At 74.9% G+C, this 57,671-nt stretch carries 26 protein-coding genes (1 of these 26 running past the window's edge); 15 read left to right on the plus strand and 11 right to left on the minus strand.

Annotation, left to right across the window (positions count from 1 at the left end; genetic code table 11):
- Window positions 1-14: 14 nt before the first annotated feature.
- The 7 genes from AB0B83_RS11445 (at window position 15) to AB0B83_RS11475 (ending at window position 36,999) form a co-directional block, all read left to right on the plus strand.
- Window positions 15-3,932: a type I polyketide synthase gene (locus AB0B83_RS11445; protein WP_357578072.1), complete on the plus strand. Its 3,918-nt coding sequence runs from the start codon at window positions 15-17 to the stop codon at window positions 3,930-3,932.
- 4 nt (window positions 3,933-3,936) lie between these two features.
- A complete protein-coding gene (locus AB0B83_RS11450) occupies window positions 3,937-14,301 on the plus strand; it encodes a type I polyketide synthase (RefSeq protein ID WP_357578073.1) in 10,365 nt (3,454 codons plus the stop codon).
- A gap of 22 nt (window positions 14,302-14,323) precedes the next feature.
- Window positions 14,324-25,174, plus strand: coding sequence for a type I polyketide synthase (locus tag AB0B83_RS11455; RefSeq protein ID WP_357578074.1), 10,851 nt, complete (start codon window positions 14,324-14,326; stop codon window positions 25,172-25,174).
- A gap of 27 nt (window positions 25,175-25,201) precedes the next feature.
- A complete protein-coding gene (locus AB0B83_RS11460) occupies window positions 25,202-34,453 on the plus strand; it encodes an SDR family NAD(P)-dependent oxidoreductase (RefSeq protein WP_357578075.1) in 9,252 nt (3,083 codons plus the stop codon).
- Window positions 34,454-34,512: 59 nt separating this feature from the next.
- Entirely contained in the window at window positions 34,513-35,709 is a 1,197-nt protein-coding gene (locus AB0B83_RS11465) for an alpha-hydroxy acid oxidase (protein WP_357578076.1), read from the plus strand.
- Window positions 35,710-35,790: 81 nt separating this feature from the next.
- A complete protein-coding gene (locus tag AB0B83_RS11470) occupies window positions 35,791-36,666 on the plus strand; it encodes a VCBS repeat-containing protein (protein ID WP_357578077.1) in 876 nt (291 codons plus the stop codon).
- 93 nt (window positions 36,667-36,759) lie between these two features.
- A complete protein-coding gene (locus tag AB0B83_RS11475) occupies window positions 36,760-36,999 on the plus strand; it encodes a ferredoxin (RefSeq protein ID WP_357578078.1) in 240 nt (79 codons plus the stop codon).
- A gap of 183 nt (window positions 37,000-37,182) precedes the next feature.
- On the opposite strand, the gene AB0B83_RS11480 is transcribed toward AB0B83_RS11475, so the two are convergent.
- The 8 genes from AB0B83_RS11480 to AB0B83_RS11515 form a co-directional block, all read right to left on the minus strand.
- Window positions 37,183-38,394: a cytochrome P450 gene (locus AB0B83_RS11480; RefSeq protein WP_357578079.1), complete on the minus strand. Its 1,212-nt coding sequence runs from the start codon at window positions 38,392-38,394 to the stop codon at window positions 37,183-37,185.
- 149 nt (window positions 38,395-38,543) lie between these two features.
- Window positions 38,544-39,323 carry an AfsR/SARP family transcriptional regulator gene (locus tag AB0B83_RS11485; RefSeq protein ID WP_311414996.1) on the minus strand — a complete coding sequence of 260 codons (780 nt, stop codon included), beginning with the start codon at window positions 39,321-39,323 and terminating at the stop codon, window positions 38,544-38,546.
- 786 nt (window positions 39,324-40,109) lie between these two features.
- Window positions 40,110-41,105 (minus strand): TauD/TfdA family dioxygenase, encoded by a 996-nt coding sequence (locus AB0B83_RS11490; RefSeq protein ID WP_357578080.1) that lies wholly within the window; start codon window positions 41,103-41,105, stop codon window positions 40,110-40,112.
- 51 nt (window positions 41,106-41,156) lie between these two features.
- Window positions 41,157-44,162: a condensation domain-containing protein gene (locus tag AB0B83_RS11495; protein ID WP_357578081.1), complete on the minus strand. Its 3,006-nt coding sequence runs from the start codon at window positions 44,160-44,162 to the stop codon at window positions 41,157-41,159.
- Window positions 44,163-44,164: 2 nt separating this feature from the next.
- Window positions 44,165-45,955, minus strand: coding sequence for a non-ribosomal peptide synthetase (locus tag AB0B83_RS11500; protein WP_357578082.1), 1,791 nt, complete (start codon window positions 45,953-45,955; stop codon window positions 44,165-44,167).
- Window positions 45,956-45,959: 4 nt separating this feature from the next.
- A complete protein-coding gene (locus AB0B83_RS11505) occupies window positions 45,960-46,781 on the minus strand; it encodes a hypothetical protein (protein WP_357578083.1) in 822 nt (273 codons plus the stop codon).
- A 76-nt stretch (window positions 46,782-46,857) separates the two neighbouring features.
- On the minus strand, window positions 46,858-47,619 hold the full coding sequence (locus tag AB0B83_RS11510) for an ABC transporter permease (protein ID WP_357578084.1): 762 nt from the start codon (window positions 47,617-47,619) through the stop codon (window positions 46,858-46,860).
- Window positions 47,619-48,563, minus strand: coding sequence for an ABC transporter ATP-binding protein (locus AB0B83_RS11515; RefSeq protein ID WP_311414529.1), 945 nt, complete (start codon window positions 48,561-48,563; stop codon window positions 47,619-47,621). The genes AB0B83_RS11510 and AB0B83_RS11515 overlap by 1 nt, the downstream gene beginning before the upstream one ends.
- A gap of 154 nt (window positions 48,564-48,717) precedes the next feature.
- Here AB0B83_RS11515 and AB0B83_RS11520 point away from each other — a divergent pair, with 154 nt between their 5' ends.
- From AB0B83_RS11520 to AB0B83_RS11545, 6 genes are all read left to right on the plus strand, one after another.
- On the plus strand, window positions 48,718-49,023 hold the full coding sequence (locus tag AB0B83_RS11520; protein WP_357578085.1) for a hypothetical protein: 306 nt from the start codon (window positions 48,718-48,720) through the stop codon (window positions 49,021-49,023).
- 1 nt (window position 49,024) lies between these two features.
- Complete coding sequence (locus AB0B83_RS11525; RefSeq protein ID WP_357578086.1) at window positions 49,025-50,497, plus strand: amidase; 1,473 nt, start codon at window positions 49,025-49,027, stop codon at window positions 50,495-50,497.
- A 121-nt stretch (window positions 50,498-50,618) separates the two neighbouring features.
- A complete protein-coding gene (locus AB0B83_RS11530; protein ID WP_357578087.1) occupies window positions 50,619-51,551 on the plus strand; it encodes an ABC transporter ATP-binding protein in 933 nt (310 codons plus the stop codon).
- Between the two features lie 8 nt (window positions 51,552-51,559).
- A complete protein-coding gene (locus AB0B83_RS11535; RefSeq protein ID WP_357578088.1) occupies window positions 51,560-52,384 on the plus strand; it encodes an ABC transporter permease in 825 nt (274 codons plus the stop codon).
- A gap of 38 nt (window positions 52,385-52,422) precedes the next feature.
- The gene (locus tag AB0B83_RS11540) at window positions 52,423-53,571 is read left to right on the plus strand and encodes a histidine kinase (protein WP_132240859.1); all 1,149 of its coding nucleotides are present in this window, start codon (window positions 52,423-52,425) and stop codon (window positions 53,569-53,571) included.
- Window positions 53,568-54,173 carry a response regulator transcription factor gene (locus AB0B83_RS11545; protein ID WP_091621387.1) on the plus strand — a complete coding sequence of 202 codons (606 nt, stop codon included), beginning with the start codon at window positions 53,568-53,570 and terminating at the stop codon, window positions 54,171-54,173. The genes AB0B83_RS11540 and AB0B83_RS11545 overlap by 4 nt, the downstream gene beginning before the upstream one ends.
- A 9-nt stretch (window positions 54,174-54,182) precedes the next feature.
- On the opposite strand, the gene AB0B83_RS11550 is transcribed toward AB0B83_RS11545, so the two are convergent.
- Window positions 54,183-55,151: a peptidoglycan DD-metalloendopeptidase family protein gene (locus tag AB0B83_RS11550; RefSeq protein WP_357578089.1), complete on the minus strand. Its 969-nt coding sequence runs from the start codon at window positions 55,149-55,151 to the stop codon at window positions 54,183-54,185.
- Between the two features lie 205 nt (window positions 55,152-55,356).
- Here AB0B83_RS11550 and AB0B83_RS11555 point away from each other — a divergent pair, with 205 nt between their 5' ends.
- Window positions 55,357-56,082: a Clp protease N-terminal domain-containing protein gene (locus AB0B83_RS11555; RefSeq protein WP_357578090.1), complete on the plus strand. Its 726-nt coding sequence runs from the start codon at window positions 55,357-55,359 to the stop codon at window positions 56,080-56,082.
- A gap of 6 nt (window positions 56,083-56,088) precedes the next feature.
- Here the strand turns inward: AB0B83_RS11555 and AB0B83_RS11560 are convergent, their stop codons facing one another.
- Window positions 56,089-56,607 carry a hypothetical protein gene (locus AB0B83_RS11560; RefSeq protein WP_357578091.1) on the minus strand — a complete coding sequence of 173 codons (519 nt, stop codon included), beginning with the start codon at window positions 56,605-56,607 and terminating at the stop codon, window positions 56,089-56,091.
- A 123-nt stretch (window positions 56,608-56,730) separates the two neighbouring features.
- Complete coding sequence (locus tag AB0B83_RS11565; protein ID WP_357578092.1) at window positions 56,731-56,922, minus strand: DNA repair protein; 192 nt, start codon at window positions 56,920-56,922, stop codon at window positions 56,731-56,733.
- A 322-nt stretch (window positions 56,923-57,244) separates the two neighbouring features.
- Here AB0B83_RS11565 and AB0B83_RS11570 point away from each other — a divergent pair, with 322 nt between their 5' ends.
- On the plus strand, window positions 57,245-57,671 hold the 5' portion of the coding sequence (locus AB0B83_RS11570; protein WP_357578093.1) for a GNAT family N-acetyltransferase. The gene runs 236 nt beyond the window's last position; only the first 427 of its 663 coding nucleotides appear in the window; its start codon is at window positions 57,245-57,247; its stop codon lies beyond the right edge, outside the window.

Genomic DNA, 57,671 nt, shown 5'->3' on the forward strand with positions numbered 1-57,671 from the left:
CGCGTCGTGCCGCCGTGTCGTCGTTCGGCATCAGCGGCACCAACGCGCACGTGGTGCTGGAGGAGCCCGAGCCGGCCGAGGCCCCCGAGCCGGTCGCCGTGGCCGAGCCGCCGGTGATCCCCTGGGTCCTCTCCGGACGGACGCCGGAGGCGGTACGGGCACAGGCCGCGCGCCTGGCCGGCGCGGTGGCGGGCCGCGACCCGCAGGACGCCGGGTTCGCCCTGGCCGTCGGGTTCACGCTGGCCGTCGGGCGCACCGCGTTCGAGCACCGCGCCGCGGTGGTGGGCCGCGACCTCGCGGAGCTGGTACGCGCGCTGGAGGCCGGCGTGCAGCCGACCGCCGCCGGCACGGGCGGGCGGCTCGCCTTCCTGTTCACGGGGCAGGGGGCGCAGCGGCCGGGCATGGGCACCGAACTCGCCGCCGCGTACCCCGTCTTCGCCACCGCCTTCGACGAAGCCTGCGCCGCCCTCGACAAGCACCTCGACCGGCCGCTTCGCGACGTCATCGACACCGACGAGCTGCACCGGACCGGCTACACCCAACCCGCCCTGTTCGCCTTCGAGGTCGCCCTGCACCGACTCCTCGAATCCTGGGGCGTCCACCCCCACGCCGTCGCCGGACACTCCATCGGCGAACTCGCCGCCGCCCACGTCGCCGGCGTCCTCGACCTCACCGACGCCGCCACCCTCGTCGCCGCCCGCGCCCGCCTCATGCAGGCCCTCCCCGCCGGCGGCGCCATGATCGCCGTCGAGGCCACCGAGGAACAGGTCACCCCCCACCTCACCGGCACCGTCGGCATCGCCGCCGTCAACACCGCCACCAGCCTCGTCATCTCCGGCGACGACACCGCCACCCGCGCCGCCGCCGACGCACTCGCCGCCCAGGGGCACCGGACGAAGCGCCTCACCGTCTCGCACGCCTTCCACTCCCACCTGATGGACCCCATGCTCGACGACTACCGGGCCGTCGCCGCGTCCGTCACCCACCACGAACCCCGCATCCCCCTCGTCTCCACCGTCGACGGCCGACCACTGCGACCCACCGCCGACCACTGGGTCGACCAGGTCCGCCAGGCCGTCCGCTTCCACGACGCCGTCACCACCCTCACCACCACCCACGACGTCGACACCTTCCTCGAGATCGGCCCCGACACCGTCCTCGCCACGGCCGCCGCCACCGGCGACGCCACCGCCATCGCCACCACCCGCCGAGGACAACCCGAGACGCACACCCTCACCAGGGCCGTCGCCGCCCTCCACACCCGCGGCGTCCCGGTCGACTGGCCCACGTTCTTCGCCGGCGCCCGGACCACGGAGTTGCCGACTTACCCCTTCGAACGCCAGCGGTACTGGGCGGAGAACGCCGCCGCGACCGGGGCGGCGAGCCGGCTCGGGCTCGCCGACACCGAGCACCCCCTGCTCGGCGCGGCCGTCGCGCTGCCCGACTTCGACGGCGTCGTCTACACCGGCCGGCTGTCGACCGGCACCCACCCGTGGCTCGCCGACCACGTCGTCGCGGGCGTCGTGCTCGTTCCCGGCGCGGCGCTCGTCGAGCTCGCGGTGCACGCCGCGGACGCGGTCGGCTGCCCGGTGCTGGAGGAGTTGACCACGGTCGCCCCGCTGGTCCTGCCCACCGACGGCGCGGTGCAACTGCGGCTGCGCGTCGGCGAGCCGGACGAGGAGGGCCGCCGCACCGTCGAGATCCACTCGCGCGGCGAGCACACCGGGAGCTGGACGGCGCACGCCACCGGACTCGTCGCCGCAGAAGCGGTCACTGCGCCCGACACCGTGACCGAGTGGCCCCCCGCCGACGCCCGGCCGGTCGACCTGACCGACGCCTACGACCGGCTCGCCGACTCCGGCTACGAGTACGGGCGGGCGTTCCGTGGCGTCACGGCGGTGTGGGAACGCGGCGACGAACTGTTCGCCGAGGTCACCCTCCCCGAGGCGGACGAGCGGTTCGCGCTGCACCCCGCCCTGCTGGACGCGGCGCTGCACGCCCCGCTGCTGGCCGACCCCGCCGGCACGGGCAACACCGTGCTCCCGTTCTCGTGGCAGCAGGTCGTGCTGCACGCCACGAACGCCACCGCCCTGCGGGTCCGCATCGCCCCCGTCGATTCCGGCTGGGCGATCACCGCGACCGACGGCACGGGCGCCCCCGTGGTGTCGGTGGGCAGGCTGGAGACCCGGCCGGTCGGCGCGCTCGACGCCCGCCCGACCCACCACGACTCGCTGTACGAGCTGACCTGGACCCCCGTGCCGGCCGCCGCAGGGCAGGACGGGGACGTACGGCTGCTCGACACGACCACGTTCCCGTCCGCCCCCGCCCCGGCGGACACCCCGGCCGGCGTCCGCGCCGTGCTGCACCGCGTCCTCGACGAGCTCACGTCGTGGCTGGCCGAACCCGCCGGCTCCCGCATCGTCGTGCGTACCCGCGGCGCGGTGGCCCTGCCCGGCGAGGACGTCACCGACCTCGCGGGCGCCGCCGTGTGGGGGTTCGTCCGCTCGGTCCAGGCCGAGCACCCCGACCGCGTCGTCCTGGTCGACGGCGACGTGCTGCTGGCCGACGACGAGCCGCAGCTCGTGGTCCGCGACGGCGTCCCGTACGCCGCCCGGCTGGCCCGGGCGGCCACCGCCGACCCGGTCGCCACGGACCTCGGCGCCGGGACGGTGCTGGTCTCCGGCGCGTCCGGCGCGTTGGGCGCGGTGGTGGCCCGGCACGTGGTGGCGGTGCACGGGGTGCGCGACCTGCTGCTGGTGTCCCGCCGTGGCGCGAGCGCCCCGGGCGCCGAGGAGTTGGCGGCGGAGCTGACCGCGTCGGGCGCGTCGGTGCGCTGGGCGGCCTGCGACGTGGCCGACCGGGACGCAGTGGCGAAGCTGGTCGCCGGCTGCGACCTGTCGGCGGTCGTGCACGTCGCCGGCGTGGTGGACGACGGTCTGCTGGCGTCGTTGTCGCCGGAGCGCCTCGACCGGGTGCTGGCGCCGAAGGTGGACGCGGCGTGGCACCTGCACGAGGTGACGGCCGGGACGCCCCTGTCGGCGTTCGTGGTGTTCTCGTCGGCGGCGGGCGTGTTCGGCAACGTGGGCCAGGCGGCGTACTCCGCCGCGAACGCGTTCCTGGACGCGCTTGTCGTGCGACGCCGGGCGGCCGGCCTGACCGGGCAGTCCCTGGCGTGGGGCATGTGGGACGGGGGGATGGCGGGCGAGCTGACCGGCGCGGAGCGGCAGCGGCTGGCCCAGGCGGGCGTACGCGCCCTGCCGGTCGACGAGGGCCTGCGCCTCTTCGACGCCGCGCTCACCTGCGCCGCGCCGGTCCTCGTACCCATCGGGCTCGACCTCGGTGTGGTCGACGGTCCGCTCTACCGCGGCCTGGTCCGTCCCCGGACCCGGCGGGCGGCGTCCACCGGCGACGGCCTCGCCGCGCGCCTGGCCGGCCGGTCCGGACCGGAGTGCGCGGACCTGCTGCTGGACCTGGTCCGCACGAACGTCGCGACGGTGCTCGGGCACCGCGACCCCGACGCCGTCGACCCCGGCCGCGCCTTCACCGAGCTGGGCTTCGACTCGCTCGCCGCGCTGGAACTGCGCAACCAGCTCAACGCCGCGACCGGCCTGCGGCTGCCCGCCACCCTGACCTTCGACCGGCCCAACACCCGCGCGGTCGCGGAGCTGCTGTACGAGCGGCTCGTCCCCGACACCGGCAGCGACGGCGGGCTGCCGGAGGACGAGGTCCGCCGCATCCTGCTCGCCATCCCCCTCAGCCGGCTCCGGGACGCCGGCCTGATGGACAGCCTGCTCGAACTGGGCGGCGTCCGGGTCGCCGCCGCCGAGCCGGACGCCGCACCCAGCGGATCCATCGACGACATGGACGCCGACGCACTGATCAGCATGGCGCTCGCCGACCTCGGTGAAGCGACGACGGAAGCGGGGAGCTGACCACATGGCCAACTCGGAGGAGAAGCTCGTCACCGCGCTGCGGGCCTCGCTCAAGGAGAACGAGTGGCTGCGGGAGCAGAACCGCAAGCTCAACTCGACGCTGCGCGAGCCGATCGCCATCGTCGGCATGGCCTGCCGCTACCCCGGTGGGGTGCGGACCCCCGACGACCTGTGGAACCTCGTCGCCGCCGGCGGGGACGGCATCACCGGCTTCCCCACCGACCGCGGCTGGAACGTCGCGGAGCTCTACGACCCCACGCCCGGCACGCCGGGACGGTCGTACACCCGCGAGGGCGGCTTCCTGCACGACGCGGCCGAGTTCGACCCGGAGTTCTTCGGGATCAGCCCGCGCGAGGCGTTGACGATGGACCCGCAGCAGCGGCTGCTGCTGGAGACGTCGTGGGAGGCCCTCGAGAACGCCGGCATCGACCCGACCGGGCTGCGCGGCAGCGACACGGGCGTCTTCGCCGGGATGATGTACCACGACTACGCGGAGAACAACGCCACCGGCGCGATCGCCTCCGGCCGGGTGGCGTACACCTTCGGCCTGGAGGGGCCCGCCGTCACCGTCGACACCGCGTGCTCGTCGTCGCTGGTGGCCCTGCACCTGGCCGTGCAGGCCCTGCGCAACGGCGAGTGCTCGCTCGCGCTGGCCGGCGGGGTCACCGTGATGGCGACCCCGGAGACCTACGTCGCGTTCTCCAAGCAGCGCGGGCTGTCGCCGGACGGCCGGTGCAAGTCCTTCGCCGCCGCCGCCGACGGCACCGGCTTCGCCGAGGGCGTCGGCATGCTGATCGTGGAGCGGCTCTCCGACGCCCGGCGCAACGGGCACCAGGTGCTCGGCGTCGTCCGCGGGACGGCGGTCAACCAGGACGGCGCCTCCAACGGCCTGACCGCCCCGAACGGGCCGGCGCAGCAGCGGGTCATCCAGGCGGCGCTGGCCAACGCGCGGCTGTCGGCCAACCAGATCGACGTGGTCGAGGCGCACGGCACCGGCACCACCCTGGGCGACCCGATCGAGGCCCAGGCCATCCTCGCCACCTACGGCCAGGACCGGGACCGGCCGCTGTGGCTCGGCTCGGTCAAGTCCAACATCGGCCACACCCAGGCCGCCGCCGGCGTCGGCGGCATCATCAAGATGGTGCTCGCCATGCGGCACCGGCTGCTGCCGAAGACGCTGCACGTGGACGCCCCCAGCGACCAGGTCGACTGGACCGAGGGCTCGGTCGACCTGCTGACCGAGGCCGTCGCCTGGCCCCGGGGCGCGGAGCCGTCCCGCGCCGGCGTCTCGTCGTTCGGCGTGAGCGGCACCAACGCCCACGTGATCATCGAGGAGCCGCCCGCGCCGGAGGCCGCGCAGCCCGGCGTGGCGGCGACCGGGCCGGTGCCCTGGGTGGTGTCCGGCCGTACGCCCGAGGCCCGGCGCGAGCAGGCGGCCCGGCTGGCAGCCCACCTCGACCTGCACCCCGCCGCCCCGGCCGACGTCGCCGCCGCCCTGGCGACCCGCGCCCGGTTCGAGCACCGGGCGGTCGTGATCGGCGCGGACCCCGCCGAGCTGCGGGCCGGCCTGGCCGCCGTCGCGGCGGACGAACCCGGGCCGACCGTCGCCACCGGCGCCGCGCTGGGCGACGAGCCCCGCGTCGTCTTCATGTTCCCCGGGCAGGGCTCGCAGTGGGCGGGCATGGCCGTCGAGCTGATGGACACCGCCGAGGTGTTCGCGGACCGGATGGACGAGTGCGCGCGGGCCGTCGACGCGTTCACCGACTGGTCGCTGCTGGACGTCGTCCGGGGCGTGCCCGGCGCGCCGTCGCTCGACCGGGTGGACGTGGTGCAGCCCGTGCTGTTCGCCGTGATGGTGTCGCTCGCGGCGCTGTGGCGCTCGTACGGCGTGCGGCCCGCCGCCGTGGTGGGGCACTCGCAGGGCGAGATCGCCGCCGCCGTCGTCGCCGGCGCGCTCACCCTCGACGACGGCGCCCGCGTGGTCGCGCTGCGCAGCCGGGCGATCGCCGCCGGGCTGGCCGGTCGCGGCGGCATGGCCTCGGTGGCGGCGCCCCGGGCGGACGTGGAGGCGCTGCTCGCCCGGTGGGGCGAGCGGATCTCCGTCGCGGCGGTCAACGGTCCGGCCGCCACAGTCGTCTCCGGCGAGCCCGACGCCCTCGCCGAGCTGCTGGCCGCGTGCGAGGCCGACGGCGTGCGGATGCGGATGATCCCCGTGGACTACGCCTCGCACTCCGCGCAGGTCGAGGCCATCCGGGACGAGCTGCTGCACGTCCTCGCCGACGTCCGGCCGCGAAGCGCCGACGTGCCGCTGTACTCCACGCTCACCGGCGAGGTCGTCGACACCGCCACCCTCGACGCCGACTACTGGTACGCGAACCTGCGCGGCACGGTCCGGTTCGAGGACGCCATCGACCGCCTGCTCGCCGACGGGCACGACGTCCTCGTGGAGATCAGCCCCCACCCCGTGCTCGGCATGGGGGTACGCGAGATCCTGGACCGCGCCGACGCCCCGGCCGCGCTCGTCGGCTCGCTGCGGCGCGACGAGGGCGGCCTGTCGCGCTTCCTGCTCTCCCTGGCCGAGGCGTACGTGCGCGGGGTCGCCGTCGACTGGTCCCCGCACACCCGCGGCGTCCCGGCCCCGCTGCCGACGTACGCGTTCCAGCACCAGCGGTACTGGCAGCTCGCGGCGGCGTCCGCCGTGGACGCCCGCGGCCTCGGCATCGACGTCGTCGGCCACCCGCTGCTCGGCGCCGCGCTCACCGTCCCGGAGCGGGACCTCGTCGTGCTCGCCGGCCGGATCAGCCTGGAGACGCACCCGTGGCTGGCCGACCACGCCGTCCTGGACACCGTCCTGCTGCCCGGCACGGCGCTTGTCGAACTGGCCGTCCGCGCCGGCGACGAGGTCGGCTGCCCGGCCGTCGAGGAACTCGTCATCACCGCCCCGCTCGTCGTGCCGGCGCACGGCGGGGTGGCCCTGCGGCTCACCGTGGAGGCACCGGACGAGCACGGCCGCCGCGCGCTCGGCGTCTACGGGCAGACCGACACCGAGGCGAGGATCGGCATGTGGACCCGGCACGCCACCGGTGTCCTCGCCGCCGCCACGGCAGCGGGGGAGCAGCTCACCGAGTGGCCGCCCGCCGACGCGCTGGCCGTCGACCTCGGCGACCTGTACGACCGGCTCGCCGGGCTCGGCCTGCGGTACGGCCCGGTGTTCCAGGGCCTGCGGGCCGCGTGGCGGCGCGGCGACGAGACGTACGCCGAGGTGGCCCTGCCGCAGGGCGTGGACGTCGACGGGTTCGGCCTGCACCCGGCGCTGTTCGACGTCGCCCTGCACGCGCTCGCCGCGGACGTCGGGGACGGGGCGGCGAAGCTGCCGTTCTCGTGGAACGGCGTGACGCTGCACGGGGCCGGCGCGACGAGCCTGCGCGTCCGGCTCACCAGGACGGGGGCGGACAGCGCGACCCTGCTCCTCGCGGACCACACGGGCGCCCCCGTCGCCTCCGTGGCGGCGCTCACCGTACGCACGGTGGCCCCCCAGGCGCTCAAGGGACGCAGCGGCTTCGTCGAGTCGCTGTTCCGGCTGGAGCAGATGCCGCTGCCCGCCGGCCGGGGCGAGCGCGGCACGTGGCAGACGCTTGGCGACACGGCGGTCTTCGGCGCGCCGCCGGTGGCGCTGGCCGACGTGGCCGCCGACACGCTCTTCCTGCCGTGCTTCTCCGCCGCGCCCGGCATCGCCGCGGTGCCCGACCTCACGGCGTACGCGCTGAGCGCGATCCAGCAGTGGCTCGCCGATCCCCACCAGGCCGAGACCAGGCTCGTCGTGGTGACCCGCCCGGACGACCTCGCCGGCGCGGCGGTGCACGGCCTGGTCCGCTCCGCGCAGGCGGAGAACCCGGAGCGGATCGTCCTGCTGGAGGCCGACGACACCGCCGACGAACTGGTGGCGGCGGCGCTGGCGACGGGCGAGCCGGTGCTCACCGTCCGCGACGGCGTGGTGCGCGCGCCCCGCCTGGCCCGGGTGCCCGAGCAGGACGTCGCCGGGCCGGCGGTGTTCGGCCCGGACAGCCGGGTGCTCGTCACCGGCGGCACCGGCACCCTGGGCGGGCTGGTCGCCCGCCACCTGGTCACCGGGCACGGCGTACGCGACCTCGTGCTGACCAGCCGCCGCGGCCTCGCCGCCGCCGGCGCGGAGGAACTGCGCGACGAACTCGCCGAGCTGGGCGCGACCGTGACGGTGCTGGCCTGCGACGTCGCCGACCGCGACCAGGTCGCGGCGCTGCTGGCGGACCACCCGGTCACCGGCGTCGTGCACACGGCGGGCGTGATGGGCGACGCCACCATCGCCACGCTCACCCCCGAGCAGCTGGCCGCGGTGCTGCGACCCAAGGTGGACGCGGCCTGGCACCTGCACGAGCTGGCCGGGGACGTCACCGCCTTCGTGCTGTTCTCCTCGGCCGCCGGCATCTTCGGCAGCCCCGGCCAGGGCGCGTACGCCGCCGCGAACGCGCTGCTCGACGCGCTCGCGGCGCGGCGCCGGGCCGCGGGACTGCCCGCCCACTCGCTCGCCTGGGGGCTGTGGGCCGAGCGCAGCGAGATGACCGCCGACGTGGGCGGCGCGCAGCTGGGCCGGATGGCGCGCAGCGGCATGAGCGAGCTGTCCAGCAAGGACGGGTTGGCGCTGTTCGACGCCGCGGTCCGGTCGGCCGACGCGCTGCTCGCGCCGGTGCCGGTGGACCTCGCCGCGTTCGGCCGCGACGACCGGGAACCGCCGGCGCTGCTGCGCGGCCTGGTCCGCGCCCCGGCCCGCCGGGCGGTGGGCGGCTCCTCCCTCGCCCAGCGGCTCGCCGAGGTGCCCGGCGAGCGCTGGACCGAGGTCGTGCTGGAGGTGGTGCTCACCCGGGTCGCGTCCGTCCTCGGCTACGCCCGGGCGGACAAGCTGCCTGCCGGCCGCCCCTTCAAGGAGCTGGGCTTCGACTCGCTCACCGCGCTCGACCTGCGCAACCAGCTCGGCGCGGCGACCGGGCTGCGGCTGCCGGCCACCCTGGTGTTCGACTACCCGACGCCGGAGGCGCTGGCCGGGTACCTGGTGTCGCAGTTGGCCGGCGGGCGGACCGCGACGGCGGACGTCGCCGTGACCCGGCACGACCACGAGCCGGTCGCGATCGTCGGCATGGCCTGCCGCTTCCCCGGCGACGTGCGTACGCCCGAGGACCTGTGGCGGCTGCTGGTGGGCGGCGGCGACGCGATCGGGCCGTTCCCCGGCAACCGGGGATGGAACCTCGACGCGCTCTTCGACCCCGACCCGGACACGCCGGGCACCAGCTACGTCGACCGGGGCGGCTTCCTCCACGACGCGGCCCACTTCGACCCCGGCTTCTTCGGCATCTCCCCGCGCGAGGCGCTGGCGATGGACCCGCAGCAGCGGCTGCTGCTGGAGACCTCGTGGGAGGCGCTGGAGCGGGCGGGCATCGACCCGACCAGGCTGCGCGGCAGCCGGACCGGGGTGTACGCGGGCGTCATGTACAACGACTACGGCACCGTGCTGAGCGCCTCCGCCGAGTCGGTCGACGGGTTCCTCTCCACCGGCAACTCCGGCGGCGTCATCTCCGGCCGGATCTCGTACACGCTCGGGCTGGAGGGCCCGACGATGACCGTCGACACCGCCTGCTCGTCGTCGCTGGTCGCCCTGCACCTCGCCATCTCCGCGCTGCGCAACGGGGAGTGCTCCCTCGCGCTCGCCGGTGGCGTGTCGGTGATGTCGACGCCGGGCACCTTCCTGGAGTTCTCCCGGCAGCGCAACCTGGCCCCCGACGGGCGGTGCAAGTCGTTCGCGGGCGCGGCCGACGGCACGTCGCTCTCCGAGGGCGTCGGCGTGCTGGTGGTCGAGCGGCTCTCCGACGCCCGGCGCCACGGGCACCCCGTACTGGCCGTGGTGCGCGGCTCGGCCGTCAACTCCGACGGCGCCTCCAACGGGCTCACCGCACCCAACGGGCCGTCGCAGCAGCGGGTGATCCGGGCCGCCCTGGCCGACGCGCGGCTGTCCCCGTCCGAGGTCGACGTGGTCGAGGCGCACGGCACCGGCACCACGCTTGGCGACCCGATCGAGGCGCAGGCCGTCCTCGCCACGTACGGCCAGGACCGGGCCACGCCCGTGCTGCTCGGTTCGGTCAAGTCGAACCTCGGGCACACGCAGGCCGCCGCCGGCGTCGCCGGCATCATGAAGATGGTGCTGGCGCTGCGGCACGGCGTGCTCCCGCAGACCCTGCACGTGGACGAGCCCTCGCCGCACGTGGACTGGTCCACTGGCGCGGTACGCGTCGCCTCGGAGACCGTCCCGCTCACCGCCGCCGACCGCCCGCTGCGGGCCGCCGTGTCGTCCTTCGGCATCAGCGGCACCAACGCCCACGTCGTACTGGAGCAGGCCGACCCGGCGCCGCCGGCCGACGAGCCGGCCGTGCCGTTCACGCCGTGGCTGCTCTCCGCGCGGACCGAGGAGGGGCTGCGGGAGCAGATCCCGCGGCTGCGCGCCCACGTCGCCGCCGACCCGACGCTGCGTCCCGTCGACGTCGCGTACACCCTCGCCACCGGGCGGGCCGGGTTCGCGCACCGCGCGGTGCTGCTCGGCGACGAGGTGGTGACCGGCACGGCCGACGGCGGGAAGCTCGCCATGGTCTTCACCGGGCAGGGGTCGCAGCGGGTCGGCATGACGGCGGAGCTGATGGCCTTCCCCGCGTTCGCGGCGGCGTTCGACGAGGTGTGCGGGGAACTGGACCGGCACCTTGAGCGGCCGTTGCGGGAGGTGTTGGACACCGAGGAGGTGCATCGGACGGGGTGGGCGCAGCCGGCGTTGTTCGCGGTGGAGGTGGCGCTGTTCCGGTTGTTCGAGTCGTGGGGGGTGCGGCCGGACTTCGTGGCGGGGCACTCGATCGGTGAGTTGGCGGCGGCGCACGTGGCGGGGGTCTGGTCGCTGGCCGACGCCGCGAAGGTCGTCGCCGCCCGCGGCCGGCTGATGCAGGCGCTGCCCACCGGCGGCGCGATGGTGGCCGTACGCGCCACCGAGGACGAGGTCGTCCCGCTGCTCTCCGACGCCGTGGCGATCGCCGCCGTGAACGGGCCGGAGTCGGTGGTGCTCTCCGGCGACGAGACCACCACCCTCGCCGTGGCCGAGAAGCTGTCGGGGAAGGGCCGCAGGGCGCGGCGGCTGACCGTGTCGCACGCGTTCCACTCGCCGCTGATGGACCCCATGCTCGACGAGTACCGCGCGGTGGTGGCCCAGGTGGAGTGCCGGGAGCCGGCCGTCGCGCTGGTCTCGACCGTCACGGGCGGGCCCACCACGCTGGACGCCGAGCACTGGGTGCGGCAGGTGCGCGAACCGGTCCGGTACGCCGACGCGGTCGCCACGCTGGCCGCGTCCGGGGCCACCACCTTCCTGGAGATCGGCCCCGACGCGGTGCTGACCGCGCTCGGGCGCAACGTGGCCGACGGCGAGTGGATCCCGGCGTGCCGCAAGGGCCGCGCCGAGCCCGAGACCGTGGCCACCGCGCTCGCCCGGCTCGCGGTGCGCGGCACGCCCGTCGACTGGTCCTCGGTGGTGCCGGGGCGGACCGTCGAACTGCCCACGTCCGCGTTCCAGCACCAGCCGTACTGGCCCCGGGCGGGCGCCGGCACCGGCGACGCGAGCGGGCTGGGCCAGACGCGGGCGAACCACCCGCTGCTGGGCGCGGCGGTCGAGCTGCCGGACGGCGGCGCGGTCTTCACCGGCCGCCTCGCGTTGACCACCCACCCGTGGCTGGCCGACCACGCGGTGGCGGACCTGGTGCTGCTGCCCGGTGCGGCGCTGGTCGAGCTGGCGGCCCACACCGGCCGCGAGGTCGGCTGCCCGCGCGTCGAGGAGCTGACGTTGGAGGCGCCGCTGGTGCTGCCGGACTCCGGCGGCGTCCAGGTGCGCGTGACGGTGGGCGAACCGGCGCCGGACGGCGGCCGGGAGGTGGGCGTCCACTCGCGGAATGAGGACGGGGACGGGTGGACCACCCACGCGGTGGGCCGGCTGACCCCGGCCGGGGCCGCCGGCGCCGACCTGCGGGCCTGGCCGCCGGACGCGGAGCCGGTCGACGTCGCCACGGCGTACGACGACCTGTTCGCGCGCGGCCTGCGCTACGGCCCGGTCTTCCAGGGCCTGACCGCGGCGTGGCGACGCGGCGACGAGGTGTTCGCGGAGCTCACCCTGCCCGAGCAGGCCCACGACGACGCCGGCCGCTTCGGTCTGCACCCGGCGCTGCTGGACGCCGTCCTGCACGCGGTGGCGTCGACCGGCGACGGCGACCCGGTGCTGCCGTTCTCGTGGCGCGGATTCACCGTGCACGCGGCGGGCGCCGACCGGCTGCGGGCCCGGATCGTGCCGGGCGACGGCACGGTGGCCATCACCCTGGCCGACGCGACCGGCGCCCCGGTGGCCTCGGTCGAGGCGCTGGCGGTACGCCCGGTGTCGCCCGAACAGCTGGCGGCGCTGCGCCGCGACCGGCACGAGTCGCTGCTGCGCCTGGACTGGACGCCGCTGACCGGGTCGCCCCGGCCGCGCACCCTCGCGGTGCTCGGGGAGCGGATCGACGGCCTCGACGCGACCGCGTACCCGGACCTGGCGGCCCTCGCCGCCGCCGTCGACGCCGGCGCCGCGGTGCCCGAGGTGGTGGTGGCGCGGTGCGCCCCGGACCGGGGCGTCGCGGGGGACGCGCGGGCCCGTGCGGCCACCCACCAGGTCCTCGCCCTGGCGCAGCAGTGGCTCGCCGACGAGCGGTTCGCCACCGCCCGCCTCGCCGTCCTGACCGGCGGCGCGGTGGCCACCCGGCCCGAGGACGACGTCACCGACCTCGCCGGGGCGGCGGCCTGGGGCCTGGTCCGCTCCGCCCAGTCCGAACACGGCGACCGGTTCGTCCTGGTCGACGTCGACGACGACCGGGCCGCCGGGACGGGTCTGTCGGCCGCGCTCGGCTCCGACGAGCCGCAGCTCGCCGTCCGCGGCGCCGACGTCCTGGTGCCCCGCCTGGCGCGGGCCGGCGCCACCGACGAGACCGCCGCGACCGCGTTCGAGGGGACCGTCCTGGTCACCGGCGCCACCGGCGCGCTCGGCCGGCTCGTCGCCCGGCACCTGGTCACCCGGCACGGCGTACGCGAGCTGGTGCTGGTCAGCCGCAGCGGCCCCGCCGCCGAGGGCGCGGCCGAGCTGCGCGACGAACTCGTCGCCCTGGGGGCCGAGGTCACCGTCGCCGCGTGCGACGTCGCCGACCGGGCCGCCCTCGCCGCGCTGCTGGCGGCGCACCCGGTGCGCGGCGTGGTGCACACGGCCGGCGTCGTCGACGACGCCGTCATCTCCTCGCTCACCCCCGAGCGTGTCGACCGGGTGCTGCGGCCCAAGGTCGACGCCGCGACGAACCTGCACGAGTTGACCGGGGACCTGACCGCGTTCGTGCTGTTCTCCTCGGCCTCCGGGGTGCTCGGCGGCCCCGGCCAGGGCAACTACGCCGCCGGCAACGCCTACCTGGACGCGCTCGCCCAGCACCGGCGGGCGAACGGCCTGCCGGCCGTGTCGCTGGCCTGGGGCCGCTGGGAGCAGGCGGGCATGGCGGAGCAGCTGACCGAGGCCGACCTGCGGCGCATGTCGCGCTCCGGCGTCGGTGCGCTCGGAGTCGAGGAGGCGCTGGAGCTCTTCGACGCGGCGCTGCACACCGGGGGCATGGTGGCGCCCATCAAGCTCGACCACCGGGCCCTGCGGGAACGCGCCGTCGCGGGCATGGTGCCACCGGTGCTGAGCGGGCTGGTCCGGGTGCCCGCCAGGCGTACGGCCGGCGCCGACGCGGGAGCGGCCGACGCGCTGCGGCAGCGGCTCGCCGGCCGGGACGCCGAGGAGGCCGAGGCGATCCTGCTCGACCTGGTGCGTACCCAGGTGGCGGGGGTGCTGGCCTACCCGGACCCCGGCGCGGTCGCCGCCGACCGACCGTTCAACGAGCTCGGCTTCGACTCGCTCACCGCGGTCGAACTGCGCAACCGGGTGAACGCGGCGACCGGGCTGCGACTGCCCGCGACGCTGGTGTTCGACCACCCCACGTCGAAGGCCCTCGCCGCGTACCTGCGGGCCGAACTCTCCGGCGAGGCGGGCGACACCAACGCGGTGCTGGCCGCGTTCGCCGAACTCGACCGCCTCGAGGCGGTCCTGTCGGACGTCGACGAGCAGTCCCGCACCCGGCTGACGCTGCGGCTGCGCGACGTGCTCTCGAAGCTGGGCGGCGAGCCGGCGTCCACCGGCAACGACATCGAATCCGCGACCGACGACGAGGTCTTCGCTCTCATCGACAGCGAGCTGGGGATCTCATGACAGTGCGAGGAGGGCGACCGTAGTGGCCAACGAGGACAAGCTCCGGGACTACCTGAAGCGGGTCACGGTCGACCTGCAGAAGACCCGGCAGCGCCTGCACGAGGTGGAGGCGTCCGCGCACGAGCCGGTCGCGATCGTCGGCATGGCCTGCCGTTACCCCGGCGGCGTGACGAGTCCCGAGGACCTGTGGCGGCTGGTGGAGTCCGGGACCGACGCCACCGGCGCGTTCCCGACCGACCGCGGCTGGGACCTGGAGTCGCTGTACGACCCCCAGTCGCAGCGGGAGGGCACCTCGTACACCTCGCGCGGCGGTTTCCTGTACGACGCGGCGGACTTCGACCCGACGTTCTTCGGCATCAGCCCCCGCGAGGCGGTCGGCCTGGACCCGCAGCAGCGGCTGCTGCTGGAGGTCGCGTGGGAGACGCTGGAGCGCGCCGGCATCGACCCCGCCTCGCTCGCCGGCAGCCCGACCGGCGTGTTCACCGGCCTGATGTACCACGACTACGCGGGCAGCAACAGCTCCGGCAGCGTGGTCTCCGGCCGGGTCGCCTACACCCTGGGGCTGGAGGGGCCGGCGGTCACCGTCGACACCGCCTGCTCGTCGTCGCTCGTCGCGCTGCACCTGGCGATCCAGGCGCTGCGCCGGGGCGACTGCACCCTCGCGCTCGTCGGCGGCGTCTCGGTCATGGCGACGCCGCTGACGTTCGTCGAGTTCTCCCGCCAGCGGGGCCTGTCACCGGACGGGCGGTGCCGCTCGTACTCGGCGGACGCCGACGGCACCGGGTTCGCCGAGGGTGCCGGCGTGCTGCTGGTGGAGCGGCTGTCGGACGCGCTCGAGCACGGTCACCGCGTACTGGCGGTGGTGCGGGGCTCCGCGGTCAACCAGGACGGCGCGTCGAACGGGCTGACCGCGCCCAACGGGCCGTCGCAGCAGCGGGTCATCGAGGCCGCGCTTGTCGACGCGGGCCTGTCGACGCGCCAGGTCGACGTGGTCGAGGGGCACGGCACCGGCACGACCCTGGGCGACCCGATCGAGGCGCAGGCGCTGCTCGCCACGTACGGCCAGGACCGGGAGGACCCGCTCTGGCTCGGCTCGGTGAAGTCGAACATCGGCCACACCCAGGCCGCAGCCGGGGTCGCCGGGGTCATCAAGATGGTGGAGGCGATCCGGCGCGGTGTCCTGCCCGCGACGCTGCACGCCGAACAGCCGTCGGACCAGGTGGACTGGACGGCCGGCAACGTACGGCTGCTGACCGCCGCCACGCAGTGGCCGCAGACCGGGCAGCCGCGCCGGGCCGCGGTCTCGTCGTTCGGGTTCAGCGGCACCAACGCCCACGTGATCGTGGAGCAGGCGCCGGAGACCGTCGTCGCGCCCGAGCCGGCCGCCGCGCCGGTGACGTCGCTGCTGCTCACCGCCCGCGACGCCAACGCGCTGCGGGACCAGGCGCGGCGGCTCTCCGCCGTGGTGTCGCAGGTGGAGCCGGCTGAGCTGGGCTACGCCCTGGCCACCACCCGGTCCCGCTTCGCGCACCGGGCCGCGGTGCTCGGCGGCACCGCCGGGGAACTGGCCGCCGGCCTGGGCGCCCTGGCCCGCGACGAGCAGGCCGCCAACCTGGTCCGCGGCCGGGTGGCCGACGGCGGGGTCGCGATGCTCTTCTCCGGGCAGGGCGCGCAGCGGCTGGGCATGGGCCGCGGGCTGTACGCGGCGTACCCGGAGTTCGCGGCGGCGTTCGACGAGGTGTGCGCCGCCCTGGACCCGCACCTGGACGGGCCGCTGCGCGACGTCCTCGACACCGAGGACCTGCACCTGACCGGCTGGACCCAGCCCGCCCTGTTCGCCGTCGAGGTGGCCCTGTACCGGCTCGTCCGGTCGTGGGGCGTCACCCCCTCGGTCCTGGCCGGGCACTCGATCGGCGAGCTGGCCGCCGCGCACGTCGCGGGGGTGTTCACGCTCGCCGACGCGGCCCGCCTGGTCGCCGCCCGGGGCCGGCTGATGCAGGCGCTGCCGGCGGGCGGGGCGATGCTCGCCGTGCAGGCCACGGAGGACGAGGTCGCGCCGCTGCTCGGCGCGGACGCCGACATCGCCGCCGTCAACGGCCCGGGCTCGGTGGTCGTCTCCGGCACGGAGGAGGCGGTGGCGGCGGTGGCCGAGCGGTTCGCCGACCGCCGCACCCGGCGGCTGACCGTGTCGCACGCCTTCCACTCGCCGCTGATGGACCCGATGCTCGCGCAGTTCCGGGCGGTGGCCGAGACGGTCTCGTACGCGCCGCCGAGCATCCCGCTGGTCTCCACGGTCACCGGCGCGCCCGCGGGCGACGAGCTGGCGACGCCCGACTACTGGGTCGGGCAGGTCCGCGCGACCGTGCGCTTCGCGGACGCGGTACGCGCCGCCGCCGCGACCGGCGCCACGACGTTCCTCGAACTCGGCCCGGACTCGGTGCTCGCCACCATGGCGGCGGACTGCCTGGACGGCGACGTGCTGACCGCGCCGGTGCTGCGCCGGGACCGCGACGAGCCGCGTGCCCTGGTGGAGGCGCTGGCGCGGCTGGAGACCCGGGGCGTCGCGCTGGACCCGGAGGCGTTCTACCACCGGTCCGGACGGTCCTGGGTGGACCTGCCGACGTACCCCTTCCAGCACGAGCGTTTCTGGCAGGACAGCGTGGACCCGGCCGGCTCCGGCCAGGCCGGCGACGACGACGGCCTGTGGGCGGCGGTGGACAGCGGTGACCTCGACACGGTGGTCACCACGCTCGACGTGGACCCGCAGGCGCCCCTGGCGTCGGTGCTGCCCGCGCTCTCCGCGTGGCGCCGGGGACGGCAGGAGCGCTCCGCGCTGGACCGCTGGCGCTACGAGGCCCGGTGGGAGCGCCGCCCCGGCGGCACCCCGGCGGCGCTGACCGGCACCTGGCTGCTGGTGGTCGCCGACCCGGCGGCGCCGGGCGACGCGGGCGCAGCGGTGGCCGACGCGCTCACCGCGCACGGCGCCACGGTCGTCACCACCGGCCCGGCGGACCTGGCCGGTCACCTCGACGCGGCACCGGCCGGCGTGGTCTCCCTCCTCGCGCTCGACGAGGCGTTCCTGCCCGGCCACCCCGGCGTCCCGGCGGGCGCCGCCGCCACCCTCGACCTGATCCGCGCGCTCGCCGGGCGGGGCGCCAGGCTGTGGTGCCTCACCCGTGGGGCCGTCGCCACCTCCCCGGCCGACCCGGTGACCGCCGTGGCCCAGTCGCAGGTGTGGGGCCTCGGCCGGGTCGCCGCGCTGGAGCTGCCCGAGACCTGGGGCGGCCTGGTCGACCTGCCCGCCGAGCTGGACGGGCGCGCCGCCGCCGCGCTGGCCGGCGTGCTTGCCGGCATCGGGGAGGACCAGGTCGCGGTGCGCCCGGACGGGGTGTTCGTCCGCCGGCTGCACCGCGCGCCGGTGACCGGCGCCCCGCCCTGGCGCGGCGCGTCCGGCACCGTGCTGATCACCGGAGGCACCGGCACCCTCGGCATCGAGGCCGCCCGCCTGTACGCGCGCCACGGCGCCGAGCGGGTCGTGCTGCTGAGCCGGCGCGGCACCGCTCCCGCCGAGGCGCTCGACGAGCTGCGCGGACTGGGCGCGCAGGTCGACGTCGTCGCCTGCGACGTGGCCGACCGGGCCGCCCTGGCGGCGGTCGTCGACGGCTACCCCGACGTACGCGCCGTCGTGCACGTGGCGGGGCTGGCGCAGCTCACCGGCATCGTCGACATGGAACTCGCCGAGTACGCCGACGTCGTCTCCGCCAAGGTCGCCGGCGCCACCCACCTCGACGCGATCTTCGCGGATCGCGACCTCGACGAGTTCGTGCTCTTCTCCTCCGTGGCCGGCGTCTGGGGCAGCGGCGGTCAGGCCGCCTACGCCGCCGGCAACGCGCACCTGTGCGCCCTCGCCGAGGCGCGGCGCGCCCGGGGGCAGGTCGCCACCGCCCTCGCCTGGGGCCCGTGGGCCGAGAGCACGCTGGTGGACGACGAGATCTCGGCCTCGCTGCGCAAGCGGGGCCTGGCGCCGATGGCGCCGGAGCGGGCCGTCGCCGCCATGCGTACGGCCCTGGCGGCCGGGGACACGGACGTCGTGCTCGCCGACGTGGACTGGGCCACCTTCGTGCCGTCGTTCACCGCGCTGCGGCCGAGCCGGCTGTTCGACACCATCCCCGAGGCGGTCGCCGACGAGGAGTCGGCCGAGACCTCCACCTCGTCGGACTTCGCCCGCCGGCTCGCCGACCTGCCCGAGGCGGACCGCCTCGACCACGTCGTCGGGCTGGTCCGCACCCAGGTCGCGCTCACGCTCGGCTACCCGGGGCCGGAGGCGGTCGAGCCGGCCTCCGCGTTCAAGGAACTGGGCTTCGACTCGGTCACCGCCGTGGAGTTCCGCAACCGGATGGTCGAGGCCACCGGCGTACGGCTCTCCGCGGCCGTCGCCTTCGACTACCCGACCCCGGTCGCGCTGGCCGAGCACCTGCTGGAGACGGGTCGCACCGAGGTGGTCGTCGGCACCGTCGCCGCCGACGAGCCGATCGCCATCGTCGGCATGAGCTGCCGCTTCCCCGGGGGCGTCAGCTCGCCCGAGGAGCTGTGGACGATGCTGCGCGAGGGGCGCGACGGCATCGGCCCGTTCCCCACCGACCGCGGCTGGGACCTCGACGGCCTGTTCCACCCCGACCCGGAGCACTCCGGGACCAGCTACGTCCGCGAGGGAGGCTTCCTCGCCGACCTGCCGGGCTTCGACGCGGCCTTCTTCGGCATCAGCCCCCGCGAGGCGGAGGCCATGGACCCGCAGCAGCGGCTGGTGCTGGAGGCGTCCTGGGCGGCCTTCGAGGACGCCGGCATCGACCCGACCGGGCTGCGGGGCAGCGCGACAGGCGTGTACGTCGGCGCCAACAACGTCGACTACGCCCGGATCACCGGGGCGGCCGGGGCGAGCGCGGAAGGCTTCATGGCCACCGGCAACGCCGCGAGCATCCTCTCCGGTCGCCTCTCGTACGTGCTGGGGCTGGAGGGCCCGGCCGTGACCGTGGACACCGCCTGCTCGTCGTCGCTGGTGGCGATGCACCTGGCGGTGCGGGCGCTGCGCTCGGGCGAGTGCGCGATGGCGGTCGCGGGCGGCGTCACCGCCATGTCGACGCCGGGCGCGTTCCTGGAGTTCAGCCGGATGCGCGGGCTCGCCCCGGACGGGCGCTGCAAGGCGTTCGCGGCCGGCGCGGACGGCACCAACTGGGGCGAGGGCATCGGCGTGGTCGTCCTCGAACGGCTCTCCGACGCGCTCGCCGCCGGCCACGAGGTCCTCGCCGTGGTACGCGGGACCGCCGTCAACCAGGACGGCGCGTCCAACGGGCTGACCGCCCCCAACGGCCCCTCGCAGCAGCGGGTCATCCGGCAGGCGCTGGCCGACGCCGGGCTCTCCACCGCCGACGTCGACGTGGTGGAGGCGCACGGCACGGGCACCACGCTGGGCGACCCCATCGAGGTCGACGCGCTCTTCGCCACGTACGGCCGGGACCGCGCCGGAGACCGGCCGCTCTGGCTGGGCTCGGTGAAGTCGAACATCGGGCACACCCAGGCCGCCGCCGGCGTCGCCGGGGTGATCAAGATGGTGCTCGCGCTGCGGCACGGCGAACTGCCCCGGACCCTGCACGTGGCCGAGCCGACGGCGCACGTCGACTGGTCGGGCGGCGTACGGCTGCTCGCCGAACCGCAGCCGTGGGAGCGCAACGGCCACCCGCGTCGCGGCGGCGTCTCGTCGTTCGGGTTCAGCGGCACCAACGCCCACCTCGTCATCGAGGAGGCGCCGGAGGCGCCCGAGGCCGAGCGGACGCCCGACGACGGGCCGGTCGCGCTCGTGCTCTCCGCCCGCTCAGACGGGGCGCTGCGCCGGCAGGCCGCCGACCTCGAGCCGCTCCTGGCCGAGGTGGCGCCCCGCGACCTGGCGTACTCACTGTCGCTGCGGGCCACCCACCCGCGCCGCGCGGTCGTGGTGGGCGGCGCCGACGAGCTGCGCGCCGGCCTCGCCGCGCTCGCCGCGGGGGAGCCCGCGCCGAACCTGGCCACCGGGGTCGCCGCCGGCACGCCGGGGAAGGTGGCGTTCTCCTTCCCCGGGCAGGGCTCGCAGTGGATCGGCATGGCCGTGGAGCTGCTGGACACCGCCCCGGTCTTCGCCGCCCGGATGGCCGAGTGCGAGGCCGCGCTGGCGCCGCACGTCGACTGGTCCCTGGAGGCCGTCCTGCGGCAGGGGGAGGAGCTGGACCGGGTGGACGTCGTCCAGCCCGTCCTGTTCGCCGTCATGGTGTCGCTGGCCGAGCTGTGGCGCTCCCACGGGGTCGAGCCCGCCGCCGTGGTGGGGCACTCCCAGGGCGAGATCGCCGCCGCCTGCGTGGCGGGCGCGCTCTCCGTGGCCGACGCGGCCAGGGTCGTGGCCCTGCGCAGCCGCGCGCTGCTGCGCCTGTCCGGCAAGGGCGGCATGGTCTCCGTGCCGCTGCCGGTGGCCGAGGTGCGCGACCGGCTGGAGCGCTTCGCCGGGCGGGTGACCGTGGCGACAGTCAACGGGCCGCGCTCGACGGTGGCGGCAGGCGAGCTGGACGCCCTCGACGAGCTGCTGGCCGAGTGCCAGCGCGACGGCGTGCGCGCCAAGCGCATCGACGTGGACTACGCGTCGCACTCGGCGTACGTGGAGGAGCTGCACGAGGAGCTGCGCGACGTGCTGGCCGGGCTGGAGCCCCGCCGGCCCGAGGTGCCGCTCTACTCGACAGTGGACGACCGCTGGCTGGACGACGTCGCGATGGACGCCGAGTACTGGTACCGCAACCTGCGCCAGACCGTCTGGTACGAGCCCGCCGTTCGGGCCCTGCTCGACGCGGGCGTCACCACGATCGTCGAGGTCAGCCCGCACCCCGTGCTCACCATCGGCGTGCAGGACGTCATCGACGACGCGGAGGCCACCGCCACCGTGGTCGGCTCGCTGCGCCGCGACGAGGGGGGACTGGCGCGCTTCCTGCTCTCCCTGGGCGAGGCGCACGTGCACGGCGTGCACCCCACGTGGGGCGTCGAGGGCGCGCGCCGGGTCCGGCTGCCCGGCTACCCGTTCCAGCACGAGCGGTACTGGCCGGCCGTCGGCACGGCCACCGCCGACGCGGCCGGACTGGGGCTCGCCGCCACCGAGCACCCGCTGCTCGGCGCGGCGGTCGCGCTGGCCGACACCGACGGCCTGCTCTTCACCGGCCGCATCTCGGTGGCCGCGCACCCGTGGCTGGCCGACCACCGGGTCGGCGGGCAGGTGTTCGTGCCCGGGACCGCGCTCGTGGATCTCGCGGTCCGCGCCGGCGACGAGGTCGACTGCGGCCGGGTCGAGGAGCTGACCCTGACCGCGCCCCTGGTGCTGCCGGAGAAGGGCGGGGTCCAGGTGCAGCTGCGCGTCGGCCCGCCCGACGAGAACGGGCAGCGGCAGTTGACCGTCCACTCCCGGCCGGACGGGGTCGCCACCGACGCGGCGCCGTGGGTGCGCAACGGCGTCGGCCTGCTCGCCCCCGGGGAGCCGGCGGGCGGCTTCGACACCGCGTGGCCGCCGGCGGCCGAGCCGGTCCCGTCCGACGAGCTGTACGCCACCCTGGCCACGGCCGGTCTCACGTACGGCCCGACGTTCCAGGGCGTACGCCGGGTGTGGCGGCAGGGCGAGGAGATCTTCGCCGAGGTGGCCCTGCCGGCGGAGGCCGCCCGGGCTGCGGCCGGTTACGGCCTGCACCCGGCGCTGCTCGACGCCGCGCTGCACCCGCTCGCGCTCGTCACCAGCGGCACCGAGGCGCTGCTGCCGTTCGAGTGGAGCGGCGTCTCCGTGCACGCCGTCGGCGCGACGGAGCTGCGCGTCCGGCTGCGTCCGCGCGGCCGGAACACGGTCGCGGTGACCGTGGCCGACCAGAGCAACACCGTGGTCGCCGAGGTCGAGTCGCTGGTGCTGCGGGAGGCCACCGCCCCCGCGCGGCCGAGCACGCACCACGACGCCCTGTTCCGCCTGGAGTGGACCCCGGTCGCCGCGCCGGCGACCGCCCCGGACGCCCGCTGGGCGGCCCTCGGCGGGTGCACCCTGCCGCAGGACGCCGGCCTCGTCACCGACGCGTACCCGGACCTGGCGACCCTGCGGGCCCGGGTGGCCGACGGCGCGCCGACGCCCGCCCTGGTCGTGCTGCCCTGCGCGGCCGGCGCGGCCGACGACCCCGCCGGGGCGGCCCACCGGGTCGTCCACGACACCCTCGCGGTGCTGCGCGAGTGGCTCGCCGACGAGCGGTTCGCCGACGCCCGGTTGGTCGTCGTCACCCGGGACGCGGTGAGCGTGCAGGAGGCGGCCCCCGGCCTGCCCAGCTCGCCGGTGTGGGGCCTGCTCCGGTCGGCCCAGAGCGAGCACCCGGACCGCTTCGTCCTGCTCGACGTCGACGACCGCGAGCCGCACCGGCTGCTCGCGGCGGCGGTCGCGGCCGACGAGCCGCAGCTCGCCATCCGCGACGGCGTCCTGCTGGCCCCCCGGCTCGCCCGCGCGGCGAGCAGCCCCGCGCTGGCGGCGCCGCCGGCCGAGCGCTGGCGGCTGGACGTCACCGAACGCGGCACGCTGGACAATCTGGCGCTGCTGCCCGAGGCGGAGGAACCGCGTCCGCTGGGGCCGGGCCAGGTGCGCATCGCGATGCGGGCCGCCGGCCTGAACTTCCGGGACGTGCTGATCGCCCTCGACATGTACCCCGGCGGCGGCGTGATGGGCGGCGAGGGGTCGGGCGTGGTCGTCGAGACCGGGCCGGACGTGACCGGCGTCGCGGTCGGCGACCGCGTCATGGGCCTGTTCTACGGCGCCTTCGGCACCGAGGTGGTCACCGACGCGCGGATGGTCGTGCCGGTGCCGTCGGGCTGGTCGTTCGCCACGGCGGCGTCGACGCCTATCGCGTTCTGCACCGCCTACTACGCGCTTGTCGACCTGGCCCAGGTCAAGCCGGGGGAGCGGGTGCTGGTGCACGCCGCGGCCGGTGGCGTCGGCATGGCGGCGGTCCGCCTCGCCCGGCACCTCGGCGCGGAGGTGTACGGCACCGCCAGCACCGGCAAGTGGGACGCGCTGCGTGCGATGGGGCTGCCGGACACGCACATCGGCAACTCCCGCACCCTGGAGTTCGAGGAGCGCTTCGGCGCGGCCGGCATCGACGTGGTGATCGACTCGCTGGCGAAGGAGTTCGTCGACGCCTCGCTGCGCCTGCTCGGCGCGGGCGGCCGGTTCGTCGAGATGGGCAAGACCGACGTGCGGGACCCGGACCGGGTCGCCGCCGACCACCCGGGCGTCGCCTACCAGGCGTTCGACCTGCTCGCCATCGACCCGGACCGGGTCGGCGCGATCCTGCGCGACGTGGTCGCCCTGTTCGGGACGGGTGACCTCACGCCGCTGCCGGTGCGGCCGTACGACATCCGGCGCGCCCCGGAGGCGTTCCGGTTCATGTCCAAGGCCCGGCACGTCGGCAAGCTCGTGCTCACCGCGCCGCCCCGGCGGGACCCCGACGGCACGGTGCTCGTCACGGGTGGCACCGGCACCCTCGGCGGTCTGCTGGCCCGGCACCTGGTGACCCGGCGCGGGGTGCGGCACCTCCTGCTGACCAGCCGCCGTGGCCCGGACGCCCCCGGGGCCGCCGAGCTGGTGGCCGAGCTGACCTCGTACGGCGCGGAGGTCACCGTCGCGGCGTGCGACGCGGCGGACCGCGCGGCGCTGGCCGAGACCCTGGCCCGGGTGCCCGCCGCGCACCCGCTGACCGCCGTGGTGCACACGGCGGGCGTCCTCGCCGACGGCCTGGTCGCCGCGCTGACCCCGGAACAGGTCGACGCGGTGCTGCGGCCCAAGGTCGACGCGGCGGTCAACCTGCACGAGCTGACCCTGGACGCCGAGCTGGCCGAGTTCGTCGTGTTCTCCGCGGCGGCCGGCACGATGGGCGGCCCCGGGCAGGGCAACTACGCGGCGGCGAACACCTTCCTGGACGCGCTCGTGGCGCGGCGCCGGGCGGCCGGGCTGCCCGCCCGTTCGCTGGCCTGGGGCCTGTGGAGCGAGGCGAGCGGGATGACCGCGCACCTCGACGCCAACGACCGCGCCCGGATGGCCCGCGTCGGCCTGCTGGAGCTGTCGGTGGAGCAGGGCATGGCGCTGTACGACGCGGCGGAGCTGGTCGACGAGCCGCTACTGGTGCCGATGCCGATGGACCCGGCGGCGCTGCGCGAGCTGGGCCGGGCGGGCCTGCTGCCCGCGCTGCTGCGTGGCCTGGTGCGGGGCCCGTCCCGACGGTCGGTGGAGCAGGCGACGCAGTCGCCCGGCGCCCTGCGCGACCACCTGGCGAGCCAGAGCGGCCCGCAGCGGCGGCACACCGCGCTGGAGTTCGTCAAGGCACAGGCCGCCGCCGTGCTCGGGCACGCCGGCGCGAGCGCCGTGGACCCCGACCGGCCGTTCACCGAGCTGGGCTTCGACTCGCTCACCGCTGTCGAGTTCCGCAACCGGCTGAAGGCGGCCACCGGCCTGAAGCTCTCCGCCACCATGGTGTTCGACCACCCGACCGCCGCGGCGCTCACCGACCACCTGCTGGCCGGGTTGGCCCCGGCCGAGGTGGACCCGGCCGCGGGGCTGTTGGCCGAGCTGGACCGGCTGGAGCGCTCGTTCGCCCAGGCCGGTGCGGCGGGTCTGGAGGACGCGGTCAAGGCACGGATTACCGATCGGTTGCACGCGGTGATGTCGAATTGGCGTGGCAGGTCCGACGTGGACGCCGAACCCGACGGACCGGACGTGGGCCTGGTGCTGAAGACCGCCTCCGCCGACGAGCTGTTGCGGTTCATCGACGACGAACTCGGCGCCGCCTGAACCGGACGCGCTGAGGAGGGCTTACTGATGGCGAACGAAGAGCAGCTTGTCGAGTACCTCCGGCGCGTGACGGCCGACCTGCACGAGACGCGGCGGAAGCTGCGTACCGCGACGGAGCGGGAGCCGATCGCCATCGTCGGCATCGGCTGCCGCTTCCCCGGCGGCGTGCGCTCCGCCGACGACCTGTGGGAGCTGGTGTCGTCCGGCGGCGACGGCATCACCGACTTCCCCACCAACCGGGGCTGGGACCTGGACGACCTGTTCGACCCGGACAGCGGCTCCGGCACCAGCTACGTGCGGCGGGGCGGCTTCATCCCGGACGCCACCGACTTCGACGCGGGCTTCTTCGGCATCAGCCCGCGCGAGGCGCTCGCCATGGACCCGCAGCAGCGGCTGATGCTGGAGACGTCGTGGGAGGCGTTCGAGCACGCCGGGATCGACCCGCACTCGCTGCGGGGCAGCCGGACCGGCGTGTTCGTCGGCGCGAACAGCGTCGAGTACCTGAACGCCATGCAGCGCGACGTGGACGCGCTGATCGGCTACACGATGACCGGGGTCGCGGGCAGCGTCGTGTCCGGCCGGGTGTCGTACGTGCTGGGGCTGGAGGGCCCCGCCGTCACCGTGGACACGGCCTGCTCGTCGTCGCTGGTGGCGGTGCACGTGGCCGCGCACGCGCTGCGCAGCGGAGACTGCGACCTCGCGCTGGCCGGCGGCACCTGCGTCATCTCCACGCCCGGCACGTTCATCGAGTTCTCCAGCCAGAAGGGGCTCGCCCCGGACGCCCGGGTCAAGGCGTTCGCCTCGGCGGCGGACGGCACCGCGTTCGGCGAGGGCGTCGGCGTACTCGTGCTGGAGAAGCTGTCGGACGCGCGCCGCAACGGGCACCGCGTCCTGGCGGTGGTACGCGGCTCGGCCGTCAACCAGGACGGCGCGTCGAACGGCCTCACCGCGCCGAACGGGCCGTCGCAGCAGCGGGTGATCCGGGCGGCGCTGGCGAACGCCGGGCTCACCACGGCCGACGTGGACGCGGTGGAGGCGCACGGCACGGGCACCACGCTGGGCGACCCGATCGAGGCCCAGTCGCTCATCGCCACCTACGGCCAGGAGCGTGACCGGCCGCTCTGGCTCGGCTCGGTGAAGTCGAACTTCGGGCACACCCAGGCCGCCGCCGGCGTCGCTGGCGTGATCAAGATGGTCATGGCGCTGCGGCACGAGGAGCTGCCCCGCACCCTGCACGTCGACAAGCCGTCGCACCACGTGGACTGGTCCGACGGCGCCGTCCAACTGCTCAGCGAGCCGGTGCGGTGGCCACGGGGCGAGAACCCGCGGCGCGCGGGCGTCTCGTCGTTCGGCATCTCGGGCACCAACGCCCACGTGCTGATCGAGGAGCCACCGGCCGCCGAGGCCCCGCAGAGCGCCCCGCCGGCCGAGGGCCCCGCCACCTGGGTGCTGTCGGCCCGGACCGAGGCGGCGCTGCGCGACCAGGCGGTCCGGCTGCGCGACCGCCTGACCGACGACCTCGGCACGCACGACGTCGCGTACGCGCTCGCCAGCACCCGCGCCCGCCTCCCGCACCGCGCCGTTCTCGTCGGGGACCGGAACGAGCTGTCCGCCGCGCTCGACGCGCTCGCCGACGGCGGCGCGGCCCGCAACCTCGTCACCGGGCTCGCCGACGCCGGCGAGCGCACCGCGTTCCTCTTCCCCGGCCAGGGCTCGCAGTGGCTGGGCATGGCCGCCGAGCTGCTGGACACCGCACCCGTCTTCGCCGAGCGGATGGCGGAGTGCGCCACCGCCGTCGACCGGCACACCGACTGGTCGCTGCTCGACGTGCTGCGCGGCGTCCCGGGCGCCGCCTCCCTGGACCGGGTCGACGTCGTCCAGCCGGCGCTGTTCGCCATGATGGTCTCGCTGGCGGCGCTGTGGCGCTCCCACGGGATCGAGCCCGCCGCCGTCGTCGGGCACTCCCAGGGCGAGATCGCCGCCGCCTGCGTGGCCGGGGCGCTCACCCTGGACGACGCCGCCCTGGTGGTGACCCGGCGCAGCCAGCTGATCGCCGTGGACCTCGCCGGGCGGGGCGGCATGGTGTCCGTGTCGGAGCCGGTCGCGAAGGTCGCCCGGCGCCTGCGGCCCGGGCTGTCGGTCGCCGCCGTGAACGGGCCGTCCACCGTGGTCGTCTCCGGCGCGCCCGAGGCGCTCGACGAGCTGCTCGCCGAGTGCGAGCGCGACGAGGTCCGCGCGCGGCGCATCGACGTCGACTACGCCTCGCACTCCGCGCACGTCGAGTCGATGCGCGACGAGCTGCTCCGGGTCCTCGCCCCCGTGCGGCCCCGCACCGGCGACGTGCCGCTCTACTCGACCGTCACCGGTGAGCTGCTCGACACCGCCGAGCTGGTCGCCGAGTACTGGTACCGCAACCTGCGGCAGACCGTCGAGTTCGAGCAGACCGTACGCGGCGTCATCGCCGACGGCATCGACTCCTTCGTCGAGGTCAGCTCGCACCCGGTGCTCGTACCCGCCGTGCAGGACCTGCTCGACGAGGCGGGCGGCGGCTCGGTCGTCGGCACGCTGCGCCGCGACGAGGGCGGCCTGCGCCGGTTCCTGCTGTCGCTGGGGCAGGCGCACACCCGGGGCGTGCAGCCGGACTGGGCCACGCTGGTCACCGCCCCGGCCCGACCGGTCGCCCTACCCACGTACGCCTTCCAGCGCCGCACCTACTGGCCCAGCGGGGCGGGCGGCCCGGTCGACGCCACCGGCCTCGGCCTCGGCTCCACCGGCCACCCGCTGCTCGGCGCGACCGTGTCGCTGGCCGGCGCGGACGGGGTGCTGCTCACCGGCCGGCTGTCGACCTCGGCGCACCCGTGGCTCGCCGACCACCGGGTGGCGGGCCGGATATTCCTGCCCGGCACGGCCTTCGTCGAGCTGGCGGTCCGCGCCGGCGACGAGGTGGGCGCCACCGAGGTCGAGGAGCTGACGCTCGAAGCGCCCCTGGTGGTGCCGGAGCGGGGCGCGGTGCAGGTCCAGCTCCGCGTCGGCGAGCCCGGCCCGGACGGCGCCCGGCGGCTGACCGTCCACTCGCGGCCCGACGGCGACGGCCCGTGGACCCGGCACGCCACCGGCACGCTGGGCACCGGAGCGTCCGGCGCCGACGACCGCGCGGCGGCCCCGGCGGGCGTCTGGCCGCCCGAGGGCGCCGAGGCCCTGGACACCGCCGAGCTGTACGACCGGTTCGCGGCGCTCGACGTGACGTACGGCCCCGCCTTCGGCGGCCTGGGGTCGGTGTGGCGGCGGGGCGACGAGCTGTTCGCCGAGGTCACCGCCCCCGAGGCGGCGAAGGTCGCGGGCTTCGGCCTGCACCCCGCGGTGCTCGACGCGGCGCTGCACCCGCTCGGCCTGGGCGTGTTCACCTCCGACGACGGTGAGGGCGGGCCCTGGCTGCCGTTCGCCTGGCACGGGGTGACCCTGCACGCCACCGGCGCCGCCCGGCTCCGGGTCACCATCCGGTCGGCGGGCCCGAACGCCGTCGCGGTGACCGTCGCCGACCACGCCGGCGCGCCGGTCGCCACGATCGACGCGCTGGCCGTGCGCCGCCTGCCCGCGAACGCGCTCGCCGACCTGACCAACCCGCGCCACCAGGCGATGCACGTCCTCGACTGGGTGCCCGTCCCGGTGGCCGACGGCGCGGCCACGGTCGCGGTCCTGGGCGGCGAGCTGCCCGGCGCCACCGCGTACGACAGCCTCGCCGCGATCGCCGAGGTCCCCGACTTCGTGGTCCTCCCGGTCACCGCCGACGGCGACGACCTGGTCGGGGCCACCTACCGGGCGGTGGAGCACGCCCTCGCCGCCGTCCATGAGTGGCTGGCCGAGGACCGGTTCGCCGCCGCCCGCCTGGTCGTGCTGACCGAGGGGGCCACCGACGCGACCCGGCCGGCGCTCGCCGCCGTGTGGGGCCTGCTGCGCTCGGCCGCGTCCGAGAACCCCGGCCGGATCGTGCTCGTCGACGTGGCGGGCGGGCAGTGGGCGCCGAACCTCGTGCCGGCGCTGCGCTCGGGCGAGCCGCAGCTCGCCCTGCGCGGCACCGAGGTCCTCGCACCCCGCATCGCGAAGGCGTCCGGGCAGCCGGGCACGCCGCCGGAGATCACCGGCACGGTCCTCGTCACGGGTGCCTCGGGCACGCTCGGCCGCCTCGTCGCCCGGCACCTCGTCGCGCGGCACGGTGTCCGTCGCCTCGTGCTCGCGGGCCGTCGCGGCATGACCGGGGACCTGCGGACGCTGCACGACGAGCTGACCGCCCAGGGCGTGGACGTGACGGTCGCCGCCTGCGACGCCGCCGACCGCGAGGCGTTGGCCGCGCTCGTCGCGGAGCACCCGCCCACGGCGGTCGTGCACACGGCCGGCGTCCTGGACGACGGGATGATCCCGTCGCTCACGCCGGAGCGGGTCGCGACCGCGCTGCGCCCCAAGGTCGACGCGCTCGTCAACCTGCACGAGCTGGCCGGCGACGTGAGCGCCTTCGTCGTCTTCTCCTCCGCCGCGGGCGTCCTCGGCGGCCCCGGCCAGGGCAACTACGCGGCGGCCAACGCCTTCGTCGACGCGTTCGCCGCGTACCGGCGCGCCCTGGGCCTGCCCGCGGTGTCGCTGGCGTGGGGCATGTGGGCGGAGCGCACCGGCCTCACCGGCGCGCTCGACGACGCCGACCTCGCCCGGATGCGGCGCTCCGGCGTGCGGCCCCTCTCCACCGAGGACGGGCTCGCGCTCTTCGACGAGGCGCTCGGCGCGCCCGAGGCCGCCCTCGTGCCGATCCACCTGGACCTCGCCGCCCTGCGGGAGCAGGCGTCCGGCGGCGTGCTGCCCCCGGTGCTGCGCGGCCTGGTCCGCACCCCGGCGCGACGCCAGGTCTCCGCCGACGCCGCGGCGGCCTCCGACCTGGTCGCGGCCCTCGCCGGTCGCGGCCCGGCCGAGCGCCGCAAGGAGCTTGTCGACATCGTCCGTACGCAGGTCGCGGTCGTGCTCGGGCACGGCGGCGCCGAGGCGGTGGGCGCGACGAAGGCGTTCAAGGAACTGGGCTTCGACTCGCTCACCGCCGTCGAGTTCCGCAACCGCCTCAACGCGGTCGTCGGCCTGCGGCTGCCCGTCACACTGGTCTTCGACTACCCGAACCCCACCGCGCTGGCCGAGCACCTGGACGCGGAACTCTTCGCCGGTGGGTCGGCCGCAGCCGTGGTCGTGGCCGCCACCGACGGCACCGACGACCCCATCGCGATCGTCGGCATGGGCTGCCGGTTCCCCGGCGGCGCCACCTCCCCGGAGAAGCTGTGGGACCTGGTCGCGGGGGGCGTCGACGCGGTGGCCGGCTTCCCGACCGACCGTGGCTGGGACATCGACAACCTCGTCGACCCGGACCCGGACAAGCCCGGCCGCACCTACTGCGGGGAGGGCGCCTTCCTGTACGACGCGGCCTGGTTCGACGCCGAGTTCTTCGGCATCTCCCGCCGCGAGGCCCTGGCCATGGACCCGCAGCAGCGGCTGTTCCTGGAGACCTCGTGGGAGGCCGTCGAGCGCGCCGGCATCGATCCCACCACCCTGCGCGGCAGCCGCACCGGCGTGTTCGCCGGCCTGATGTACCACGACTACACCGCGCACCTTCAGCACCTGCCTCCCGAGCTCGACGGCTTCATCGGCACCGGCGTCGCCGGGGGCGTGGTCTCCGGCCGGGTGTCGTACGCGCTGGGACTGGAGGGGCCGGCGGTCACCGTCGACACGGCGTGCTCGTCCTCGCTGGTCACCCTGCACCTGGCCGCCCAGTCGCTGCGCCGGGGCGAGTGCACGCTCGCCCTGGCCGGTGGCGTGACCGTGCTCGCGACGCCCAACGCGTTCATCGACTTCAGCCGCCAGCGGGCCCTCGCGCCGGACGGCCGGTGCAAGTCCTTCGCGGCCGGCGCCGACGGCACCGGCTGGGGCGAGGGCGTCGGGGTGCTGGTGCTCGAACGGCTCTCCGACGCGCGCCGCAACGGCCACCCGGTGCTCGCCGTCGTACGCAGCACCGCCGTCAACCAGGACGGCGCGAGCAACGGGATGACCGCGCCGAACGGGCCGTCCCAGCAGCGCCTGGTCAACCAGGCGCTCGCCGACGCGGGGCTGCGACCGGCCGACGTGGACGCCGTCGAGGCGCACGGCACCGGCACCACCCTCGGCGACCCGATCGAGGCCCGGTCGCTCATCGCGACGTACGGCCGCGACCGGGGCGAGCACCCGCTCTGGGTCGGCTCGATCAAGTCGAACATCGGGCACACCCAGGCCGCCGCCGGCGTCGCCGGGGTGATCAAGATGGTGGAGGCGATCCGGCACGGCCTGCTGCCGCCGACGCTGCACGTCGACGCGCCGTCGCCGCACGTGGACTGGGCGGACGGGGCCGTCCAGCTGCTGACCGCGGCGGTGCCCTGGCCGGAGACGGGACGCCCGCGCCGCGCCGGCGTCTCCTCGTTCGGCATCTCCGGCACCAACGCGCACGCGATCATCGAGCAGGCGCCCGAGCCCGTGGTGGTGGACTCGACGGCCGAGGTGCCGGTGGTGCCCCTGGTGGTGTCCGGCCGGGACCAGGCCGCGCTGCGGGACCAGGCGGCCCGGCTCGCCGCCCACCTCACCGACGCGGCGTCCGCCGTGGACGCCGGCTTCTCGCTCGCCACCACCCGTACCGCCCTGCGGCACCGGGCGGTCGTGCTCGGCCGGGACCTGGCCGAGCTGCGCGCCGGACTGGCCGCGCTGGCCCGTGGCGAGAACGCCCCCGGGCTGGTCGGCGGGGTCGCCGACACCGCCGGGGCGACCGCCGTGCTCTTCACCGGGCAGGGGTCGCAGCGGGTCGCGATGGCGGGGGAGCTGATGGGCTTCCCGGTGTTCGCGGCGGCGTTCGACGAGGTGTGCGGGGAACTTGACAGGCATCTGGAGCGGCCGTTGCGGGAGGTGCTGGGTTCCGAGGAGGTGCATCGGACGGGGTGGGCGCAGCCGGCGTTGTTCGCGGTGGAGGTGGCGCTGTTCCGGTTGTTCGAGTCGTGGGGGGTGCGGCCGGACTTCGTGGCGGGGCACTCGATCGGTGAGTTGGCGGCGGCGCACGTGGCGGAGGTCCTCACCCTGCCGGACGCCGCCCGGCTGGTGGCCGCCCGCGGCCGGCTGATGCAGGCGCTGCCGACCGGCGGCGCGATGGTGGCCGTACGCGCCACCGAGGACGAGGTCGTCCCGCTGCTCCCCGACGCCGTGGCGATCGCCGCCGTCAACGGCCCCACCTCGGTCGTGCTCTCCGGCGAGGAGGCCGCCACCCTGGCGGTCGCCGAGAAGTTGGCTGCCAGCGGCCGCAAGACCAAGCGGCTCACCGTGTCGCACGCGTTCCACTCGCTGCTGATGGAGCCCATGCTCGACGAGTTCCGCGCGGTGGCCGGGTCCGTCACCCACCACCCGCCGGCGATCCCGGTGCTCTCCACGGTCACCGGTGAGCCCGCCGAGCTGACCCCCGAGTACTGGGTGCGTCAGGTGCGGGCGACGGTCCGGTTCGCCGCGGCCGTCGAGGCGCTGGCGGCACGCGGCGTACGCACCTTCCTCGAACTGGGCCCGGACGCGGTGCTCACCGCGCTCGGCCGGGAGTGCGTGGCCGACGGCGAGTTCGTGCCCGCGCAGCGCGCCGACCGGGACGGGCCGCAGGTGGCGACCGAGGCGCTCGCCCGCCTGCACAACCGCGGCGTACCCGTCGACTGGCCGGCCTTCTTCGCCGGCGCGCGCCCGGTCGCCCTGCCCACGTACGCCTTCCAACGCACCCGCCTGTGGCCGGACCCGCCCGCCGCCGCCGCGCCCGGCGACGACTTCTGGGCCGCGGTCGAGCGCGACGACCTGGGCGCGCTGCTGGGCCTGGACGACACCGCGACCCTGAAGGACGTGGCGGTGGCGCTGTCGTCGTGGCGACGCGGGCCCGCGCCCGGCTACCAGCTGCGGTGGTCGCCGGTCACGGAGCTGCCGGTGCCCGCGCTGCGGGGCGTGTGGCTGGTGCCGACGGACGCCGACAAGATCGCCGAGGCGATGGCCCGGCACGGCGCCGACGTGCGCGTGTACCGCGACGGCACGGCGGACGAGCTGCTCGACCTGGTGCCCGAACACGTGGCCGCGGGGGTGCTGACGACGTCCGCCGGCCCCACCCCGGCCGGGCTGCTACGGGCCCTCGACGAGTCCCGCGTGGAGGCTCCCGTGTGGTGCCTGACCCGGGGCGCGGCCGCGGTCACCCCCACCGAGCGGATCACCGACCTGGACGGGGCGGCGGCGTACGGCTTCGGCCGGTCCACCGCCCTCGCCACGCCCCGGGCCTGGGGCGGGGTGGTCGACCTGCCGGAGACGCTCGACGACCGGACGCTGACCGCCCTGTGCCGGGTGCTCACCCGGGGTGCCGGCGAGGACCAGGTGGCGCTGCGCTCGGCGGGCGTCTTCGCCCGCCGGCTCGTCGCGGCCCCCGCGCCGACCGGTGAGCCGTGGCGGCCGGCGGGCCCGGTCGCGCTGCACGGCGGGCCGCTGGCGGACCGGATCGCCGCCCTGCTGGAGGCGGCGGGCGCGACGGTCACCACGGGGGACGCCGACACGGTGGTCGTCACCAGCGACGCCGACGACCCGGTCGCGACCGTCCTCGCCGCCAGCGCCGAGCGGCTCGTGCTCGTGCACACGGCCGACGAGCTGTTCGGTGTCGCCGGCGCCGCCGGGACGGCGGCCGTGTTCGACGCGATCGCCCAGCAGCGCGACGGGGCGGTGTCGATCGCGGTCGGTCCGGACGTCACCGTCGAGCAGTTCGGCGCGGCGGTGGGCACGGGCGCGGCAGGCCGGGTCGCCGCCGCCGTGGACTGGCCCTCGTTCGTGCCCGACTACACCCGGTACCGGCCGAGCCCGCTGCTGCGGGACCTGCCGGACGCGATGCGCCACGTCACCGAGGCCGCCGAGGACACGCTCGACGCCGACAGCCCCGACGCGTTGCGCCGGCTGCTCGACGGCGCCGACGAGGCCGAGACCCGCGCGGTGCTGTCCCACGTGGTACGGGCCCAGACCGCGTACACGCTCGGTCTGCCGTCGGCCGCCACGGTCGACGAGAACCAGGAGTTCCTCGACATCGGCTTCTCCTCCCTCACCGCCGTGGAACTGCGGCGCCGGCTCGAGGCCCTCACCGGGCTGGAGCTGACCGCCGCGCTCGTCTACGACCACCCGACGCCTGCCGAGGTGGTCGAGGAACTGCTCGCCCAGCGGGCCCTCGTCGCGTAGCACACCCCCCCACGACGAGGAGCGGACCTTCGTCACCCCCCTCTCGAAAGGAAGCCCTCATGAGCAAGTCCGCTCGGATGAGCACGCTGATCAAGCCGCCCAAGGTGGCGTGGAACCCGACGGAACGCCGGCTGCTGCGCGCGGCGGGCATCGCCGACCTGCGCGACGTGGCCCGCCGGGCGGTGCCCCGGATGGTGTTCGACTACTGCGACGGGGCGGCGGACAGCGAGCGCAGCCTCAGCCGCGCCCGGGAGACGTTCGCCAACATCGAGTTCCAGCCGTCGGTGCTGCGCGACGTGTCCAACCTGGACACCAGCCGGACGGTGCTCGGCAAGCGGCAGAAGCTGCCGTTCGCCCTGGCGCCGGTCGGCTTCAACCGGGTGATGCACGCCGAGGGCGAGCCGGCCGTCGCGTCGGTGGCGCAGCAGTTCGGCATCCCGTACTCGGTCTCCACTCTCGCCACCACGTCGCTGGCGGACGTCGCCGCCGCCGCGCCCGAGGGCCGGCACTGGTTCCAGCTGTACTTCGCCGAGGACCGGGCGATGGTCAAGGAACTGATCGCGCTCGCCGAGGAGGCGAAGTTCGACACCATCCTGCTGACGCTGGACACGCCGATCTCCGTGCCGCGCCGCCGCGACATCCGCAACGGCCTGACCATCCCGCCGTCGATGAGCGTCGGCACCATCGCCGAGGCGTTCCTGCACCCGGGCTGGTGGATGCGGCAGTGGCGGGCCGGCACTCCGTCCCCGCAGGTGCTCAAGGCCACCGGCGGGTCCGCCTCCGACATGATCAAACGGGTGTTCAACCCGCGGCTGTCCATCGAGGACGTCGAGTGGCTGCGCGGCGCCTGGTCGGGCAAGCTCGTCGCCAAGGGCGTGCAGAGCGTCGCGGACGCCAAACGGGTCGCGGCCGTCGGGGTCGACGGGGTGTGGCTGTCCACGCACGGCGGACGCAAGCTCGACCGGGCCCCGGTGCCCGTCGAGCTGCTGCCGGACGTCGTGGACGAGGTGGGCGACCGGGTCGAGGTGCTCGTCGACACCGGCATCACCTCGGGCGCCGACATCGTGGCGGCGATCGCCCTGGGCGCCAGCGCCGCCGTGGTCGGCCGGGCCTACCAGTACGGCCTGATGGCCGGCGGCCGGCGCGGCGTCGTACGGGCCATGGAGATCCTGAGCCGGGAGATCGAGGTCACCATGAAGCTGCTCGGGGTCTCCTCGGTGGGCGAGCTGAACCGTTCGCACGTCAGGTTCCGCTGATTCCCGCCGTTTCTCGATCTCCGGTCGGATCGATCGGGCTGTCGTATTTCGGGGCGTACGTGGAGGTTATTTGTGGCACGCATGAGCGGGAACGGTCACTGCCGTTCGTTCAACGGGGACGGGAGGATGGACATCATGGTCCGCGACGACGTCACGGGCGAACTGCTGGTCTTCCCGCACAGCGGCAGCTTCCGGGGTAGCGAGACCTTCGGCGAGCCGGAGCTGATCAGCACCGGCTTCCATCCGAACCGGAACCACGGGCTGGTCCGCCCCATCGACGTCAACGGCAACGGCTACGCCGACGTCATCGGCATCAGCATGACGCACATGAACGAGACCCACGGGATCTTCCTCTATCCGAACAGGGGCGGGCTGAACGGTCTCGACACCCTCGGCGAGCCGATCCGCATCTCCGGCGCCCGCGACGACAAGAAGTGGGAGACCCTCGGCATCGCGGACCTGGACCTGGACGGCTGCGACGACATGTTCGGCCGCGAGCAGGACGCGGGCCACGTCGACGCGTTCTTCAACAAGCGCCAGGTCACGCAGAACGAGACGTACGACCGCACCGCGCACCGCCTGGTGACCGTCGACGTCGACGACTTCCCGCTCGCGATGGCCGACTTCACCGGCACCGGCCGGGCCGACCTGCTGGTCCGGCGGGCGAACGGCGACCTCGACCTGTACGAGTTCGCGCACGACACCTCGGGCGAGGGCCCGTGGTGGCGCGGCGAGGGCCGGTGGTTCACGCTCGCCCACGGCTGGCAGAAGTACGAGATCATCGCCGTGACCGACATCGACCTCGACGGCCGCCCGGACGTGCTGGGTCTGCGCCCCGACGGCACCCTCGTCGTCCACCTGCACCACGGCACGTTCGACCCGGACCGGCCGTTCGCGACGCTGTCCGCACCGGAGGTCGTCGCGACCGGTTGGCAGAAGTACTCGGTGGTGAGCTGACGTGGGCCGGCTCGCGCCGCGACCGGGCGGGCCGCCAGGCGCGGCCCGGGAATCCGACACAGTGGACGCACGACGAGAGGGGCAGTGGTGAGCGTGAACGAGGCCGGCGACCAGGCCGGGTGGCGGTTGGTGGTGGAATCGAAGCGCTGCATCAGCTCGGGTTTCTGCGTGGGCAGCGCGCCGGACCACTTCGCGATGGACCCCGTCTCCCGGCCGCTGGCCGACGTGGTGGCGCCGTCCGACCAGGTGATCGAGGCCGCCGAATTCTGTCCCGTGGAGGCCATCTCGGTGATCGACGCACAGGACGGGACGCCGATCGCCCCGAAGCGATGACGGCGGGGCCCGCCGGGTGGAATCACGCCCGGCGGGCCGACGTCCCGCACAGGCCGCCGTAGGCGGCCTTTCTTCGTCTCCGCTGCGGCCGGGCCCGGGCGGTCAACCGGGCGGCCCGGGCCGACAGAACGCGGTCCGCCGGCCACCTCGCGGGTGACCGGCGGACCGCGTCTTCCGTAGCGCTCAGACCGTGACCGGGAGGGAGATCAGCGCCGGCACCAGCGGCGTACGCCGGACCTTGAGCGACTCCCGGGGCGCGGCGAGCTTGATGTTCGGGAACCGCATGAACAGCTCCCGGAGGGCGATGGTCGTCTCCATCCGGGCCAGCTCCGAACCCGAGCAGAAGTGCGGGCCGCCGCCGAACGCCACGTGCGCCTTGTCCTCGCGGTCGATGTCGAGCACCTGCGGATCGGGGAACCGCTTCGGGTCGTTGCCCGCCGCGGTCAGGTGCAGCAGCACCGTCTCGCCCTTGGCGATCTTCGTGCCGTCGATCTCCAGGTCCTCCGTGGCGAAGCGGCGGAAGCCGTGGTGCACGGAGCCGTTACGGCGCAGCAGCTCCTCGACGGCCACGTCGAACAGGTCCGGGTCCTTGCGGAGCCGCTCCAGCGTCTCCGGGCTGTCGAGCAGCGCCAGCGCGCCCCGGCCGATCATGCCCGCGGTGGTGTCGTACCCGCCCAGCATCGTCAGCAGGGCCAGGGCCATCACCTGGTAGACGTTGAGCTCGGGCTCGCCGTCGGCGTTCTTGGCGTGGATCCAGTACGAGAAGAGGTCCTCGCCGGGCTCCTTCGTCTTCTCCTCGCGGACCATGTTCATGAAGTGCGACATCTTCGTGCGGACCATCGCGTTGGTCTCGTTGTCGCCGCTGAACACCAGGTCCGCCCAGTGCTTCAGGTCCTTGCGGTACTCCTCGCGGATGCCGAGCACGTCGCAGACGATCGTGATCGGCAGGATGGCCGCGTAGTCCTCGACCAGGTCGCCGCCGCCGGCCGCCTCGATCGCATCCAGCCGGGCCTTGACCAGCTGGTGCACCCGGGGGCGGAAGGTCTCCAGGTTGCGGGGCAGGAAGGTGAAGTTGATCATCTTCTTGAGCCGCGTGTGCTCCGGCGGGTCGAGGGTGACGATCGTCCCGGTCGCCTCGCCCTCCGGGAAACGCTTGCTGGTGAAGTCCCCGTTGCTGTACTCGCGGGGCCGCGCGAGGCGCCTGTCGCGGAGCGCGGAGTAGACCTCGGCGTGACCGGTCACCAGCCACACGGGGCCGTGGTCGGGCAGGCAGGTGCGGTGTACGGCACCCTTTTCGTGCAGTGACGCGTAGACCTCGTACGCCGCGTACGGGCTAGCGAAGTAGTCGTCGTCCATCACCATCTGATGCCCGTGCGCCGGGCACTTGTTCGCCATGTCGTCCTCGCTGTGGTCTGAGCAGGAATCGCCGTCGGCCTCCGGTGCGCCAGGCGTCACGGACCGCGCGCTCCTGATGTTGCCCGCAGACGGTCCACCCTCGGGTAATCGTGGAGGCGATCGTGGCTGGTGCGGAGTGGATCGGTGGGTTAGTGGGTGAGTGCGGGGATTTGGATTTTGGCGTCGTGTTCGAGGATGCGTTGTTGGAGTTCTTGGAGGCTGCGGCCGGGTTCGAGGCCGAGGCCGTCGACGAGGGCTTCGCGGGTGCGTCGGTAGACGCGGAGGGCGTCGACTTGGCGGCCGCTGCGGTAGAGGGCGAGCATGAATTGGTGGCAGAGGCGTTCGCGCATGGGTTCGGTGGCGGTGAGGATTTCGAGTTCGGGGGTGATTTCGCGGTGTCGGCCGCAGGCGAGTTCGGCGTCGAGGCGGTCTTCGAGTGCGGAGAGTCGTTCGTCTTCGATGGCGGCGAGTTCTGACCAGCAGGTGCCGGTTTCGACGAGGTCGGCGAGGGCGCGTCCGCGCCAGAGGGTGAGGGCTTCGGTGAGGAGTTGGGCGGCGCGGGTGGGGTTGTTGGTGGTGGTGGCGTGGCGGCCTTCGCGGACGAGTCTGCGGAAGCGGTAGAGGTCGATGGTTTCGGTGTCGATGCGGAGTTGGTAGCCGGGTGGGTGGGTGCGGAGGGTGGGGTTGGTGGTGGGGTCGGTGTTGTGGGTGAGCATGCGGCGGATGCCGGAGACGGCGTTCTGGACCATTTTGCGGGCGGTGGGGGGTGGGTTGCCGTCCCACATGGCGTGGAGGATTTGGCTGGTGGCGACGACTTTGTTGGCGTTGAGGAGGAGGTAGCCGAGGATTGCGCGTTGGCGGATTCCGCCGAGTTCGAGGTGGTGGCCGTTGTTGGTGACTTCGGTGCTGCCGAGTACGGAGAAGCGCATGGGTGTGCTCCGGTGGTTCGGTGAGGGGGTGGGGTGGGTTTTGAGTTTCCCATCGGTGGTCATTGGGGAGGCACCCCTAGGGCACCCCGCAGGAGGTGTGGGTGCATGGTGGGTGTCATTGGGTTGGCAGTGTGGAGTTGCTGGTCAGGCATTGTCGGGTGGTGGTGGGGCATGAGTCCGTCATCCGGGTCCGATGAACGGCGCACACACGGTGCGGGAACGGCGCCCGCGCACCGGTGCGGATCGGTAACGGCGCGGACCGGGACGCGTTCTCTCCCCGTCGCCTCCCCGCCTGCCCGGCGCGACCGTTCCCCAGATCCGGGCGCGGAGAGAACCGGCGTTCCACGGCACGGCCGCGCCCCGGCAGGCGCGACGATTCCGCGCAACGCATTGACGGGAGTCGCCGGCCGGTGAATGTGCCGGGGCGGGCGACCCGGGGGCGCGGAATGGTCGACCCTCGCGCCGGGAGGCGAATGGCGGCCTCGTGGCGGCACGCACCGATCGGTCAGGTGCGAATGGTGCCACGACCGACCGCGGGGCTCGACACCGCGGTCGGGGATTCGGGCCGGTCGGGACGCGCGGCGCCGGACGGGGCCTGCGCGGCGGGTGTCGTCGCCGGCGGGCGGCGTCCGCCGGGCGCGCCCCGGACGCGGTGGTGGGGCCACCGCACGCGGACGCGGTGGTGCGGCTGCCGCGTTCCGGCGCCGGTCACCACCGCGTCCCACGGTCCGTCGTCGGCGAGCTGGTCCCTGCGTACGGGCCAGCTCGCCGAACTGCGTCGGGCCGTCAGTTGCCGCTGTCGAGCACGTTTCCGTCCTGCGGGCGCAGGGCCCGGGAGCGCCGGAAGTCGCGGTGCACGAAGATCCGCTGGAGCCACCGGTCGTAGCCGTCGTAGCGGGGCGTGAACTCGGTCCGGCCGTGCAGGGCCAGCCGGTTGTCGACGAACGCGAGGTCGCCGGGCTCCAGGATGAACGTCCGGCGGACGGTGCGCAGCGCGTCGCCGAGCATCGACAGCGCCTGCGTGGCCTCCGGGTCGAGGGGGAACGAACTCTGGAAGTCGACCTGGACGTCCGGGTCCTCGGGGCTGCCGCTGAGGATGCCGTGCGGTTCCGGCGCGCTGCGCAGGTCGCCGAACGACGCCGGCGGCTCGGTGACGAACCGTGGCTCGTGCAGCACCCTGCGGACCTGCTCGGACAGCAGGGGCAGCGCGTTGCGGATCGACGTCACCTGCAACCCGGCCACGTTGTCGTGGTCGTTGCGCAGGCAGTGCAGCCCGACGTAGTCCGGGCGGTAGACGTGGAAGGCGTTCTCCACGTGCATGGACAGCGTCACCGAGCCCGCGTTGCCCTGGAACTTCTCCATGCCCGGCACCGGCACGACGTCCTGCACCAGCGCGCCGCTCTTCTCCTCCTTGAAGGCGATGAGCTCACCGAGTTGCAGCCCGAGCAGCACCTGCGCGGCGGCGGGCACGGTGGACTCGCGCTGCGCCGAGCCGGCCACCGTGGGCGTGCACGGCAGCTCGTCGGCGTCCACGGGCAGGTTCCGCACCAGCAGCACGGCGTCGGGCCCGGGATCCCAGGCGAAGCGCCGCACCATCTGGCGCAGGCGTACGGGCAGGTTGCTGGAGAGTTCGCGGGCCGTTTCGAGCCAGGCGGCCGAGTCCACCAGGCGCGGCGGTCGGCCCGCCAGGTAGCGGGCGATCGTGTCGACCTCGATGTTCTCCTCGCGGGTCAGGACGATCGAACGGTCTGTACTGCGTGTGGGCTGGACGTCGACGGTCACGCCGAGCCTCCTCTGCTGAGGTCCGAGACGGTGTGGGGGTGGAGCGATCGGTCAGTCGTCGTCCTCGTCGTCGTCCCAGAACGCGTCCTGCAGGTGCTCCGCGAGCTGCCGTGGCGTCGGGTTGGCGAACAGGTCGGCGAGCTGTACCGGCATCGACAGTTCGGTCCGCACCCGCTGCACGAGCTGGGCGCCCAGCAGCGAGTGGCCACCGCTGGCGAAGAAGTTCGAGTCCGCGTGCAGGCCCGGCCGGTCGAGCATCTCGGTCCAGATCCCGACCAGGGCGGCGGTCGTCTCGTCCGGCGGGTCGACCTCGGCCGCCGCCCGCGCCGCCGCGAGCGCGACGAGGGCCGCGCGGTCCACGGTGCCCGCCACGGTGACCGGCAACTGGTTCAGCACGACCAGGTCGGGCGTGAGCGGCAGGGCGGCACGGGCGTGCTCGCGCAGCCGCTCCGTCACGTCGGGCTTGCGGGACTCGACGAACGCGACGACCGTGCCGTCCTGCGCGTCGCCTGTGAACCCGACGGCGGCGACCGCCTCCACGTCCGGGTGGGCGGCGAGGACGGACTCGATGTCGCGGAGGTGGATCCGCTGGCCGGCGACGCGTACGTGGGCCGACAGGGGGCCGACGACGTCGATCCGGCCGTCCGGCAGCAGTCGCGCGAGGTCCCCGGTGCGGTGGAACCGTCCGTGCGTGGGGTGCTCGCCGAACCGGGCGGCGGTCAGCTCCGGCCGGCCGTGGTAGCCGGCGGCCAGCGTGTCGCCCGCGACGCACAGCTCCCCGCGTACGCCGATGCCCAGCTCGTGATCGGTGCCGGGCTCGGTGACGAACACGCGGGTCGCCGGGAGGACGCCGGTGCCGTCCCGTCCGCCGTCGAGCGCGGCGTACCCGGCCACGCCGGGCGTGGTGTAGCCGTGGTACGGCGTGCCGCCGGTGGCGCGCAGCTGCGCGGTGAGCGGGCGGGGGAGCGGTTCGTGGGCCACCAGGACGGCGCGGCCCGCGAGCCGGTCACCCGCGTGCTCGACCACCTGGCGCCACACCGCCGGCGGCGCCTGCACCACGGTCACCTCGTGCCGCTGGACCAGCTCGCCGAGTGCGTGGCCGTCGGCGCGGGCCTGGTCGGGAGCGACGACGACCCGGCCGCCGGTGGTCAGCGCGACCAGCAGCTCCGTCAGCGCCGCCTCGGTGGCGGCGCTGCCCAGCCAGGCGGTGACGGCCGGCCCGGTGGCGGCGACCCGCTCGGCGAGCCGCGCTACGGCGCAGGCCAGCGCCCGGTGGGTGACGGTCACCGCGAGCGGGGCGGGCGCGTCGAGGTCGTACTCCAGGTAGGCCACCGCGTCGAGGTCGACACCGGACGGCGCGTCGGTGCGGACCGCGTCGGCGGCGGCGGGGACGGCGGGGATGCGTACCGCGCCGGGCACGGGGAGGCCCTCGGCCGCCAGCACCGGGGCGGCACCCGAGTCGGCCAGCCGCGCGGCGAGGTCGGGGATCGGCTGCGTCGGATCGAGCAGGACGCAGCGCCTGCCCGCCAGCCACACGCCGAGCCACGCGGCGGCCAGCTCCGCGCCGCGCGGCGCCAGCACGGCGACCGTGCTCCCGTCCGAGTCCGCGACCAGGTCCCGGGTGGCGAGCGCCGCCGACCACAGCCGGCCGTACGACACGTCGTGGGTGCCGTCCTGCATCGCGACGAGGTCCGGGCTCGCGGCGACCGTCGCGTGCACGGCGTCCAGCACGGACGCCGTGGTGGCCGCCTCCGGCGGCGACGCCGGCAGGGCGAGGTCGTCCGCGCCCCGGCGGGACAGCTGCGCCACCGGCCGGTCCAGGTCGTCGCCCAGCCGCACGAGCAGCGCGTCGTACCGTTGCAGCAGCAGCCCGACGTCGGCGGCGTCGAAGGCGTCGACGCAGAACGCCGCGCGGACGGTGGTCGCGTCCTCGCCCGGCATGATGAAGAACTCGAGGTCGAAGCGGCTGTAGCCGTTCTCCACCATGACGTGGCGCACCGGCATCCCGGTCAGGGTGGCGGAGGCGTCGACGGTGCCGGGCACGTAGTTGAACAGGTGCCGGAAGAACGAGCTGCGCCACGAGGACGGCGCGTCGCCGAGCACGGCGGGGGAGACGTGCTCCAGCGGTACGTCGGCGTGGCTGATCGCCTCCAGGAAGGTGCTGCGCGTCTGCTTGACGACGGCGCGGAAGTCGGCGTCCGGGTCGACCCGCACCCGCAGCGGCACCAGGTTCGCGTGGTAGCCGATGGCGTTCATGCTGCGCTGGTCGCGCACGTTCACCGGGGTGCCGATGACCACGTCGGAGCCTGCGCCGTGCTGGGCGAGCAGCACCGAGTACGCCGCGAGCAGCACGACGGCCTCGGAGGCGCGCAGTTCGCGCTGGAAGCGGCGCACCACGGCGCGGGCCGGCGCGGAGAGTTCGTGGTGGACGGTGCGGGCGCGCAGGGACGGCGCCCCGACGGGCGGCAGGGCGCACCACAGGCCCGCCTCGGCGGCCCGCAGCCCGTCGAGGTTCTTGCGCCAGTACGCGACGCTGCGCTCGTTCGGCGCGCGTTCCGCGAGCGCGGCCAGCGGGGCGTCGTCGGGCCGGCCGCCCGCCGCGAGCGCCTCGTAGCCGGCGAGCAGCTCGCGGAGCAGGATCGTGGTCGACATGGCGTCGAAGTTCAGGTGGTGCACGACGACACAGCACACGTCGGCGTCCGCGCCCGCGCGGATCCCGGCCCGCAGCAGGGGGCGGCCGTCGATCTCGAAGGGCTCGGCGGCGAACGCGGTCAGGTCGGCGTCCATCCCGTCGTCGCCGGCCGGGATGTCCGCCACGGGCACGTCGAGCTGGTCGGCGGCGAGCACCTCCCGGGTCAGCGTCGCGTCGTCGGAACGGAACACGGTGCGCAACACCTCGTGCCGGGCCAGCACCGCCCGCAGCGCCGCCGTGAACAGCCCGCGGTCGATCCGGCCGGCCACCTCGAAGGCGACCGCCACGTTGTTGACCCCGGTGTCCGGCACCAGCCGCTCGAGCAGCCACATGGCTGCTTCCTTCCTGCTGGCCGCGATGCTCATGCTCACTCGTCCCCTCGGTCGGTGTCGGCGCAGACCTCGGCGAGCCGCGCCACGGTCCGGTTTTCCAGCACGTCGCGCAGCGACAGGGTGAGCCCTCGCCGGCGTGCCTCGTTGACCAGTTGGGCGGCGCCGAGGCTGGTGCCGCCCCGGACGAAGAAGTCGTCGTCGACGCCGATCGAGGAGACGGCCGTGTAGGTGGCGAAGAGCTCGCAGAGCAGCGCCTGCAACTCGTCGGCCGGTGCCCGCCCGCCCGGGGTCGCCGCGGCCTCCGGCGCCGGCAGGGCCGCCGTGTCGAGCTTGCGGTTCACGGTCAGCGGCAGCGCCGGGAGGCTCACCACGGCGCTCGGCACCATGTACTCCGGCAGCGTCTCGGCGAGGTCCTTGCGCAGCTGCTGCGCGTCGATCCTCGCGCCCTCCCCGGGCACGACGTACGCGACGAGCTGCTTGACCTCCGGCGTGTCGGTACGGATCACCGCCGCCGCGTGCCGCACCTCGGGACGGCGCAGCAGTGCCGCCTCGATCTCGCCCAGCTCGATGCGGTAGCCGCGGATCTTGGCCTGGTTGTCGACCCGCCCGCAGAACTCGTACTCGCCGTCCTCCGTGGGCCGGACCCGGTCGCCGGAGCGGTACATGCGCGAGCCGGGCGGGCCGAACGGGTCGGGCAGGAACCGCTCGGCGGTCAGGCCCGGCCGGTGCAGGTAACCCCGGGCGAGCTGGCCGCCCGCGATGTGCAGTTCGCCGATCTCGCCGGTCGGCACCGGGCGCAGCTCGTCGTCCAGCACGTGGTAGCGCACGTCGGGCATGGGCTGGCCGATGGGCAGCGGCCCCGGCGGCACCGGCTGGTCGGGCTCGATGACCACGGTGCTGCACCCGACGGTCGTCTCCGTCGGGCCGTACTCGTTGACCACCCGCGCGCCGGGGTGCCGGCGGCGCCAGGCGTCGATGGTCTCGCCGAGCAGCAGTTCGCCGCCGGCCATCAGCTCCCCGGTCGGGGACGCCTGGGCCGGCAGCGCGGTGAGCAGCGGGATGTGCGACGGCGTCACCTTGACGAAGGTGGGCCGCTGTTGCCCGGCCGGTCCGGCGGCGGGCGTGCCCATCTCCTCCAGGGCGCCGATGTGCACGCAGCCGCCCGTCATCAGCGGCGCGTAGAACGCGGTGACCGTCAGGTCGAACGCGAACGAGGAGTGCAGCAGCGCCCGGCCGCGTACACCCGGGTAGGACCGCACGACGTGGCGCAGGTACGTGCCGAGCTGGCGGTGCTCGATCACCACGCCCTTCGGGCTGCCGGTGGAGCCGGAGGTGTAGATGACGTACGCGACGTTGGCGGGCCGCAGCGGGGCGAGCCGGTCGGCGTCGGTGACGTCGGTGTCCGGCTGGCCGGCGTACGCGTCCGGGTCGTCGAGCAGGACCCGCGGCAGGTCGGCCGTCGGCACCGCGTGCTGGTCGTCGCCGGTGGTCAGCAGCAGCATCGGCCGCGCGTCGGTGAGCATGTGCTCCAGCCGCTGCGCCGGGTAGCTGAGGTCCAGCGGCAGGTAGGCCGCCCCGGCCTTGAGGGTGGCGAGGGCGGCGACCACCAGGTGCGCCGAGCGGATCCCGATCGCCACGAGCCGCTCCGGGCCCGCGCCGAGCGACACCAGCCGGTGCGCGAGGCGGTTCGCCTCGGCGTCCAGCTCGGCGTACGTCCTGCGGTGCTCGCCCCACACGACGGCGATGGCGTCCGGGGTGCGCCGCACCTGTTCGGCGAACAGGTCGGTGAAGAGCGCGGGCTCGCCGCCCGCCGGGCCCGGTGCCACCGCGCTACCCCGCGATCCGCTGACCGGCGTCCGCACCGGTCATCAGGCCGGAGACCGTCGCGGCGACGTCGGGGTGGCGCAGCATCTGGTCGTGGTCGACGGCGAGCGGGATGGTGCGCCCGAAGCCCTGCCCGCGCTGGGTCGAGTGCGCGGAGGTGATCGCCGTCGCCGTCGCCCACTGCGGGGCGGGGTCGATCTCCGTCGCCGCCCGAAGGTAGCCGACGAACGAGGCGAAGCTGCCGCCCAGTTCGGCCCGGACGTCGTCGTCCAGGCCGAGCCGGCGGCCCGCCACGTCGATCGCGTCGGAGAAGATCCCGGCGAGCGCGGGACCGATGAGGGTGAGGTCCTCGAGCCCGTGCTTCTCCTGCACCGCCTGGCCGTCGGCGTGGAACGCGGCGATCTCCTCGGGGGTGAGGATGGTCTTCAGCGCGTCCGCGGCGGCGTGGAAGTCCCGGTACAGCCCGACGATGTTCGGCAGCTCCGGGTCCAGCAGGACCAACCTGGGCGCCTCGTCCTGCGACTCGGCCAGCCGGGACGCGAGGGGGGCGGCGAACACCGCGCCCACGCAGTAGCCGATCACGGTGTCGACGGTGCGTTCCCGCCGGCGTACGCCCTTCGCCCACCGCTCGACGTAGTCGGCGCCGGACATGGTGTCCTCGGCGCCGGAGGCGGGTGCCACGGTCTCCCAGATCTCGCCGGGCGCGCTCAACAGGGGCACCAGGTCGCGGAAGCACGCCTGGGTGCGGCCGGTGCTGGTGAAGTCGACGGTGAGCGTGAGGCCGCCCGGCCCGCCCTTGCGCAGTATCTGCCAGGAGTTCTTCTTCACGATGGGATCCCTCGTCGTAGCGGTGCGTACGTTCGTCGTTCAGGGGTGCGGCCCGTGCGCTCCCGGTCGCGGGCGCTCAGACGCGGGCGCTGTCCTTCAGGTACCGCAGGATCACGGCGCCGCCGAGCACGACGGTCCAGCCCGCGAGCACCACGGCGGCGAGCCCGAGCCGGGCGGTGTCCTCGAACGGGCCGTGCCCGATCTCGGCCAGCCAGTGGCTCGGCATGATCGCGGACGCCGTCTGCATCCAGTCGGGGAACGCGACCGACGGGATCAGCGCGCCGCCGAGCACGCCGAGCAGCATGTGCGAGACGGAGGTGAGGACCTGCACGCTCTCGGCCGTGGCGACCTGGCCGATGAAGACGCCCAGCAGCGCGAACGGCAGCGTGCCGAGCCACACCCCGAGCACCAGTTGGAGCCAGCCGCCCACCGGCAGCCGGACGCCCTGCAACAGCGCGCCGGTGAGCGCCACCGCCGCGATCGCCGGCAGCGCCACCACCATCGCCGCGGCCAGCTTCGCCGCCAGGTAGGAGGTCGGGGACAGGGGGGTGATGCGCAGTTGGCGCTGCCATCCGGTGGACCGCTCGATCGCCACCCTCGTGCCGACGTTCAGCGCGACGAAGATCGCCCCGAAGGCGGCGAGACTGCCGAGCAGGTGCTCACTGAAGTTGATGCCGGCGCCTCCGCCCGGCCCACCGCGGGCCAGGTTGGCCTGCATCATGTCGAACAGGTTGGCCTGCATCAGGTAGAGCAGCGTCGGGAACAGGAACGCGACGATCCAGAACTTGCGGGCGCGGATCACCCGCTTCACTTCGAGCTTGAGGAAACCGGTGCTCATCAGGCGGCCCCGCCCTTCGTCGCGGTGAGGGCCAGGAACGCCTGTTCCAGGCCGAGGGCACCGATCTCGACGTCGTACGCCTGGGGAAAGCGCGCGAACAACTCGCGGGCGGTGGCGTCGGAGTCGGAACTGACGATCTCGACGCGCTGGCCCCGGGCCTCGGCGGTCATCACGCCGGGCAGCAGGCGCAGCTGCTCGACCGTCGCGTCCGGGACGGTGGCCGACAGCGAGCGGCCCGCCACCACGGAGCGGATCTCCGTGACCGTGCCGTCGGCGATGATCTTCCCGGCCTGTACGAGCACCACCCGGTCGGCGAACTCCTCTGCCTCCTCCATGTAGTGGGAGGCGAACACCACGGTGCGCCCGGAGTCGGTGAACTCCCGCATGGCGGCCCAGAACACGTGGCGGGACTCGACGTCCATCGCCACCGTCGGCTCGTCCAGCACCAGCAGCTTCGGGTCGGACACGAGGGTCATGGCCAGCCGCAGCCGCTGGCGCTGACCGCCGGAGAGCCGGCTGCGGCGGTCGGCGACGTCGGTCAGGTCGGTGCGGCGCAGCACCTCGGCGATCGGCAACGGGGCGGTGTGCAGCGACGCCACCACCGTGAGCAGCTCGCGGATCGACACGTCGTCGAGCAGCGCGCCGTCCTGGAGGGTCGCCCCGATGACGCCCCGGGTGATGGCCTCCCGGGGGGTGTGCCCGAAGACGCGGATCTCGCCACGGTCGGGGCGGGTGAGCCCCAGGATCATGTCGACGAGCGTGGACTTGCCCGCGCCGTTGGGCCCGAGCAACGCGACCACCTCGCCGGGAGCGATCCGCAGGTCGATGCCGTTGACGGCACGCACGTCGCCGTAGCTCTTGTGCACGTCCGCCACGTCGATCGCCTGTGGGTCCACCGCACCGAGCGTGGGTGTGGCCACGAGGTTCGCGATTGCGTTGCTCATTGATTTCCCCATTTAGATCGGTGCGGGTATGCGAATAGTATTTAGCAGCGCCAGGGAACGGGAGCCAGAAATTCCGGGGCCGCCGCCGCGAGAATTGGCGTCCGAGGTGCCTTATTCCGGGGTGGTGAGGGGTGACCGTAGGGGTTACCCCGCGATGGCCGTACCCGCCATCGTCGGACCTGTCGTGGTCCTGGGCTGCGCATTCCGTGGCCTGTGCGGGGAGGTGTTCGTGACACGTCAGAGCTGGAACGGTGACGGTCATTCGTCGACCGTCGACGCGGGAACGGATGTCATGGGTCGTGACGACGCCACGGCCGAGTTGTTCGCCTTTCCACACACCGACTTCTTTCGGGAAACCGTGACGGGCACCGAACGGGAATTGGCCGGTAATCGGCCCGTCAATTCCGCCGCCCCGCGAACCGTCGCGACCGGCCGGCCCGGTCACCAGGTGGTGAGCTGACATGGACCGCCTCGCCGCCGCCACCGAGCGGGCCGACCGGCTCGGGCCGATGCTCGGCACCTTCCTGCACCGTTTCCCGGCCGACGACCCCGGCACGGACGGGCCGCTGCGCGGCACGCTGATCGGCGTCAAGGACGTCGTCGCCGTCGCCGGCGCGCCGAGCACCTGCCAGAGCGTCGTGCACGACGCGAGCTGGTGGGCCGACCGCGACGCGACCGTGGTGGCACGGCTGCGCGCGGCGGGCGCGGTGATCGTGGGCAAGACCACGATGGCGGAGCACGCGCTGTCCCGGCCGGACCCGGACGCGTCCTTCCCGGTGCCGCGAAACCCGTGGGACCCCCACCGGTGGACCGGCGGGTCGAGCTGCGGCAGCGCCAACGGCATCCCCGCCGGGTTCTTCGACGCGGGTGTCGGCACCGACAGCAACGGCAGCATCCGGATCCCGGCCGCGCTGTGCGGCGTGACCGGGCTGAAGCCGACGCAGGGCCTCCTGCCGGCGGCGGGCGTCCGCCCGCTGGCGCGGTCGGTCGAGACGACGGGTCCACTGGCCCGTACGGCCCGGGAGTGCGCGCGGCTGCTCGCCGTGATGGCGGACCGGCCCGCGGAGCTGTCCCGGCCGGCGCTCGCCGACCTCGCGGGCGTCCGCGTCGGTGTCCCGGGCGACCTCGTGCGGTACGCCGCCGCGCTGACCGACGACACCGCCGCCGCCTTCGACGCCGCGCTCGACGAGCTGCGCGCCGCCGGGGCGGAGGTCGTCGACGTGCCCCTCGACGAGGCGTTCCCGCTCTTCGCCGCGCAGCTCGTGACGATGCTGGTGGAGGCGTTCGAGGTGCACGGGGCGCAGTTCCGGGCGCGCTGGAACGACTACGGCCGGCCGTTCCGGTGGAACGTCGCGCTCGGCGGCGTGCTCCCGGCGGAGACGTACCTGCGGGCCCAGCGGGTGCGTGGGTGGGGCGCCGGGGCCCTGCGGGCCCGGTTGCGGGACGTCGACGTCATCGCCACGCCCGCCTGGCCGTCCGCCGCCCCCCGCTACGACGACCAGGCCAGCCTCCAGACGATCTCCTTCCTGCCCAGCATCTGGAGCGCGGTCGGCTTCCCCGCGCTGGCGCTGCCGATGGGGGCCGATGGCGACGGGTTGCCGCTGTCGCTGCAACTGGCCGCCGCCCCCGGCCGCGACTTCGAGCTGGCCGCCGTCGCCGATGTCTACCAGCGGCGTACGGGCTGGCACGAGCGCGAGCCGAAGCTGGAGGTCGTGACGGACCTCGCGGCGGTCTGCGCCCCGGAGGCGCCCGCCGACGGGGTCGACCCCGTCCGGCGGGAGCGGCTGGCCCAGGCGTTCGGCGAGCTGGGCGTCCCGCTGGGGGAGGGGGACCTCGACCAGGTGACCATGACGTGGTCGAAGGTCCAGGCTCTCGCGGGGGTGCTGCCGGAACTCCCGGTGGACGTGCCGCCGTTCGTCGCCACCACCGGGTGAGCCGCCGGGGCGCGGGCGTCGCGCACGTGGCGGACGCACGGGTGAGGCATGCGTACGACACGGTCGGAACGTGACGCGGCGGGGGTTGGTTCTGTCGCCGGTCGACGGCAGCCTGTGAAGCATGGATGACGTCGTGATCGAAGTGGACGGGCTGCGGCGCAGCTACGGGGAGTTCGAGGCGGTGCGGGGGATCTCGCTGCGGATCCAACGCGGCGAGCTGTTCGCCCTGCTGGGCACCAACGGTGCCGGCAAGACCACCACCATCGAGGTCCTGGAGGGACTGCAACCGGCCACCTCCGGCCGGGTCCGGGTACTCGGGCTGGATCCGGTGCGGGAGCGGGCCGCGCTGCGCCCCCGGACGGGGGTGATGCTCCAGCACGGCGGGTTCACCGGTGCGCTGACCGTCCGGGAGACGGCGGAGATCTGGCGCTCCCTCACCGTCCGGCCGCAGACCACCGCGGAGGTGCTGGACCTGGTCGACCTCGGCGGCCGGATGAACGTGGCGGTCGAGCAGCTCTCCGGCGGCGAGGGCCGGCGGCTGGAGCTGGCACTGGCCGTGCTCGGCCGCCCGGAGGTGCTCTTCCTCGACGAGCCCACCACCGGCATGGACCCGGCCTCCCGGCGCCGCACCTGGGACGTCGTCCGCGAGCTCCAGAAGGGTGGGACCACCGTCCTGCTCACCACGCACTACCTGGAGGAGGCGGAGGTCCTCGCCGACCGGGTGGCCATCATGCGGGGCGGGAGCATCGTCGCCACGGGCGCCCCGGAGGACGTCGTACGCACCCTGCCCGCCCGGATCAGCTTCCGGCTGCCGGCGACGGACGCCCTTCCCGACCTGCCGCACGCGGCCCGCATGGTCGACGGCGACCGGGTCACGTACGAGTCCCGCCAGCTCCAGAGCGACCTCACCCGGCTGCTCGAATGGGCCAACGCCGCGGACGTCCGACTGGCGTCCCTGTCGGCCCGACCGGCCACCCTGGAGGATGTCTTCCTGGACATCGCCGCCGACCACGACCAGACCGACCAGCACGCGGAACCGGAGGCCGCCCGATGAGCGGGACGATGACGACGCAGAGCCCCACCACCACCGCCACCCCGCGCGACCGGGCGACCAGGCCGCTCTGGCAGATGGCCGCGATGCTCAAGATGGAGCTGCTGGCGCTGCGTCGCAACTGGACGGCCACCGCCATGTCCGTGGTGACCCCGCTGATGATCGCCATCCTGCTCGTCAGCGAGTACGGCGGCCAGACGGTGCCCGGCGTCCGCCGGGTGGTCAGCATCACCACCCTGATCATGGTCTTCCTGGTGCACCACCACCTGACCACCGTGTACGCGTCGCGCCGCCAGGAGCTGGTGCTCAAGCGGCTGCGGGCGGGGCTCGCCTCGGACCGCACCATCCTGCTCGGCACGGCCAGCAGCACCGTGGCGATCTTCCTCGCCCAGTTCGTCGTGCTGGCCGGCTACGCCCTCCTGGTGCTCGACCTGCCGATGCCGAAGAACCCGCTGGTCATGGCGGTGGCGCTGCTGATCGGGTCCGCGATCCTGGCGGCCTTCTCGGCGGCCCTCTCCGCGATCACCCGCAGCTCCGAGGCGGCCATGCTGACCACCCTGCCGAGCCTGGTGATCTTCCTGGCCACGCCGGGTGCGCTGCTGCCGCTCGGCGCGCTGCCGGAGTCGCTGGAACGGATCCTCTGGTTCCTGCCCATGGGGCCGTTCACCGAGATCATGCGCATCGGCTGGCTCGCCCGCACCGACGAGGGCCAGGCCCTGAGCTTCGCCGGGACGCTTGTCGAGTCGCTGCCCTCCTTCGGGGTGCTGCTGGTCTGGCTGGCAGTGTCGCTGTTCACGGCCGCCCGGTACTTCCGATGGGAGCCCCGGCACGGATGATCGAGGTCATCGCGCCACCTGGCATCGGGAGCGTGAGCATGGAGCGGGCGCAGGTCGAGCGTGATGTCGGCCTGCGCCGCGCCCGTGCCGTCACGTTGAGCACCGTCGGCAGCGGCGTCCTGGGCACGTTGCTGCTGGCCGCCGTCGGACTGTCGCGGGAGGAGGATCCCCGCTGGGCGGCGGCCGGGGCGGTGGGCGTCGTCCTGTTCGTCGCCGCGCAGAGCGGAGCCCTGTACGGGGCGATCACCCCGTGGCTGGCCGAGTCGACGCGGCGCCGCCTGCTCGCCGGGTTCGTCTGCGCCGCCGTGCTCTCCGTACCGCTGGTCGGGCCCGTGGGCGGGCCGGAGTGGGCGACCTGGGGATTCCTGGGGGCGTCCGTGATCGGCTCGGTGTCCCTGCTGCGGCAGTGGTGGGCCGCCGGCCCGGCGGTGCTGCTGTCCGTGGCGACGGCCGCCGGGGTGGCGGCCTGGAACGGGGCCCCGGTCCGCGGCCAGGTCACCATCGTGCTGGTCGCCGGCCTCTCCATGGCCGCGTGGAACGCCCTCCAGCTCTGGCTGTGGGGGCTGCTCGTGCAGGCGCAGCGGGGGCGGGCCGCCCAGGGGCGGCTCGCCGCCACCGAGGAGCGGCTGCGCTTCGCCCGCGACGTGCACGACCTGCTCGGGCACAGCCTCTCGGTCATCGCGCTCAAGGCCGAGCTGGCGTCCCGGCTGGCGGCGACGGACGCCGGGCGCGCCAGCCGGGAGGCCGCCGAGGTGCAGCGGCTGGCCGCGTCGGCGCTGGTCGAGCTGCGCGAGGTGGTGCACGGGTACCGTGCGGTGGACCTCGGGGACCAGATCGCCGCAGTGGAGCAGGTGCTGCGTTCCTCCGGCATCCGCTGCGCGGTCGCGCTGCCGCCGGACGACGTACCGTCGGAGATCGCCCGGCAGCTCGTCGCGGTCCTGCGGGAGGCCAGCACCAACGTGTTGCGGCACAGCCGGGCCACCTGGTGCACCATCGAGATCAGCCAGGACGAGGACGAGGTACGGATGACCATGACGAACGACGGCGCCGAGGGTGCGTCGCCGGACCGGCACAGCTTCGGGCTGCGCGGGCTGGCCGAGCGGCTGGCCGAGGCCGGGGGGACCCTGCGCCACCGGATCGACGACGGGGTGTTCCGCCTCGACGTGACGGTACGGACCCGCCCGTGATCAGGGTGCTGCTCGCCGACGACGAGGACCTGATCCGCGCGGCGCTGGCCGCACTGCTCGGTCTGGAGTCCGACCTGGAGGTGGTGACCGAGGCGCCGGACGGGCGGGCCGCCGTGACCGCCGCGCTCGCCCACCGGCCGGACGTCGCCGTGGTGGACCTCCAGATGCCGGCCCTGGACGGGCTGGAGGTGACGGCGGAGCTGGCGCGCGTCCTGCCCGCCTGCAAGGTGGTGATCCTGACCGGGCACGGCCGGCCGCCGCACCTGCAACGCGCGCTGGCGGCCGGGGCCAAGGGGTTCCTGCCCAAGGGCGCGCCGGGCGGGACGCTCGCCGACGTCATCCGCCGCGTGCACGCCGGCGGCCGGTACGTCGACCCGGCGCTGGCCGCCGACGCGCTCACCGCGCCCGAGTGCCCGCTCACGCCGCGCGAGCTGGACGTGCTGCGGCTGGCCGAGTACGACACGCCGGTGGCGGAGGTGGCGCGGCGTACCCACCTGTCGGCGGGCACGGTCCGCAACCACCTCTCCGCGGCGGTCAGCAAGATCGGGGTGGCCAACCGGGCGGAGGCGTTCCGCACCGCCCGGGACAACGGCTGGCTCTGACGGGCCCGCTCAGATGAGCACGCTCCAGGTCACCGGGCCGACTAGGCCGTCGACGACGAGTCCGTTGCGGCTCTGGAAGTTGCGTACCGCGCTGGTGGTGACAGCACCGAAGCCGCCGTCGACGAGGAGGCTCGCCCCCCGGGCGTTGAGCGCGGTCTGCAGGCCGCGCACCACGTCACCGGAGTTGCCCTCCCGCAGGGGCAGCACGAGCGCGGTCCAGGTGATCGGGCCGACCATGCCGTCGGCGTAGAGGCCCCGGCCGCTCTGGAACGACCTGACCGAAGCGGCGCAGCCCGGCCCGTAGACCCCGTCCACCACGACGGAGACGCCGCGCGCCCGCACCAGGTACTGGATCACCCGGGGCACCCAGCCCGAGGCGCCCTGGCCGACGCTCGGGTAGCCGGTGCTGCCCACCGGGGCCGTGGAGCCGAGGGTGATGCCCCGGTTGGCCAGGAAGACCCGGGGGTCCATCGAGGTCAGCCGGGGGTTGTGGATCTCGAAGTGCAGGTGCGGGCCGGTCGAGTTGCCGGTGGTGCCCATCAGACCGATCAACTGGCCGCAGCTGATCTGCTGGCCGTCGCTGACCAGCACCCGGTACAGGTGGCCGTAGTAGGAGAAGTAGCCGTCGGCATGGTTGATGTGGACGCTGTTGCCGGTGCGACCGGCCAGCGGGCCGCTCGCCGTGTCACCCGGGTACGAGTTGGTCTTGATGTCCCGGACGGTCCCGGCGGCCGTGGCGTAGACCGGGGTGCCCTGGCTGTTGGCCACGTCCCAGCCGGTGTGCGTCGGCCGGCTGGGGGTCTTGTAGCCGGAGGTCAGCGTGCCGCGCGTCGGGTTGCTCCAGCCGGCGACGGCGGCCATCGCCGGGCTGGGCAGGCCGACGACCCCGATCCCCACGCCGACGCCGAGCGCCGTGAGGAGGGTGCGGCGTCGGGCCGGAAGGTGGCTCAGGCCGGCTGTCTCCGGTGCGTCACACATGTTGCCTCCGATGTTCGTCCCGAAGGGGCGGTTGGACGATGGAGACCGGATCGTAAATCTTCTATATCGTCGGGGCAATGGTGAAACTTTCCTACGATCCGTCACGCACCGTCATTCGCCGGGGTCGTGGGCCCGGGGTGCGCCACGGGCGATCATCGTCAACTTAGGGTTGACGGCCAGGGCGCCGTCAACCTATGGTTGACGCATGACGGAGCCAGTGCAGATGAACAACCCGGTACGCCTGGACGACCTGATCCGGGCGATCAAGAAGGCGCACACCGATGCGCTCGACCAGCTCACCGACGCGGTCATCGCGGCCGACCACCTCGGCGACGTCGCCGACCACCTGATCGGCCACTTCGTCGACCAGGCCCGCCGCTCGGGCGCGTCCTGGACCGACATCGGCCGCAGCATGGGCGTCAGCAAGCAGGCGGCACAGAAGCGCTTCGTGCCGAAGGCCGACGAGACGCCGCTGGACCCGCAGCAGGGCTTCGCCCGGTTCACCCCCCGGGCCCGCAACGTGGTGATGGCCGCGCAGAACGAGGCCCGCGCCACCGGCCAGGCCGAGACCCGCCCCGAGCACCTGGTGCTGGGGCTGCTCAGCGAGCCGGAGGCGCTGGCCGCGAAGGCGATCGTCGCCCAGGGGGTGTCGCTGGAGCGGGTCCGCGAGGCCGCGACCGCCGCGCTGCCGCCCTCGTCCGGCGAGGTGCCCGACCTGATCCCGTACGACGCCCAGGGCAAGAAGGCGCTGGAGCTGACCTTCCGGGAGGCCCTGCGGCTGGGGCACAACTACATCGGCACCGAGCACATCCTGCTCGCGCTCCTGGAGCACGAGAACGGTGCCGGCACCCTCAGCGGGCTCGGCGTGACCAAGGCCGCGACCGAGGAGTGGGTGGCGGCGGCCCTGCGGTCCGTCCAGCTGCGGGAGTGACCCGCCTCAGGGCGCGGCGGGGAAGCCGTAGCGGCCGGCGTGCTCGGGGTCCGTCGGGTCCACCTGGCGGATCCCGGCGTCGGCGAGGCGCTTGTTGACCTCGTCGAGCCGCTCGCGCACCAACCGGGCCTCCTCCTCGGTGACCCGGCCCCGGTGCGGCCGGCCGGCGTGCTCGATCGTGCCGTAGTCGACCCGTTCCGCGCCCTTGCGGGCCTTCGGCGGGCGGACCCGCTCGGCCGTCTTCAACAGTTGCGCCATCGGCACGTCGGTCGCCATCGCGTCGAACTCGCTCGCGGTGAGCACCACCCGGCGCGGCTCGCCGTCGCCGTGCCGGTCGTGGATCTCGACCACCGCGACGTCCAGCGCGGCGTCGTCGATGCCCTCCACCTCGACCGGGGTGGCGTCCAACCGCACGGGCCCCGCGACCAGGTCAGGGTGTTCCAGGACGACGACGCGGACCACCTCGTCGTCGGGCTGGATGACCGTGCCGCTGAAGTCGGAGACGTGGATCGTCTTCTTGCCCATGCGCGGAGCTTCTCCTGTCGTAGGCCGGGATGCCGGACCAGAAGAAATTACCCGACAGGTGTGCGAAAGCCGCCGGTGGACCGTCCGGGTGTGTCGCGCAGCCGCCCCCGCCGCGCGGGACGGTCAGCGGGTGTTCAGTCCGCCGGGCGAGGCGGCGCCGGCCGGCTGCTTGTCCACCTCGCTCCACGGCAGCGCCTCCGCCCCGGCGCGGTGACCCCGGTACGCCGACTGGGCCGGGAACCGCCCGGCGGCCTCGCTGGCCCGCCAGAGTCGCTCGGGGGCCTGGTGGTACCGGTCGTTCGGCTGATTCGGCATGACCATACCGTCCCAAACAAAGTTGTCCATGTATGAAAATGAATATGACGGACGGTCGATGCGTCTGGTTCCCGTGATCGGCCGCCGTCTCACGAATGCACGGTCATCGGCGTACCGGTACGTCTACCCGCCCGCCGCGCCGCCCAACCCTCGACGCCGGCCCGCGTGCCACGGCGCCGGGCCCGCCGGGTCACGGGAGGCCGGGCGGCCCGCCCCGTGACGGGTTCCGTGACGCGGTGCCGCCGCGCCCGCGTACGGTGATCGTCGGCGAGGCGGCCCGGACGCCGAATGGCCACCGACGGCCGCGGGGAGGTGGACGGCGATGCTCGACCGGCGGCTGCACCTGCACCTGGCGAGCTGGCTCGGCCAGTGGCCGGCGGGGCCCGGGCTGCACGTGGTCGGCTCGCACCGACGGGCCCGACCGGCCTGGGACGGCCGGCTCCGGCCCGCCGTCGCGGTGACCGCCGGCGCGAGCACCGTGCTCTCCGTGGCTCCCGACCGGGTCGCGGCGGTCCGCGAGCTGGCCCGGCTGCCGGGCGGGCCGCCGCTGCCGGCGCTGCCCGCCGCGGTCGGACGACCCGGCTGGGCGGTGCACGACGACGTGTTCCGGTGGAGCGTGGCGCCGGCCCCGCTGCCGGACGTGGGGGAGTGGACACCTCCGGGCGCCGCCGGGCTGCCGTCCTGGCTGCGCCTGTTCGACCGGCCGGTGCTGGTGGTGCGCGACGCCCGGGGGCGCTACCTGGCCGGCG

It is taken from the genome of Micromonospora sp. NPDC049060, from assembly GCF_040649055.1.
In the GTDB taxonomy this organism is placed as follows: domain Bacteria; phylum Actinomycetota; class Actinomycetes; order Mycobacteriales; family Micromonosporaceae; genus Micromonospora; species Micromonospora reichwaldensis.

What these genes read in the sequence shown, in the direction of transcription:
- AB0B83_RS11450 (WP_357578073.1), top strand. Translation starts at nt 3,937, where the DNA reads ATGGCCAACTCGGAGGAGAAGCTCGTCACCGCGCTGCGGGCCTCGCTC.
- AB0B83_RS11460 (WP_357578075.1), top strand. Translation starts at nt 25,202, where the DNA reads ATGGCGAACGAAGAGCAGCTTGTCGAGTACCTCCGGCGCGTGACGGCC.
- AB0B83_RS11465 (WP_357578076.1), top strand. Translation starts at nt 34,513, where the DNA reads ATGAGCAAGTCCGCTCGGATGAGCACGCTGATCAAGCCGCCCAAGGTG.
- AB0B83_RS11470 (WP_357578077.1), top strand. Translation starts at nt 35,791, where the DNA reads ATGAGCGGGAACGGTCACTGCCGTTCGTTCAACGGGGACGGGAGGATG.
- AB0B83_RS11480 (WP_357578079.1), bottom strand. Translation starts at nt 38,394, where the DNA reads ATGGCGAACAAGTGCCCGGCGCACGGGCATCAGATGGTGATGGACGAC.
- AB0B83_RS11485 (WP_311414996.1), bottom strand. Translation starts at nt 39,323, where the DNA reads ATGCGCTTCTCCGTACTCGGCAGCACCGAAGTCACCAACAACGGCCAC.
- AB0B83_RS11495 (WP_357578081.1), bottom strand. Translation starts at nt 44,162, where the DNA reads ATGAGCATCGCGGCCAGCAGGAAGGAAGCAGCCATGTGGCTGCTCGAG.
- AB0B83_RS11510 (WP_357578084.1), bottom strand. Translation starts at nt 47,619, where the DNA reads ATGAGCACCGGTTTCCTCAAGCTCGAAGTGAAGCGGGTGATCCGCGCC.
- AB0B83_RS11515 (WP_311414529.1), bottom strand. Translation starts at nt 48,563, where the DNA reads ATGAGCAACGCAATCGCGAACCTCGTGGCCACACCCACGCTCGGTGCG.
- AB0B83_RS11520 (WP_357578085.1), top strand. Translation starts at nt 48,718, where the DNA reads ATGGCCGTACCCGCCATCGTCGGACCTGTCGTGGTCCTGGGCTGCGCA.
- AB0B83_RS11525 (WP_357578086.1), top strand. Translation starts at nt 49,025, where the DNA reads ATGGACCGCCTCGCCGCCGCCACCGAGCGGGCCGACCGGCTCGGGCCG.
- AB0B83_RS11530 (WP_357578087.1), top strand. Translation starts at nt 50,619, where the DNA reads ATGGATGACGTCGTGATCGAAGTGGACGGGCTGCGGCGCAGCTACGGG.
- AB0B83_RS11535 (WP_357578088.1), top strand. Translation starts at nt 51,560, where the DNA reads ATGACGACGCAGAGCCCCACCACCACCGCCACCCCGCGCGACCGGGCG.
- AB0B83_RS11540 (WP_132240859.1), top strand. Translation starts at nt 52,423, where the DNA reads ATGGAGCGGGCGCAGGTCGAGCGTGATGTCGGCCTGCGCCGCGCCCGT.
- AB0B83_RS11550 (WP_357578089.1), bottom strand. Translation starts at nt 55,151, where the DNA reads ATGTGTGACGCACCGGAGACAGCCGGCCTGAGCCACCTTCCGGCCCGA.
- AB0B83_RS11555 (WP_357578090.1), top strand. Translation starts at nt 55,357, where the DNA reads ATGACGGAGCCAGTGCAGATGAACAACCCGGTACGCCTGGACGACCTG.
- AB0B83_RS11560 (WP_357578091.1), bottom strand. Translation starts at nt 56,607, where the DNA reads ATGGGCAAGAAGACGATCCACGTCTCCGACTTCAGCGGCACGGTCATC.
- AB0B83_RS11565 (WP_357578092.1), bottom strand. Translation starts at nt 56,922, where the DNA reads ATGCCGAATCAGCCGAACGACCGGTACCACCAGGCCCCCGAGCGACTC.